The sequence below is a fragment of the Pseudoduganella sp. RAF19 genome (assembly GCF_052114165.1).
GTDB lineage: Bacteria > Pseudomonadota > Gammaproteobacteria > Burkholderiales > Burkholderiaceae_D > Rugamonas.
The window spans coordinates 1-55572 of sequence record NZ_JBFREF010000005.1 but is presented as its reverse complement, the minus strand read 5'-3'; the positions used below and the strand labels follow the sequence as shown (position 1 = coordinate 55572).

The 55572-nt window shown below is 61.8% G+C and carries 60 protein-coding genes, 1 pseudogene and 1 riboswitch (1 of these 62 only partly in view); of the genes and pseudogenes, 18 read left to right on the top strand and 43 right to left on the bottom strand.

Features of this window, described 5'->3' with window-relative positions; translation table 11 throughout:
* Both AB4Z19_RS13485 and AB4Z19_RS13480 read left to right on the top strand, forming a co-directional pair.
* Window positions 1–662 carry the 3' portion of a BPSS1780 family membrane protein gene (locus AB4Z19_RS13485; RefSeq protein WP_442027517.1) on the top strand. Its footprint begins 100 nt before the window's first position, so only the last 662 of its 762 coding nucleotides appear in the window; the start codon falls outside the window, past its left edge; its stop codon occupies window positions 660–662.
* Between the two features lie 7 nt (window positions 663–669).
* Window positions 670–2970 (top strand): UvrD-helicase domain-containing protein, encoded by a 2301-nt coding sequence (locus AB4Z19_RS13480; protein ID WP_442035422.1) that lies wholly within the window; start codon window positions 670–672, stop codon window positions 2968–2970.
* Here the strand turns inward: AB4Z19_RS13480 and AB4Z19_RS13475 are convergent.
* From AB4Z19_RS13475 to thiC, 10 genes are all read right to left on the bottom strand, one after another.
* Complete coding sequence (locus AB4Z19_RS13475) at window positions 2967–3416, bottom strand: hypothetical protein (RefSeq protein WP_442035421.1); 450 nt, start codon at window positions 3414–3416, stop codon at window positions 2967–2969. The two genes, AB4Z19_RS13480 and AB4Z19_RS13475, sit on opposite strands and share 4 nt — an antisense overlap.
* Window positions 3417–3582: 166 nt before the next feature.
* Window positions 3583–6273: a M56 family metallopeptidase gene (locus tag AB4Z19_RS13470; protein ID WP_442035420.1), complete on the bottom strand. Its 2691-nt coding sequence runs from the start codon at window positions 6271–6273 to the stop codon at window positions 3583–3585.
* Window positions 6274–6482: 209 nt separating this feature from the next.
* On the bottom strand, window positions 6483–7589 hold the full coding sequence (locus AB4Z19_RS13465) for an S-(hydroxymethyl)glutathione dehydrogenase/class III alcohol dehydrogenase (protein WP_442035419.1): 1107 nt from the start codon (window positions 7587–7589) through the stop codon (window positions 6483–6485).
* 68 nt (window positions 7590–7657) lie between these two features.
* Window positions 7658–8089, bottom strand: a complete 432-nt coding sequence (locus AB4Z19_RS13460; RefSeq protein WP_442027716.1) for a response regulator — start codon at window positions 8087–8089, stop codon at window positions 7658–7660.
* 153 nt (window positions 8090–8242) lie between these two features.
* Entirely contained in the window at window positions 8243–8869 is a 627-nt protein-coding gene (locus tag AB4Z19_RS13455; RefSeq protein WP_442027717.1) for an ANTAR domain-containing response regulator, read from the bottom strand.
* A 34-nt stretch (window positions 8870–8903) separates the two neighbouring features.
* Window positions 8904–9524, bottom strand: a complete 621-nt coding sequence (thiE, locus tag AB4Z19_RS13450) for a thiamine phosphate synthase (protein WP_442027719.1) — start codon at window positions 9522–9524, stop codon at window positions 8904–8906.
* 12 nt (window positions 9525–9536) lie between these two features.
* Window positions 9537–10574, bottom strand: a complete 1038-nt coding sequence (gene thiD, locus AB4Z19_RS13445) for a bifunctional hydroxymethylpyrimidine kinase/phosphomethylpyrimidine kinase (RefSeq protein ID WP_442035418.1) — start codon at window positions 10572–10574, stop codon at window positions 9537–9539.
* Window positions 10571–11350, bottom strand: coding sequence for a thiazole synthase (locus AB4Z19_RS13440; protein WP_442035417.1), 780 nt, complete (start codon window positions 11348–11350; stop codon window positions 10571–10573). Before AB4Z19_RS13440 ends, thiD begins: the two co-directional genes overlap by 4 nt.
* Before the next feature lie 94 nt (window positions 11351–11444).
* Window positions 11445–11648, bottom strand: a complete 204-nt coding sequence (gene thiS / locus AB4Z19_RS13435; protein WP_442027676.1) for a sulfur carrier protein ThiS — start codon at window positions 11646–11648, stop codon at window positions 11445–11447.
* The gene (gene thiC / locus AB4Z19_RS13430) at window positions 11645–13507 is read right to left on the bottom strand and encodes a phosphomethylpyrimidine synthase ThiC (protein WP_442027677.1); all 1863 of its coding nucleotides are present in this window, start codon (window positions 13505–13507) and stop codon (window positions 11645–11647) included. The genes thiS and thiC overlap by 4 nt, the downstream gene beginning before the upstream one ends.
* A gap of 74 nt (window positions 13508–13581) precedes the next feature.
* Window positions 13582–13684: riboswitch (TPP riboswitch) on the bottom strand.
* Between the two features lie 82 nt (window positions 13685–13766).
* Here thiC and AB4Z19_RS13425 point away from each other — a divergent pair.
* The 6 genes from AB4Z19_RS13425 to AB4Z19_RS13400 all read left to right on the top strand — a co-directional run bounded on the left by AB4Z19_RS13425 (window position 13767) and on the right by AB4Z19_RS13400 (window position 21866).
* Entirely contained in the window at window positions 13767–14390 is a 624-nt protein-coding gene (locus AB4Z19_RS13425) for a hypothetical protein (RefSeq protein ID WP_442027679.1), read from the top strand.
* Between the two features lie 104 nt (window positions 14391–14494).
* Window positions 14495–16036 (top strand): S8 family serine peptidase, encoded by a 1542-nt coding sequence (locus tag AB4Z19_RS13420; RefSeq protein WP_442027680.1) that lies wholly within the window; start codon window positions 14495–14497, stop codon window positions 16034–16036.
* A gap of 154 nt (window positions 16037–16190) precedes the next feature.
* Window positions 16191–17390, top strand: a complete 1200-nt coding sequence (locus AB4Z19_RS13415; RefSeq protein ID WP_442035416.1) for a DUF4382 domain-containing protein — start codon at window positions 16191–16193, stop codon at window positions 17388–17390.
* 122 nt (window positions 17391–17512) lie between these two features.
* Window positions 17513–20317, top strand: coding sequence for a valine--tRNA ligase (locus tag AB4Z19_RS13410; protein WP_442035415.1), 2805 nt, complete (start codon window positions 17513–17515; stop codon window positions 20315–20317).
* A gap of 82 nt (window positions 20318–20399) precedes the next feature.
* Window positions 20400–21326 carry a cation diffusion facilitator family transporter gene (locus AB4Z19_RS13405; RefSeq protein WP_442035414.1) on the top strand — a complete coding sequence of 309 codons (927 nt, stop codon included), beginning with the start codon at window positions 20400–20402 and terminating at the stop codon, window positions 21324–21326.
* Between the two features lie 96 nt (window positions 21327–21422).
* A complete protein-coding gene (locus AB4Z19_RS13400; protein ID WP_442022779.1) occupies window positions 21423–21866 on the top strand; it encodes a DUF2147 domain-containing protein in 444 nt (147 codons plus the stop codon).
* Window positions 21867–21929: 63 nt separating this feature from the next.
* Here the strand turns inward: AB4Z19_RS13400 and AB4Z19_RS13395 are convergent, their stop codons facing one another.
* From AB4Z19_RS13395 to tyrS, 25 genes are all read right to left on the bottom strand, one after another.
* Entirely contained in the window at window positions 21930–22706 is a 777-nt protein-coding gene (locus AB4Z19_RS13395) for a glutaminyl-peptide cyclotransferase (RefSeq protein ID WP_442022778.1), read from the bottom strand.
* Window positions 22707–22808: 102 nt separating this feature from the next.
* The gene (locus AB4Z19_RS13390) at window positions 22809–23567 is read right to left on the bottom strand and encodes an SDR family oxidoreductase (RefSeq protein WP_442035413.1); all 759 of its coding nucleotides are present in this window, start codon (window positions 23565–23567) and stop codon (window positions 22809–22811) included.
* A 97-nt stretch (window positions 23568–23664) separates the two neighbouring features.
* Window positions 23665–24624: a LysR family transcriptional regulator gene (locus AB4Z19_RS13385; RefSeq protein ID WP_442022776.1), complete on the bottom strand. Its 960-nt coding sequence runs from the start codon at window positions 24622–24624 to the stop codon at window positions 23665–23667.
* 7 nt (window positions 24625–24631) lie between these two features.
* The gene (ruvB, locus tag AB4Z19_RS13380; RefSeq protein ID WP_442022775.1) at window positions 24632–25687 is read right to left on the bottom strand and encodes a Holliday junction branch migration DNA helicase RuvB; all 1056 of its coding nucleotides are present in this window, start codon (window positions 25685–25687) and stop codon (window positions 24632–24634) included.
* Between the two features lie 107 nt (window positions 25688–25794).
* A complete protein-coding gene (locus AB4Z19_RS13375; RefSeq protein WP_442022774.1) occupies window positions 25795–26322 on the bottom strand; it encodes a DUF4256 domain-containing protein in 528 nt (175 codons plus the stop codon).
* Window positions 26313–26549 carry a methyltransferase family protein gene (locus tag AB4Z19_RS13370; protein WP_442035412.1) on the bottom strand — a complete coding sequence of 79 codons (237 nt, stop codon included), beginning with the start codon at window positions 26547–26549 and terminating at the stop codon, window positions 26313–26315. The genes AB4Z19_RS13375 and AB4Z19_RS13370 overlap by 10 nt, the downstream gene beginning before the upstream one ends.
* A gap of 249 nt (window positions 26550–26798) precedes the next feature.
* Window positions 26799–27158, bottom strand: a complete 360-nt coding sequence (locus AB4Z19_RS13365) for a GFA family protein (protein ID WP_442022781.1) — start codon at window positions 27156–27158, stop codon at window positions 26799–26801.
* 5 nt (window positions 27159–27163) lie between these two features.
* Window positions 27164–27589, bottom strand: coding sequence for an MAPEG family protein (locus AB4Z19_RS13360; RefSeq protein WP_442022772.1), 426 nt, complete (start codon window positions 27587–27589; stop codon window positions 27164–27166).
* Complete coding sequence (locus AB4Z19_RS13355) at window positions 27586–27966, bottom strand: hypothetical protein (protein WP_442022771.1); 381 nt, start codon at window positions 27964–27966, stop codon at window positions 27586–27588. The genes AB4Z19_RS13360 and AB4Z19_RS13355 overlap by 4 nt, the downstream gene beginning before the upstream one ends.
* A gap of 41 nt (window positions 27967–28007) precedes the next feature.
* Window positions 28008–28346 carry a hypothetical protein gene (locus AB4Z19_RS13350; RefSeq protein ID WP_442022770.1) on the bottom strand — a complete coding sequence of 113 codons (339 nt, stop codon included), beginning with the start codon at window positions 28344–28346 and terminating at the stop codon, window positions 28008–28010.
* An 11-nt stretch (window positions 28347–28357) separates the two neighbouring features.
* The gene (locus tag AB4Z19_RS13345; RefSeq protein WP_442022769.1) at window positions 28358–28690 is read right to left on the bottom strand and encodes a low molecular weight protein tyrosine phosphatase family protein; all 333 of its coding nucleotides are present in this window, start codon (window positions 28688–28690) and stop codon (window positions 28358–28360) included.
* Window positions 28687–29241 carry a DUF7010 family protein gene (locus AB4Z19_RS13340; RefSeq protein ID WP_442022768.1) on the bottom strand — a complete coding sequence of 185 codons (555 nt, stop codon included), beginning with the start codon at window positions 29239–29241 and terminating at the stop codon, window positions 28687–28689. Before AB4Z19_RS13340 ends, AB4Z19_RS13345 begins: the two co-directional genes overlap by 4 nt.
* A 57-nt stretch (window positions 29242–29298) precedes the next feature.
* Window positions 29299–29754 carry a hypothetical protein gene (locus AB4Z19_RS13335; RefSeq protein WP_442022767.1) on the bottom strand — a complete coding sequence of 152 codons (456 nt, stop codon included), beginning with the start codon at window positions 29752–29754 and terminating at the stop codon, window positions 29299–29301.
* 41 nt (window positions 29755–29795) lie between these two features.
* Window positions 29796–30176 (bottom strand): VOC family protein, encoded by a 381-nt coding sequence (locus AB4Z19_RS13330; protein ID WP_442022766.1) that lies wholly within the window; start codon window positions 30174–30176, stop codon window positions 29796–29798.
* 18 nt (window positions 30177–30194) lie between these two features.
* Window positions 30195–30584, bottom strand: coding sequence for a VOC family protein (locus AB4Z19_RS13325; RefSeq protein WP_442022765.1), 390 nt, complete (start codon window positions 30582–30584; stop codon window positions 30195–30197).
* Window positions 30585–30629: 45 nt separating this feature from the next.
* Window positions 30630–31031: a DUF1801 domain-containing protein gene (locus tag AB4Z19_RS13320; protein WP_442035411.1), complete on the bottom strand. Its 402-nt coding sequence runs from the start codon at window positions 31029–31031 to the stop codon at window positions 30630–30632.
* 15 nt (window positions 31032–31046) lie between these two features.
* On the bottom strand, window positions 31047–31625 hold the full coding sequence (gene ruvA, locus AB4Z19_RS13315; protein WP_442022763.1) for a Holliday junction branch migration protein RuvA: 579 nt from the start codon (window positions 31623–31625) through the stop codon (window positions 31047–31049).
* Window positions 31626–31640: 15 nt separating this feature from the next.
* Window positions 31641–32177, bottom strand: a complete 537-nt coding sequence (gene ruvC / locus AB4Z19_RS13310) for a crossover junction endodeoxyribonuclease RuvC (protein ID WP_442022762.1) — start codon at window positions 32175–32177, stop codon at window positions 31641–31643.
* Window positions 32178–32262: 85 nt separating this feature from the next.
* Entirely contained in the window at window positions 32263–33837 is a 1575-nt protein-coding gene (gene purH, locus AB4Z19_RS13305) for a bifunctional phosphoribosylaminoimidazolecarboxamide formyltransferase/IMP cyclohydrolase (RefSeq protein WP_442022761.1), read from the bottom strand.
* Between the two features lie 98 nt (window positions 33838–33935).
* Window positions 33936–34169, bottom strand: a complete 234-nt coding sequence (locus AB4Z19_RS13300) for a helix-turn-helix domain-containing protein (protein ID WP_395405666.1) — start codon at window positions 34167–34169, stop codon at window positions 33936–33938.
* 43 nt (window positions 34170–34212) lie between these two features.
* Window positions 34213–35229 (bottom strand): tRNA dihydrouridine synthase DusB, encoded by a 1017-nt coding sequence (gene dusB, locus AB4Z19_RS13295; protein ID WP_442022760.1) that lies wholly within the window; start codon window positions 35227–35229, stop codon window positions 34213–34215.
* Between the two features lie 151 nt (window positions 35230–35380).
* Window positions 35381–36022, bottom strand: a complete 642-nt coding sequence (locus AB4Z19_RS13290; RefSeq protein ID WP_442022759.1) for a histidine phosphatase family protein — start codon at window positions 36020–36022, stop codon at window positions 35381–35383.
* Entirely contained in the window at window positions 36023–36634 is a 612-nt protein-coding gene (locus AB4Z19_RS13285) for a YbhB/YbcL family Raf kinase inhibitor-like protein (RefSeq protein WP_442035410.1), read from the bottom strand.
* Window positions 36635–36668: 34 nt separating this feature from the next.
* Entirely contained in the window at window positions 36669–37136 is a 468-nt protein-coding gene (dtd, locus tag AB4Z19_RS13280) for a D-aminoacyl-tRNA deacylase (RefSeq protein WP_442022757.1), read from the bottom strand.
* On the bottom strand, window positions 37133–38389 hold the full coding sequence (gene tyrS / locus AB4Z19_RS13275; protein ID WP_442022756.1) for a tyrosine--tRNA ligase: 1257 nt from the start codon (window positions 38387–38389) through the stop codon (window positions 37133–37135). Before tyrS ends, dtd begins: the two co-directional genes overlap by 4 nt.
* A gap of 156 nt (window positions 38390–38545) precedes the next feature.
* Between tyrS and AB4Z19_RS13270 the strand changes: the two genes are divergently transcribed.
* Both AB4Z19_RS13270 and AB4Z19_RS13265 read left to right on the top strand, forming a co-directional pair.
* Window positions 38546–39925, top strand: coding sequence for a peptidoglycan DD-metalloendopeptidase family protein (locus AB4Z19_RS13270; RefSeq protein WP_442035409.1), 1380 nt, complete (start codon window positions 38546–38548; stop codon window positions 39923–39925).
* A gap of 135 nt (window positions 39926–40060) precedes the next feature.
* Window positions 40061–41152 (top strand): anhydro-N-acetylmuramic acid kinase, encoded by a 1092-nt coding sequence (locus tag AB4Z19_RS13265; protein WP_442035408.1) that lies wholly within the window; start codon window positions 40061–40063, stop codon window positions 41150–41152.
* Between the two features lie 86 nt (window positions 41153–41238).
* On the opposite strand, the gene erpA is transcribed toward AB4Z19_RS13265, so the two are convergent.
* From erpA to rplM, 5 genes are all read right to left on the bottom strand, one after another.
* Entirely contained in the window at window positions 41239–41601 is a 363-nt protein-coding gene (erpA, locus tag AB4Z19_RS13260; RefSeq protein ID WP_442028368.1) for an iron-sulfur cluster insertion protein ErpA, read from the bottom strand.
* A 31-nt stretch (window positions 41602–41632) separates the two neighbouring features.
* Window positions 41633–42364: a DUF6776 family protein gene (locus tag AB4Z19_RS13255; protein ID WP_442028370.1), complete on the bottom strand. Its 732-nt coding sequence runs from the start codon at window positions 42362–42364 to the stop codon at window positions 41633–41635.
* Window positions 42365–43396 (bottom strand): N-acetyl-gamma-glutamyl-phosphate reductase, encoded by a 1032-nt coding sequence (gene argC, locus AB4Z19_RS13250; RefSeq protein WP_442028371.1) that lies wholly within the window; start codon window positions 43394–43396, stop codon window positions 42365–42367.
* A 138-nt stretch (window positions 43397–43534) separates the two neighbouring features.
* Entirely contained in the window at window positions 43535–43927 is a 393-nt protein-coding gene (gene rpsI / locus AB4Z19_RS13245) for a 30S ribosomal protein S9 (protein WP_107140763.1), read from the bottom strand.
* A 9-nt stretch (window positions 43928–43936) separates the two neighbouring features.
* Window positions 43937–44365, bottom strand: coding sequence for a 50S ribosomal protein L13 (gene rplM / locus AB4Z19_RS13240; RefSeq protein ID WP_028102306.1), 429 nt, complete (start codon window positions 44363–44365; stop codon window positions 43937–43939).
* Window positions 44366–44609: 244 nt separating this feature from the next.
* On the opposite strand from rplM, the gene AB4Z19_RS13235 reads away from it, so the two are divergent.
* The 5 genes and pseudogenes from AB4Z19_RS13235 to AB4Z19_RS13215 all read left to right on the top strand — a co-directional run.
* Entirely contained in the window at window positions 44610–46022 is a 1413-nt protein-coding gene (locus tag AB4Z19_RS13235) for an alpha/beta fold hydrolase (RefSeq protein WP_442035407.1), read from the top strand.
* On the top strand, window positions 46019–46753 hold the full coding sequence (locus AB4Z19_RS13230) for an ABC transporter ATP-binding protein (protein WP_442026539.1): 735 nt from the start codon (window positions 46019–46021) through the stop codon (window positions 46751–46753). Before AB4Z19_RS13235 ends, AB4Z19_RS13230 begins: the two co-directional genes overlap by 4 nt.
* Window positions 46750–47934: an ABC transporter permease gene (locus tag AB4Z19_RS13225; protein ID WP_442026540.1), complete on the top strand. Its 1185-nt coding sequence runs from the start codon at window positions 46750–46752 to the stop codon at window positions 47932–47934. The genes AB4Z19_RS13230 and AB4Z19_RS13225 overlap by 4 nt, the downstream gene beginning before the upstream one ends.
* A 29-nt stretch (window positions 47935–47963) precedes the next feature.
* Window positions 47964–48386 (top strand): OsmC family protein, encoded by a 423-nt coding sequence (locus tag AB4Z19_RS13220; RefSeq protein ID WP_442026541.1) that lies wholly within the window; start codon window positions 47964–47966, stop codon window positions 48384–48386.
* Window positions 48387–48502: 116 nt separating this feature from the next.
* Window positions 48503–48946 (top strand): annotated as a pseudogene (locus tag AB4Z19_RS13215) (helix-turn-helix domain-containing protein); the annotation flags it as partial.
* Here AB4Z19_RS13215 and coq7 read toward each other — a convergent pair.
* Both coq7 and AB4Z19_RS13205 read right to left on the bottom strand, forming a co-directional pair.
* Window positions 48918–49556 carry a 2-polyprenyl-3-methyl-6-methoxy-1,4-benzoquinone monooxygenase gene (coq7, locus tag AB4Z19_RS13210; RefSeq protein ID WP_442026543.1) on the bottom strand — a complete coding sequence of 213 codons (639 nt, stop codon included), beginning with the start codon at window positions 49554–49556 and terminating at the stop codon, window positions 48918–48920. The pseudogene AB4Z19_RS13215 and the gene coq7 sit on opposite strands and share 29 nt — an antisense overlap.
* Before the next feature lie 32 nt (window positions 49557–49588).
* On the bottom strand, window positions 49589–50041 hold the full coding sequence (locus AB4Z19_RS13205; RefSeq protein WP_442026544.1) for a hypothetical protein: 453 nt from the start codon (window positions 50039–50041) through the stop codon (window positions 49589–49591).
* Window positions 50042–50313: 272 nt separating this feature from the next.
* Here AB4Z19_RS13205 and AB4Z19_RS13200 point away from each other — a divergent pair, with 272 nt between their 5' ends.
* The 3 genes from AB4Z19_RS13200 (at window position 50314) to AB4Z19_RS13190 (ending at window position 55198) form a co-directional block, all read left to right on the top strand.
* On the top strand, window positions 50314–51207 hold the full coding sequence (locus AB4Z19_RS13200) for an ABC transporter ATP-binding protein (protein ID WP_442026545.1): 894 nt from the start codon (window positions 50314–50316) through the stop codon (window positions 51205–51207).
* A gap of 10 nt (window positions 51208–51217) precedes the next feature.
* Window positions 51218–54790 (top strand): M1 family aminopeptidase, encoded by a 3573-nt coding sequence (locus tag AB4Z19_RS13195; RefSeq protein ID WP_442035406.1) that lies wholly within the window; start codon window positions 51218–51220, stop codon window positions 54788–54790.
* 69 nt (window positions 54791–54859) lie between these two features.
* Entirely contained in the window at window positions 54860–55198 is a 339-nt protein-coding gene (locus AB4Z19_RS13190; RefSeq protein WP_442026547.1) for a DUF3597 domain-containing protein, read from the top strand.
* On the opposite strand, the gene AB4Z19_RS13185 is transcribed toward AB4Z19_RS13190, so the two are convergent.
* The coding region (locus AB4Z19_RS13185) for a methyl-accepting chemotaxis protein (protein WP_442035405.1) at window positions 55195–55572 on the bottom strand (378 nt) is incomplete at its 5' end. The genes AB4Z19_RS13190 and AB4Z19_RS13185 overlap by 4 nt on opposite strands.

Below are 55572 nucleotides of genomic sequence, written 5' to 3'. Positions count from 1 at the left end.
ATATGCTGATGTTTGTCGTGCTCGGTCTGATCCCGATTCTGGGCCAGATCGTGCCGGTTGCGCTGGCGCCCGTGTTCAGCGCCATCTTCCTGCAGGCCTGCCTGAACATCGACCGCGGCGCGCGCATCGAACCGCGCCTGCTGCCGCAAGGCTTCCGTGCGCCGGGCGTGCCGACGCTCGTGCTGCTGGGCCTGCTCTACATTATGATCGCGGCCATCGCGCTGGGCATTTCCATGCTGGCCGACGGCGGCGCCCTGCTCAAGATGGTGACCGAAGGCGGCCAGCCGGACCCGAAAGAACTGGCCGAGTCCGGCATCGGCGGCGCGCTCTTGCTGGCCATGCTGATCTATCTGCCCGCCATGATGGCTTTCTGGTTCACGGTGCCGCTGGTGAGCTGGCAGCACATGGGCCTGTTCAAAGCCCTGTTCTACAGCTTTTTCTCGGTGTGGCATGCGCTGAAAGCCTTCCTGGTTTTCCTGCTCAGCCTGTTCGGCATCCTGCTGCTGTCGGTGCAGCTGATCCTGCTGCTGTTCGGTGCGGGCGGTGTGGGCACCATCCTCATGCTGATGCTGTGGATGATGCTGATCATCCTGATCCACTGCGCCTTGTACGCCAGCTATCGCCAGGTGTTCGGCGCGCCGGAGGAGCTGCCGCCGGTATAATGGCGGGATGCAAAATCTTCTCCACAACCTCAATCCCGAACAGCTCCAAGCCGTTACCCTGCCGTCCCAAAATGCCCTGATCCTGGCTGGCGCCGGATCGGGCAAGACGCGCGTGCTGACTACCCGCATCGCCTGGCTGATCCAGACCGGACAGGTTTCGCCGGCCGGGATACTGGCGGTTACCTTTACCAACAAGGCGGCGAAAGAAATGCTGACCCGCCTGTCGGGCATGTTGCCAATCAATACACGCGGCATGTGGATCGGCACCTTCCACGGCCTGTGCAACCGCCTGCTGCGCACCCACTACCGCGACGCCGCCCTGCCCCAGACGTTCCAGATTCTCGACACGCAAGACCAGCTGTCGATGATCAAGCGCCTGCTGAAGGCGAACAATATCGATGATGAGAAGTTTCCGCCGAAAACGGTGATGTACTTCATCAACAACAACAAGGACCAGGGCCTGCGCGCCTCGGCGGTGGAAGCCTACGACGCCATGGAACGCAAGCTGGTCGAGCTCTACCAGCTGTACGACGATCAGTGCCAGCGCGAAGGCGTGGTCGATTTCGCCGAGCTGCTGCTGCGTACCTACGAGCTGCTGTCGCGCAATCAGCCGCTGCGCGAGCACTACCAGCAGCGCTTCCGCCATATCCTGGTGGACGAATTCCAGGATACCAACAACTTGCAGTACGCCTGGCTGAAGCTGATGGCGGGCCACCAGTCGCAGTTCGGTGGCGCCCTGTTTGCCGTGGGCGACGACGACCAGAGCATCTACGCCTTCCGCGGCGCCAACGTCGGCAATATGCAGGCGTTTGAAAGCGAGTTCCAGGTCGGGAACCTGATCAAGCTGGAACAGAACTATCGCTCGCACGGTCACATCCTGGATGCGGCCAATCTGCTGATCGCGAATAACAGCCGCCGCCTCGGCAAGAATCTGCGCACCGACGCCGGCCACGGCGAACAGGTACGTGTGTACGAGGCTTCCTCCGATTTGCAGGAAGCGCAGTGGATCATCGAGGAAGCCAAGAGTCTGGTGGCGGAAGGCGCCTTGCGTTCCGAGATCGCCATCCTGTACCGCTCCAATGCACAATCGCGCGTGATCGAACACGCCCTGTTCTCGGCCGGCCTGCCCTACCACGTGTACGGCGGCCTGCGCTACTTCCAGCGCGCCGAGGTCAAGCACGCCATCGCCTATCTGCAGCTGATGGACAATCCGCACAATGATTCGGCCTTCCTGCGCGTGGTGAATTTCCCGGCGCGCGGCATCGGTGCGCGCACGATTGAGCAATTGCAGAACGCGGCCGAAACTTACGGTATTTCGCTGTATGCCGCCGTGCCTTATATGGTCGGCAAGGCGGGCAGCGCGCTCGGCTCGTTCACGAAATTAATTGAAGGCGTGCGCTTCGAAACGCAGCAAATGGCGCTGCCGGAACTGGTGCGCATCACGCTGGAATCGTCCGGCCTGCTGCAGCATTACCAGAACGAGAAGGAAGGCGCGGACCGCATCGAAAACCTGGAGCAGATGGTGTCGGCGGCCAGCCAGTTCGTGTCGGAAGAAGGCTTCGGACAAGGCGCGCCTGCGCACCTGGGCCCGGCCGCACAAGCTGCGTCCGGCGCGCAGGTAGTGGTGGCCGATGGCGTCGAAATCCTCGATGCCGATGCACCGCTGGCAACCGTGATGTCGCCATTGTCCGCCTTCCTGTCGCATGCTTCGCTGGAAGCGGGCGACAACCAGGCGCAAGCCGGCCAGGACGCGCTGCAGCTGATGACCGTGCACTCGGCCAAGGGCCTGGAATTCGACAACGTCTTCATCACCGGCCTGGAAGAAGGCCTGTTCCCGCACGAAAGTTCATCGAAGGAAGACGGCGGCGTGGAAGAGGAACGCCGCCTGATGTACGTGGCCATCACGCGCGCCCGCAAGCGGCTGTACATGTCCTTCTGCCAGACCCGCATGCTGCACGGCCAGACGCGCTACAACATGAAGTCGCGCTTCTTCGACGAACTGCCGGAGGAGTCCCTGAAGTGGCTGTCGCCGCGCGTGCAGCCAAGCTGGTTCGGCGGCTCGCGCCGTTCCGCCTGGGATGAGATGCCATCCGTGCCGTCGGCGGATAATCAGCTGGCCGCACGCATCAACCAGAAGTCGGGCGGCACCGGCTGGCGCATCGGCGAGTCGGTGGCGCACGCCAAGTTCGGCGAGGGGGTGATCATCAATATCGAAGGCAGCGGTGCGAACTGCCGCGCGCAGATCAACTTCGGCGCGGTCGGCATCAAGGTGCTCGACCTGTCCGTCGCCAAGCTGGAACGGATTTAACTGGCGGTCCTGCCCCGGCCAAGAACTTTCAACAGCTGGGGCGGCACCTTGCCGTCCACGATCTTTGTGCTCAACTTGGGCAGCGGATGCACGATGCCGTCATTGATCACGCCGACGATCAGCCATTCCTCGCCCACCTTTACCGAGAAGTCCCACACGCCCTCGCAGCTGGTGCCGGACATGGCGCCGGAACTGGTCATCATCGTAATGGTCGGCGTCGCCTCGCCGCGCCACCAGGACGAGGTTTCAATCTCGATCCGCTGCTCCACCACCCCGCCCTGCCGCAGCATCTCCGTGACCTCCGCCACCTTGCCCTTCAAGACCACCTTCGGCATATTGTTCGACCGCAGATAAGCCTGCATATCCGACGCCACCGCCGGCACTTTGCAGGCCGACGCGGCATCAGCGATCAGGCAGAGGACAAGCGCAGCAATGTAATTCTTCATGGCAGGCGATCTCTCAAGGTTGGCCACCCATTATGCCAGCACTTGCCTACCAGGGAAGCGACGGCAACGGGATGATGAGTGAAGACAGGGGCCGTAGCGTGCCACGGACCTGATCAGAACCCAAGGCGGAGAGCAGGTGGCTGCCACGATGTGGCAGCCACCAGTTTTACAGCACGGGTTTGGCGCGGCCGGAGGTGATGGCGTCGTCGATCAGGTCGCGCACGGTCTTGTCGGCCTCGCGCGAAAGGCGGCCCTGCTCGCGGCCCAGCTCGCCCATTTTGCGGCCCAGTTCCTGCATCGGCTTGCTGGCTTCGGCCATCTGGCGGTGCAGCGATGCCATCGGCTCGCGGCTGGAATCCAGTTTGGCGTGCTGGGCGGCCAACTGCTGGGCGGCCTTGCTCATTTGCTCCTGCAGGGGCTGCATCTTTTCCTGCAGCTGGCGCATTTGCTCGTTGAGCTTTGCGCGCTGCTCCTCGTTGGCATCGGCCATACGCTCGCCAACACGGCCCATGTCGCGGCCGATGCGTTCCTGCTGGCGGCCCAGCTGCTCCATCTGGCGCTCGAAGTTGCGCATGGCGGCGCGCTGCTCAGGCCCGCCCATGGCTTCCTGCACGGCCTTCTCGATCTGCTCGCCCAGCTTGTCCATTTCCTTGCCGCGCACGTCCATGGCGCGGCCCTGCTCTTCCATCTTGGCAGCGTGCGCTTCGACCGGCTTCCAGGCGTCAGCGACCTTGGCCAGCAGGGCTGGGTCCTGGATCACGTATGCCTTGCCGTCCTTGCGTACCCAGACGAAATCGCCTTTGACGTCGGACTGGACTTTGCTCAGCTGCTCCCAGTCGCTGCGACGGCCAGTGATCGAGACTTTCTTGCCGTCACGGATGATGGCGTAGGACAGGTTGCGGCCATCGTCGCTGAAGCTGTAATGCCAGCCGTCGCCTTCACCTTTGGGTGGCTTGGGTGGTTTGGGCGGTTTCGGCATTGGATGGGCTTGCAGGGCCGGGATAGCAGGGACGGCGGGCAACGCGGCGTTGGGTGCAGGCGGAGCTGGTGGTGCGGGCGGCACCGGCGGTACCGGCGGCACAGGGTCGATGTCGTTGCGGGCGAGACGGGCGGTACGCGCAGCATCGCGGGCAGCATTACGGGCGGCGCGCGCGGCGTCACGCTCGGCGCGGACGGAGGCGGCGTCGGCAGCACGCGCGGAGTCCGCGGCGGCTGCGGCGCCGTCAGCAGCCGCCGCCTGGGCGGCGCGGGCTGCTACCGCGGCCGATGCAGCGGCAGAAGCGTGGGCTGGAGCGATAGCAACGGCAGGGGCCGCAGCGGCGGCTGGGGCGGCAGAGGCGGCCGATGCGGCGGCAGCATCGTGGGCCGGAGCGACAGCAGCGGCAGGGGCCGCAGCGGCGGCTGGTGCTGCGGCAGCAGCAGGGGCAGCAGCAGGCGCGGCAGCTGCCGCCGGAGCGGCAGCTGGAGCAGCGGTCATTGCTGCAGCGGCGTCGGGAGCGTCAGCAGCATCGGGGGCTGGTGCAACGGCACGAGCCTCAGCTGCGGCTGGGGCCGCAGCGGGTGCGTCAGGCGGGACCGCGCTCCAGCCGTCGGGGCTGGGGGCGATGGCGCGGCTCGGGACGGCCGCTGGGGCGTCCGGCGCGTCGGCTGGCGCGCTGGGGGCGCTGGATACTGCGGCTGTGGGCGCGCTGTCGGCTTGGCCGGCGGGGGCGGCGTGGGCGTACAGCACCACGCAGGCCGTGCACAGGCCGAGCAAAGGGGTAGCCAGCTTCCAGCTGAGCGGCTCGGCGTCAGGGCGCAGCAGGCGTTTGATACGGGACATGAGATCTCCTCCGTGTGCCGCGGGGGCAGCAAAATGCGAGGTTGAAAACTGGAACTTGTCCAGTTCGGAAAGTGCAAGGGCCAGGCGCCGCGGTTCGCCGAGCGTGCTTGCGGCCAAATCATCTGCAATCTGTTCCCGCTCGGCGCGGATGCGCTTGGACAGCATCCATACCGTCGGGTGGTAGAACAGCACAATCTCGATCGCGCTCTGGATGAGATTGACGAGGTAGTCGTGGCGCTTCACATGCGCCAGTTCGTGCGCCAGGAGCGCCTCCAGCAAGTCGGGCGGCAGGCCGCTCAGCAGCGAAGCCGGCACCAGCACCACGGGACGCAATACGCCTGCCGTCATCGGCCCGTCCAGCTCATCATCCGAAATGCCCAGGCGCACGGCGCGGCGCAGGCCGAAGCGCTGGGCCAGCCGGTCCAGACGGCCTTGCCACTGCGGGTCAGCGTGGTAGTGGTCCGGCAGCGTGCGCGCCTGCACCCATTGCAGGCCAAGCGAGAGGCGCAGAGTCATCAGGGCGGCGCCGCCAGCCCATAGCAGCACTAGCCAGGGGATCTGGCGGCGCAGGGTGTAGTCGAGAGCGATCAGCTGGTCGTCGTCCAGCACGGTGGAAAGGGCCGCGCGCAGCGCCACCGCGCCTGGTGCCGCGCCGGCACCGGCCGCCTCGGCATGGGAGCTTTGCACAACGGAAGCGGGGTCAGACGCGGCGTGCGCATGAACGGAGAAGGCGTCGGCACTGCCGGGCAGCGCGGCGGGGATGGCCGCGGCGTCCATGGGTGGCGGCAGGAGGCTGGCCATGGTGGCCGCGCCGGGAGCCGTGGCGGCAGCAAGGCGGCTCACCGTGCCGGCCAGCGGGAGTGCCGCACACAGCAGCAGCGCCGCGCAGGCCACGGCGTAGCGCGCTTGCGGCCGCGCGTTGCGCAGCAGGACTAGGGCCACCGTGGCGGCCCAGCCGATGAGCAAGCCCTGCCACAGGAAGTGCAGCAGCGACCAGCCCAGGGCCGGTATCAGTGCGTTCAGCAGGTTGCTCATGGGTGCTCCTCGTTATTATGTGAACCTAGAATAAATGATCTAGATCTAAGTGTCTAGAATTTTTTGTCTAGATGCGGACGCGACGTGTTGAGCTGAACTTTACGTCGGCGTCAGCGCCGCCGCCGCGCGAATGCGACGGACGGCGGAATACGAGGAATAAGATGCAAAACCGCGGCAGCGCCGCGGCGGCGGCCAGCGCGGCCGCAGGGTCAGAACATCACAACGGAGCGGATCGACTCGCCGCGCTCCATCAGCTCGAAGCCTTCGTTGATGCGTTCCAGCGGCAGGGTGTGGGTAATCAGCTCATCGATGCGCAGCTTGCCGTCCATATACCAGTCGACAATCTTCGGCACATCGGTGCGCCCGCGCGCGCCGCCGAAGGCCGAGCCCTTCCACTCGCGGCCGGTGACCAGCTGAAACGGGCGGGTGGAAATCTCCTGCCCCGCCGCCGCCACGCCGATGATAATGGACTTGCCCCAGCCCTTGTGGCAGCACTCCAGCGCCTGGCGCATCAGAGTGGTATTGCCGACGCACTCAAACGAATAATCCGCGCCGCCATCGGTCAGCTGGATGATGGCGTCCACCACATTCTCCACATCCTTCGGATTGATGAAGTCCGTCATGCCGAAATCGCGCGCCATTTTCTCGCGCGCCGGATTGATGTCGACGCCGATGATCTTGTTGGCGCCCACCATCTTGGCGCCCTGGATCACGTTCAGGCCGATGCCGCCCAGGCCGAACACCACCACATTGGCGCCCGCTTCCACCTTCGCGGTGAACAGCACGGCGCCCACGCCGGTGGTCACGCCGCAGCCGATGTAGCACACCTTGTCGAACGGCGCGTCGCTGCGGATCTTGGCCAGCGCGATTTCCGGCACCACGATGTAATTGGAGAAGGTCGACGTGCCCATGTAGTGGAAGATGGGCTTGCCATCCAGCGAGAAGCGGCTCGTCCCGTCCGGCATCAGGCCCTTGCCCTGGGTGGAGCGGATGGCCTGGCACAGATTGGTCTTGCGCGACAGGCAGAATTTGCACTGGCGGCATTCCGGCGTGTAGAGCGGGATCACGTGGTCGCCCGCGCGCAGCGAGTTCACGCCCGGTCCGCACTCGACCACCACACCCGCGCCTTCATGGCCCAGGATGGCGGGGAAGATGCCTTCCGGATCGGCGCCGGACAGGGTGTACTGGTCCGTGTGGCAAATGCCGGTGGCCTTGATTTCCACCAGCACCTCGCCGGCGCGCGGACCCTGCAAGTCCACTTCCTCGATGGTCAGCGGCTTGCCCGCCTGCCATGCTACGGCTGCCCTGGTTTTCATTGTGTACTCTCCCCTGCTATGAATAAAACGACATCATAGCAAGGAGAGCAGCCATCCGCCCGTGGCGCTCAGGGTTCCAGCGGTTGCAGCGGCGGCGCCATGGCCTGTAGCGCGGGCGGCACCAGCGGGTCAATGCCCAGCAGCAGGGCCACGGTGCGCCACAGCTGGCTGGGTGAGGTCCAGGGTTTGGGCAGGAAGGCGTGCGCCTGATGGTGCGGCACCGGCTGGCTGGCCGAATACAGCAGCACCGGCGTGTGCTGGCTGCGGGCGCGCAAATGCTGCACCAGATGATGGCCGTCGCCGTCCGGCAGCCTGGGGTCCAGCACCACCAGGGCAAATTCGTGGGCGGCCAGGTGGGCCTGGGCCGCCGCCAGAGTCGCTACGTGCACCACTTCGGTATCCGGCACCAGCAAGGTGGCCAGCACCACGGCAGCATCGTGATCAGGGTCCACGTGCAGCACGCGCGGCAGCACATAGGTCTCGTCTGAAGACATAATCATGGAAATCTCCGCTACTGGGATGGTCGGCGGAGCTGGGCCGAAGAAATCGGGGACGGCGGCGGGGGAATGGCGGCCGGGCAGCGGCGCGGGCGGATGAACGGCTCGCGCTGCCGTAAGCGACAGTGTAGCGCAGCGTGCGCTGCGCAGAAAGATTTATTTCTTCAGGCGTGCATTAAATGCAGCATGCAAACCGTTCAACATTTCCTCCGCCTGCAGCAGCTGCTCGGCCACTTCATTGATCTTGCGGCGGCTGGAGCGGGCATGGTCGCGCAGCACTTCGAACGCCGTGTTGCGGTCGGTCTGGTACTTGCACATCAGGAGGCCCACGGCCAGGCTGGTTTCGCGCCCGGCCGCCAGCGCCGCGTTCAGGTTCATTTCGGTGCGGCGCAGCTGGCGGATTTCGTCGGCCCGCGCCAGGCCGGCCTGGAAGGCGGGCATCAAGTGGTGCTCGTCGACCGGCTTCACCACGAAGCCCACGGCGCCGTAGGCCGCCGCCTGCTTGGCCGCATCGGCATCGCCGCGGCCGGACAGGAACATGAAAGGCACCGAAGTATTGCGGTTGAGCTGCTTGGCCAGTTCCAGCCCGCTCATGCCGGGCATGTGGATGTCGAGCAGGGCCAGGTCGGGCTCGCGCTCGCCGATCGCTTGCAGGGCTTCATCCGAGGAATGGGCGGCCACCGTGTCATAGCCTGCATGGCGCAGCAGCTCGCCCAGGTATTCGGTGAGCAACTTGTCGTCGTCGACGATGAGGATCAGGCGCTTCGGTGCGGGAGCATTCATGTTCGGCAACCTTGGGCTTATGGCAATGCGGAAATTATAAGCCCGTTTCTCCGAACAGGGCGCGGAAGGCTTGCACCGCGCCCCCCACGTCGCTTGCCTGGTACACGCTGCTGATCGCGGCCACCATGTGCGCGCCTTGCGCCACCAGCGGCGCCGCGTTCTCTGGCGTCATGCCGCCGATGACCACCACCGGCGCGGCCAGCGCCGCGCGCGACTGGGCCACGATCTGCGGCGCCGTGGTCACCGCGTACTTCTTGACCCGCGAGGGATAGAAGCCGCCAAAGGCCACGTAGCTGGCGCCTTGTGCCGCCGCCTCATGCGCGCGCTGCAGTTCGCCGTAGCAGGTGGCGCCCACCAGCTTGCCGGCGCCCAGCGCAGCGCACGCGGCGGCCACGCTCATGTCGGTGCCGCCGACGTGGATACCGTCCGCGTCCAGTTCCTGCGCCAGCGCCAGGTGGTCGTTGATGATGAAGGGTGTGCCGTGGCGGCGGCACAGGGCCTGCAGCTTGCCGGCCTGCTCGTAGCGTAGGGCCTCGCTGGCTGTCTTGTGGCGGTACTGCAGCAGCGCCACGCCGGCAGCCAGCGCCTGTTCGGTGGCGTCCAGCAGGCGGGCGGTGTCGTCCCAGTCGGGGGTGACGAGGTAGAGTCCTTGCATTTGTTGTCTCCTTCAGATGGTCCAGCGCTGCGGGATGCGCTGGCCGGGGGCGATGGCATAAGCGGACGACAGCGCACGCTGGGTATAGCCCTGCCCTTTCGCCAGCGCCTGCGCCATGCTGCAGCCTTGCGCCAGCAGGGCCGCAATCGCCGACGCCAGCGTGCAGCCGCTGCCATGAAAACTGCCTTGCAGGCGCGGCCAGCTCCAGTTCTGCTGCTGGGTCGGCCCCAGCCAGCGGTTTACCACTTGTTCACCGTCGTCATGGCCGCCCGTCACCAGCACATGCTGGCAGCCCAGCGCACGCAAGCTGTGCGCATGCGCCAGCGCGGCGTGATGCGCACCGATCGCCGCCGCCGCACTCACCATCGCGCGCTCCCGCGCCGCGCCGCGGCTGGGCAGATCACCGGCGGAAGCTGCGCCGGCCGACCGCGCGTCGCCGGGGAAGGCGACGCCGGGCGACGCCGGGCTGCTGGCGGCGGCGTCGGCGACGGCGCGGGGGCGGCTGGTTGGCGCGGGGAGCGGACGCAGGTCGGCGCGGGCGCGCTGGGCCAGCGCGGCGGCTTCGGGGCCGTTGGGAGTGATGAGAGTGGCGAATGGCAGCAGCGGGGCCAGCGCAGCGGTGGCGTCGCCGGCACCGAGCGCGTCGCCCAGGCCGCTGCGCAGCACGGGATCGAGCACCACGGGCGGGTCGCTGTACAGCTTCGACGCCCAGCCAGGCGCCGCACCAGCTGCCGCGCGGTGCGTGGCGCGCATCTCGGCGATCAATGCCACAATGGCCGCCGCATTTTCCGCGCTGCCGGGAATGCCGATCTTCACCGCGCTGACCGGCACTGCGGCCAGCAGCGCGCGGGCCTGCTGCAGTACCACTTCCGCCGCCACCGGCACCACACTGTGCACGCGGTTATTGTCCTGCACCGTGAGCGCCGTCAGCACCGGCAAAGGATGGGCGCCCAGGGCCGTGATGGCCTGGATGTCCGCCGCAATGCCGGCGCCGCCGGACGGATCGGCGCCGGCAAACACCAGCACGCAAGGCCGCTCGCCAACGCTCACGCGATCCTCCCGGCCATCGGCGAAGACGGCGAAGCGGCAAAGCGGCGCGGCATACGGCCCGCCAGATAAGCCTCCCTGCCCGCCTGCACGCCCAGCTTCATGGCACGCGCCATGCGCACCGGGTCCTGCGCGGCCGCGATGGCGGTGTTCATCAGCACTCCGTCGCAGCCCAGCTCCATGGCAATCGCCGCGTCGGACGCCGTGCCCACGCCCGCATCCACCAGCACCGGCACCTTCGCCTGTTCGATGATCAGCGACAGATTCCACGGATTGAGAATGCCCATGCCGCTGCCGATCAGCGAAGCCAGCGGCATCACGGCCACGCAGCCAATGTCCTCCAGCATGCGCGCCTGGATCGGATCATCGCTGCAATAGACCATGACGTCGAAGCCATCGCGCACCAGTTCCTTCGTCGCGGCCAGGGTTTCCGGCATATTCGGGAACAGGGTCTTTTCGTCGCCCAGCACTTCCAGCTTGACCAGCTTGTGGCCATTCAGCAGTTCGCGCGCCATTTGCAGCGTGTAGATGGCGTCCTTCGCGTTGTAGCAGCCGGCCGTGTTGGGCAGGATGGTGTAGTCGGAAGGCGGCAGCACATCGAGCAGGCTGGGCGCCTTCGGGTCCTGGCCGATGTTCACGCGGCGGATCGCCACTGTGATGATTTCCGCTTCCGCCGCATCGGTCGCTTCGCGCGTCTGCTGCAGATCCTTGTATTTGCCGCTGCCGACCAGCAGGCGGCTCTTGTACTGCTTTCCTGCGATTGTGAGGTAATCGTTCATGATCTTCCTTTCGTGGCCGGACGCCGCGCAGAACCCGCGGCGCCAGGCTGGTGCCTGCCACGGCGTGGCAGGCACCTGTTTTACGCTTCCGGTTCTAACCGCCGCCAATGGCGCGGACGATGTCTACTTTGTCGTGTGCCGCCAGCGTGTGCTCGTGCCAGCGCTGGCGCGGCACCACGCTGCGATTGACGGCCAGCGCCAGCGCCTGGCCCTCCAGCTGCAGCGCTGCCACCAGCGCGTGCAGCGTCTGCTGCGGCGGCACCTGGTGCGGCGCCCCGTTCAGTTCAATCTGGATCATGGCTGCTGCTCGCGATAAATCTGCGCGCCGTTCTTCACGAACTCAATCGACTTTTCGACCATGCCTTTTTCCGCAAACTCGCGCACTTCCTGCGTGATCTTCATCGAGCAGAAATGCGGACCGCACATGGAACAGAAGTGCGCCACCTTGGCCGAGTCTTTCGGCAAGGTCTCGTCGTGGAAAGCGCGCGCCTTGTCCGGATCGAGGCCGAGATTGAACTGGTCTTCCCAGCGGAATTCAAAGCGCGCCTTGGACAGCGCGTTGTCGCGGATCTGTGCTCCCGGATGGCCTTTCGCCAGGTCCGCAGCGTGGGCCGCGATCTTGTAGGTGATGATGCCTTCCTTGACATCATCCTTGTCCGGCAGGCCGAGATGCTCCTTCGGCGTGACGTAGCACAGCATGGCCGTACCGTACCAGCCGATCTGCGCCGCGCCAATGCCGGAAGTGATATGGTCGTAGCCCGGCGCGATGTCGGTCGTCAAAGGACCCAGCGTGTAGAACGGCGCTTCGTCGCACTGCTCCAGCTGGATGTCCATGTTCTCCTTGATCAGCTGCATCGGCACGTGGCCCGGACCTTCGATCATCACCTGCACATCGTGCTTCCATGCGATCTGGGTCAGTTCACCCAGGGTGCGCAGCTCGCCCAGCTGGGCATCGTCGTTGGCGTCATACACCGAGCCGGGACGCAGACCGTCGCCCAGGCTGAAGGTCACGTCGTAGGCCTTCATGATTTCGCAGATCTCTTCGAAGTGCGTGTACAGGAAGTTTTCCTTGTGGTGGGCCAGACACCATTTCGCCATGATCGAACCGCCGCGCGAGACGATGCCCGTCATGCGCTCAGCCGTCAGCGGCACATAGCGCAACAGCACGCCGGCGTGGATCGTGAAATAGTCGACGCCCTGCTCCGCCTGTTCGATCAAGGTATCGCGGAAGATTTCCCAGGTGAGGTCTTCGGCCTTGCCATTGACTTTTTCCAGCGCCTGGTAGATCGGCACGGTGCCAATCGGCACGGGGCTGTTACGGATGATCCATTCACGCGTTTCGTGAATATGCTTGCCGGTGGAGAGGTCCATCACCGTGTCGGCGCCCCAGCGGATGGCCCAGGTCATCTTCTCGACTTCCTCGCCGATCGACGAGGTCACTGCGGAGTTGCCGATATTGGCGTTCACCTTCACCAGGAAGTTACGGCCAATGATCATCGGCTCCGCTTCCGGGTGGTTGATATTGGCCGGGATCACGGCACGGCCACGCGCCACTTCTTCGCGCACGAATTCCGGCGTGATCTCGTCCGGGATGCTGGCGCCAAATGACTGGCCGCGATGCTGGCGTCCCAGCAGGCGCGCCATCTTTTCGCCGTCCGGTCCCGATGCGCGCAGACCTTCGAGGTATTCCTTGCGGCGCAGGTTTTCGCGGATCGCGATGAATTCCATCTCGGGCGTGATGATGCCCTGGCGCGCGTAGTGCATCTGGCTTACGTTGCGGCCAAGGGCCGCGCGGCGCGGCGTGCGTTGCAGCTCGAAGCGCAGGGCGTCCAGCGCTTGATCGGCCAGGCGCTGCTTGCCGTAGCCGGAAGTTGGTCCATCCAGCTGCAGGGTGTCGCCGCGCTGCGAGATCCACGGCGCACGCGGTGTGGCCAGGCCTTTGCGGATATCGATTTGCACATCCGGGTCCGTGTAAGGTCCGGAGGTGTCGTACACCGTGACCGGTGCGTTATTGCCGGACAGGCTGATCTCGCGCATGGGCACGCGGATATCGGCACGGCTGCCGGTGACATACAGTTTGCGGGAATTGGGCAGCGGTGCGATCGCTGCGCTGTCTACCTCGGCCTCGGCGGCGAGGAATTGCGGATTGGCGTTCAAGTTTTGGCTCCTTTGCGGCAGGAGCCAGCAAAGGAGGTTAGGCTGCACACGCAAACACCGGCAGAGCGGCGCATGCGGACATCCTGAAGCTTCCCTTCGCTGGCATTATCCAGATCAGGTTCGGAGGGTATTTCTCACCCGCGCACCTCTCAGCGCGCAGGACCCCTAGCGTGTGCCGCCTTGCGGCAGCGATGCGATCATAACCCAGTCAGTGCGTTGCCGCCAAGCCCCCCGTTATAATCGCCGCGGGAGGAAATCAATGCGAACAGCAATCTGGGCGGCGCTACTGCTGCCTGTCGTGGCGATGGCGCAGGACACGCGGGCGCCGACGAGCGCCGAACAAAAGAGCTTCGAAACTTTTTACCATGCCCGCTATCCGGAAGCGGCGCAAGTGCCGCCCGTGCTGGTGACGCGCGCGCCGCAGCGCAAGGAGTGGCGGTTCAGCGCGTACGCCGACAGCGCGCCGCAGCGCATCGTGCTGCCGCTGTGCCGCATGCAGCGTACGGAGTTTGTGCGCGAGGACGGCGCGTGGCATGAGCGCGATCGGCAGACCACACTCACCTGGATCAATCACACGCCCCAATGCAGCGCGCCCCCCGGCACGCCGGTCGCCCTGCGCGCCGACATGCCGGATATCGACCAGTTGCGCCTGATCCAGTCGCAAAACGAACTGCTGCAAAGCGCTCGCTTGCTGATGGCGGGCAACACCAACTGCGCGCCAATCCGCTCGCGCAACTTCCACCTCATCGCGCTCGATAAAGCCAAAGACGGCTTGCCGATGATGGTGTTCGAAAGCGATATCGGCAAAACGGCGGGCGTGTCCGTACGCAAATCGCGCGCCGATCTTACTGCCTGGAATGTTTCCTGCGCGGGGACGCGTTAAAAACGCAACAACTGACAATTTGCTAGCGAATCCGTTTGCCCGGCAGCTCAGCCGGGCCTACGCTTGAGTGTGTTTCAACGCGACTATCTTGGGAGAGATAAATCATGACGCACAGCAAGCTTCTACCGCTAGCCATTGCCGCCTCAACCTTCGCCGCCGCCCTGCCCGCCTACGCCGCAGCACCGGATAAAGTCCGCGTCGTGGTGGCCTTCCAGCCCGGCGCCGCGGCCGCCGTCCGCTCCGCTGCCGCTGCCGCACACGGCGCCGTCGCGCATGAGATTTACGGCATGGACGCGATGGCGATTGAAGTGCCGCCGCAAGCGCTGCAAGGTCTGCAGCACAACCCCAACGTGCTGTATATCGAGCAGGATGAGAAGCGCTATCCGATGGCCTTGCGCAAGGCCGGCGGCACGCCCGGCAACAGCGCGCAAACCATCCCATACGGTATCAGCATGGTGCAGGCCGACCAGCTGTCCGATGCGTCGGCTGGCAACCGCAAGCTGTGCATCGTTGATTCCGGCATCGACGCCAATCACGAAGACATCATCGGCAACAACCTCACCGGCGAGTGGGACAAAGGCACCGGCTGGTGGTACACCGATGAAGACCAGCACGGGACGCACGTTGCGGGCACCATTGCCGCCGTCAACAATGCCATCGGTGTGGTGGGCGTCAATCCGAACAAGCAGCTCAAGCTGCACATCGTCAAAGTGTTCGGCGCCGATGGCTGGGCGTATTCGTCCACCTTGGCCACGGCCGTCAACAAGTGCGGCGCAGCGGGTGCGAACATCATCAGCATGTCGCTGGGCGGCGGTAAGCCGACCAAGACGGAAGAAAAGGCCTTCAACGCGCTGGCCGCGAAGAATGTGCTGTCCATTGCGGCGGCAGGCAACGACGGCAACACGGCCATCTCCTACCCGGCCGGCTACGCTTCCGTCGTGTCGGTCGGCGCGCTGGATGCGAACATGAACTGGGCCGACTTCTCGCAGTACAACAGCAAGGTGGAACTGTCGGCGCCCGGTGTGGCCGTGACGTCCACCGTGCCGATGGGGACCGGCGCCGACTCCGCGCTCACGGTCGGCAACAAGAGCTATGCCGCAGGCGATATGGAGGGCTCGCCCAAGTCCACGGCCAGCGCGCCGCTGGCCGACTTCGGCCTCGGCGACAAAGTCGACGCCAGCGTAAGCGGCAAGATCTGCCTGATCCAGCGCGGCAGCATCGACTTCGCCACCAAGGTATCCAACTGCCAGACCAGCGGCGGCAAGGGCGCCATCGTCTACAACAATGTGGCTGGCGGCTTTGGCGGCACGCTGGGCACGACCGTCACGAATATTCCATCAGTCTCCGCAAGCCAGGCTGACGGACAGGCGATGCTGGGCCAGTCGGGCCAAGTGGCTACGATCACGATCACGCCATCCAACTATGCGGTATGGGACGGCACTTCGATGGCCACGCCGCACGTATCGGCTGTCGCCGCGCTGGTCTGGAGCCTGCACATCAATTGCACCGCGGCTCAGTTGCGCACCTCGCTCGACCTGAGCGCACGCGACCTCGGCACGCCTGGCCGCGACGACAAGTTCGGCTATGGCCTGGTGCAAGCGAAGGCGGCACATGACCGTATCACCGCGAAAGGCTGCGGCAAATAGGGCGCGTTTGGGATGGGCCGCGGCGCAGCGTTGCGCGGAAGCCGCGGCTAGCTCAGCATTGTGTAACAGTCCGTTACTATGTGCCCTAACTCACTTTTAATTTTCCGCCTGGAACGGATAATGACCTTAGAACATAACCATAAAGAGGCCCATTATGAAATCCTCCCTTCCTGCTCTCTCCCTTGTCGCCGCTGCTAGTTTGCTGACCGCTTGCGGCGGCGGAGGTGGAGGTGGCAGCTCGACGCAGCCACCAATGCAGTTAGGCTCCGTCTCCGTCTCCCTGACCGACGCTCCGGCCTGTGGCTTCGATGCGGTGAACGTCACCGTTTCCAAAGTCCGGATCAATCAAAGTTCGAGCGCCAGCGATACCGACAGCGGCTGGACCGACATCACCTTGTCGCCAGCGAAGAAAATCAATCTGCTCAACCTGAACAACGGCGCGCTGGAAGCCCTGGGCACTGCGTCGCTGGGCGCGGGCCACTACAGCCAGCTGCGCCTGGTGCTGGACGGCGGCGCCAACAGCAATACCGTCATCAAAACCGGCAGCGCCAATGAGATCGCGCTCGATACACCAAGCGCCCTTCAAAGCGGCATCAAGCTGGTCAACGAATTCGACGTGGCTGCGGGCCAGCGCGTTGACCTGGTGCTGGACTTCGACGCCTGCAAATCCATCGTCAGCAAAGGCAATAGCGGCAACTACAGCCTGAAGCCGGTGGTGAAAGTCGTGCCCACCGCTTTGAACGGCATCAGCGGCTTCGTCGCCACGGCGGCGCTGGCAAGCCATGTGGCCGTCTCCGCGCAACAGAATGGCGCGATAGTGGCATCCACCACGCCAAACCCCACCACCGGCGAATTCGACCTGACGCGCCTGCCAGCCGGTAATTACGACGTCGTCATCATAGCTGACGGATATGCCGCCAACGTGGTGGGCGCCGTGCCCGTCACCGCCAGCGCCATGACGCAGATCAGCACCACAGCAGCGCCCATCGCGCCCGTTGTCTCGCTGGACCACAACATCAGCGGCAGCGTGACCCAGAACCCGGTCAGCAGCACGGAGCCGGCGCAGGTCGCAGCCCTGCAGGCGATTACCGGCGGCCCCACCGTCACCCTGAAGTACACGCTCACCCCAATCGGTGGTGGCGCCTACACCCTGACAGGCCTGCCGGTCGCTGCGCCGCGCTACGTGACGTATAGCGCCACCCTGCCACTGGTATTCGCCACCGCGGCCATCGTCCCACCAGCAGGCCAGTACCGTGTTGACGCATCGGCAACTGGCTACACCACCAAATCGGTGGCCGCAGTGAACGTCAGCACCACCGACCAGGCCAACGTCAACTTCGCCCTCACACCGTGACCATTTGGGGTCAGGCGCTTTTTGAGACACGGGCTCATGTATCAATTCGTGCCTGACCCCAAAGCGGAAGGCGGGGCTTCTTCCCGTATAATGGCTGTTTTGCCCATTTTTTCAGCCACATCATGGAATTAGCCAAGTCTTTCGAGCCTGTCGACATTGAACAGTTCTGGCGCAGCGAGTGGGAGAAGCGCGGTTACTACGCAGCTTCCCTCGACCTGTCCAAGCCGTCCTTCAGCATTCAGCTGCCGCCGCCGAACGTGACCGGCACGCTGCACATGGGCCACGCGTTCAACCAGACCATCATGGACGGTCTGACCCGCTACCACCGCATGCTGGGTCACAACACCGCCTGGATTCCGGGCACCGACCACGCCGGTATCGCCACCCAGATCGTGGTGGAGCGCCAGCTGGACGCGCAAAAGGTATCGCGCCATGACCTTGGCCGCGAGAAGTTCATCGAGAAGGTGTGGGAGTGGAAGGAAAAGTCCGGCTCGACCATCACCGGCCAGATGCGCCGCATGGGCACCTCTCCTGACTGGGCTCGCGAGTATTTCACGATGGACGAAGAGCGTTCCAAAGTCGTGACCGAAGTCTTCGTGCGCCTGCACGAGCAGGGCCTGATCTACCGCGGCAAGCGCCTGGTGAACTGGGACCCGGTGCTGGGCACCGCCGTCTCCGACCTGGAAGTGGTGTCGGAAGAAGAAGATGGCTCGATGTGGCACATCAAGTATCCGCTGGCCGATGGCAGCGGTTCGATCACCGTGGCGACTACCCGTCCGGAAACCATGCTGGGCGACGTCGCCGTGGCCGTGGACCCGACCGACGAGCGCTACACCGCGCTGGTGGGCAAGATGCTGAAACTGCCGCTGGTCGGCCGCGAAATCCCGATCATCGCCGACTCCTACGTCGACAAAGCCTTCGGCACCGGCTGCGTGAAGATTACGCCGGCGCACGACTTCAACGACTACGCCGTGGGCCAGCGCCACAAGCTGGACATGCCTTCCATCCTGACCCTGGATGCGAAGATCAACGAGAACGCGCCGGAAGCCTACCGCGGCATGGACCGCTTCGCTGCGCGTAAGCAGATCGTGGCCGACCTGGAAGCGCAAGGCCTGATGGAATCGATCAAGCCGCACAAGCTGATGGTGCCGCGCGGCGACCGTACCGGCGTCGTGATCGAGCCGATGCTGACCGACCAGTGGTTCGTCGCCATGAGCAAGCCGGCGCCGGAAGGCACCTTCAATCCGGGCAAATCGATCGCTGAAGTAGCGCTGGAAAAAGTGTCCTCGGGCGAGATCAAGTTCGTGCCTGAGAACTGGACCACCACCTACAACCAGTGGCTGAACAACATCCAGGACTGGTGCATCTCGCGCCAGCTGTGGTGGGGCCATCAGATCCCTGCCTGGTATGACGAGCAGGGCAACATCTACGTCGCGCGCAACGAAGAAGAAGCGCTGGCACAGCAGAAGGCCAAGGGCGGCAGCGGCGCACTGGCCCGCGACCACGACGTGCTGGATACCTGGTTCTCGTCCGCGCTGGTGCCCTTCTCCACCCTCGGCTGGCCGCAAGAAACGCCTGAGCTGAAGGCCTTCCTGCCATCGTCCGTGCTGGTGACCGGCTTCGACATCATCTTCTTCTGGGTGGCGCGTATGGTCATGATGACCGCACACTTCACCGGCAAGGTGCCGTTCGAGACCGTGTACGTGCACGGCCTGGTGCGCGATTCGCAGGGCCAGAAGATGTCCAAGTCCAAAGGCAATACCCTGGACCCGATCGACCTGATCGACGGCATCGGCGTGGACGCACTGGTTGCAAAGCGCACCACGGGCCTGATGAATCCAAAGGATGCGGCGAAGATCGAGAAAGCCACCCGCAAGGAGTTCCCGGAAGGTATTCCAGCCTACGGCACCGATGCCGTGCGCTTCACCATGGCTTCCTACGCATCCCTGGGCCGCAACATCAACTTCGACCTGGGCCGCGCTGAAGGCTACCGCAACTTCTGCAACAAGCTGTGGAATGCGACCCGCTTCGTGATGATGAACACCGAAGGCAAGGACTGCACCGCGAACGACGCAGACCTGTCGATGGCCGACAAGTGGATTATCTCCCTGCTGCAAAAAGCCGAACTGGAAGTGGCAAAAGGTTTCGCGGACTACCGCTTCGACAATATCGCCTCCACCATCTACAAGTTCGTGTGGGACGAATACTGCGACTGGTATCTGGAAGTGGCGAAAGTCCAGGTACAGCAAGGCACCGAGGGCCAGCAACGCGCCACCCGCCACACCCTGCTGCGCGTGCTGGAAGTGGTGCTGCGCATGGCGCACCCGGTCATCCCGTTCGTTACCGAAGAACTGTGGCAAGCCGTGGCGCCGCTGGCCGGCAAAGGCGCGGGCGACCGCAGCCAGTCCATCATGGTGCAGGGCTACCCGATCGCCAACGAGGCGCTGATCGATGCCGGCGCCGAAGCGTGGATGGACGAGCTGAAGGCGCTGACCGATACCACGCGTAACCTGCGCGGTGAAATGAAGCTGGCGCCATCCGTGCGCGTGCCGCTGATCGTTGAAGCGACCGGCGCGGACAAAGACCGTATGGCCGCTTTCGCACCGTACATCCAGCTACTGGGCAAGTTGTCCGAAGTGCAGATCGTGGACGTGCTGCCGGAATCGCCGGCTGCGGTGTCCGTGGTCGGCACCACGAAACTGATGCTGAAAGTGGAAATCGACGTCAAGGCTGAACGCGAGCGCCTGTCCAAGGAAATCGCGCGCCTGCAAGGCGAGATTGCCAAGGCTTCCGGCAAGCTGTCGTCGGAATCGTTCGTGGCACGCGCACCTGCCGCCGTCGTGGCGCAGGAAAAGGAACGCGTCGCCAATTTCGGCGCCACCCTGGCCAAGATGGAAGAACAGCTGGCCAAGCTGCCTGCTGCGTAAGCAAAAACCCGAGGCGTGAACCAGGTGGCAGCCACGATGTGGCTGCCACCTGCTTTTGCGCCGTTGGTTTTACAATCTCAGCATGCCCACCGAACAAAGCGTCCTCCGCCTCTCCATTATCGCCGCAGTCTTCCAGGCTGCACTAGGCATTGCCTTCGGCCTGCTGGCCGGTTCCCAGTCCATCATCTTTGACGGCTTCTACGGCCTGGTCGACGCCACGATGACCGTGCTGGCCCTGTTGATCGCCAAACTGATCGCCGCTTCCGCCGAACGCGGAGAACACAACCGCAAGCTGGTCGAACGCTTCACCATGGGCTTCTGGCATCTGGAACCAATGGTGCTTGGCCTGAACAGCATGCTCCTGGTCGGCGCCGCGATCTATGCGCTGCTGAATTCCGCAAGAAGCCTGATGGCAGGCGGCAATGTGATCGCGCTGGACTACGCCATCGTCTACGCCCTGATATCGCTGGCCGCCGCCGCATCCATGGGCACTTACGCGACCTTCGCCAACCGCAAGATTGGTTCAGCCCTGATCGCGCTGGACGCCAAAGCCTGGTGGATCACGGTCGCCATGACCTGCGCCCTGCTCATGGCCTTTGTGTTCGGCTACGCGGTGAGCGGCACCCGGCTGGACTGGGTCGCGCCCTACATCGATCCGCTGGTGCTGATCGTGGTTTGCATCGGCGTCATTCCCGTGCCGCTAAAAGTCATTCGCCATGCGCTACAGGACATCCTGCTGGTCACGCCAGCCGATCTCAAGCAGCATGTCGACCAGGTTGCGCAGGACACCGTGCAGCGCCACGGCTTCGACTCCTTCCGCGCCTACGTGGCGCGCGTGGGACGCGGACGCCAGATCGAACTGTTCTTCATCGTCCCTACGCAATGGCCGGCCAAACGGCTGGAAGAATGGGACGCGATCCGCAACGAAGTCGGTGAGGCGCTGGGCGAGGAAAGCACGGACCGCTGGCTGACTATCGTCTTCACTACCGACCCGGAGTGGGCTGAATAATTAGAGTTGGCGCTCCAAAGTCACCAGAATGGCCTTGGCGGTCAGCGTCAGTTTGCTACACTGGTCTGCACCCAAAAATACAAGGAGACCTGACCCATGCGCCCACTGCTGTACACCCTGATGGCCACCGCCGTGCTGGCCGCCGCCCCTGCCTTCGCACAGGACACGCCAGTCGGCCTGTGGAAGAACATCGATGACGTCAGCGGCAAACCGAAAGCACTGATCCGCATTACCGAGGACAATGGCGTCCTGCAAGGCAAGATCGAAAAACTGTTCCGCACGCCGGAAGAAGATCAGAATCCCGTTTGCGACAAGTGCTCCGACGCCCGCAAGAACCAGCCTATCCTCGGCATGACCATGTTGACCGGTCTGAAAAAAGACGGTGACGAATATAACGGCGGCGAAATCCTGGACCCGAACAACGGCAAGGTTTACCGCAGCAAGCTGAAAGTTGCTGATGGCGGCAAGAAGCTGGAAGTACGCGGCTACATTGGCGTGCCGCTGCTGGGCCGCTCGCAGACCTGGGTCCGCGAGCAGTAAACCCAGGACAGAAACAGGTGTCAGCCACGATGTGGCTGACACCAGCTTTTAAGCTCCTGGTTTTTATTTCTTTGCTGGCTTAAGCTCAATCTCGAACAGCTTGGGCCAGCGCTTCCCCGTCACGAAGAGACGCTTGGTCTTGGCATCGTAGGCGATGCCGTTCAGGACATTGTCGGCATCGTCGCCGGCGCCTGCCGTGTTGGACAGGCCGCTCAGATCAATCCAGCCAATTACCCTGCCGGAGAACGGATCGATACGCGCAATGCGGTCGGTCTGCCATACGTTCGCGTAGATCAGGCCATCCACCCATTCCAGCTCGTTCAGGCGTGGCAGCGGCAGGCCGTCCGCAGTGACGTGGATGCGGCGCACTTCCTGCAACGTGTCAGGATTGAGCACGCGGATGTAAGGCGTGCCATCGCTCATGTAGACATGCTGGCCGTCGCTGGTGAGGCCCCAGCCTTCCCCCTTGTATTCCCAGGTCGCCTTCGGCTGGAAGGTAGCGCCATCGAGAATGAAGCCGCCCTGGTTCATCCAGGTCAGCGTCACGATATTGCCGCCTACCGGGGCAATGCCCTCGCCGAATATCTTTTCAGGCAGATCGCGTTTCTGCAGCACCTTGCCGGTCTTGAGTTCCACCTTGCGCACCGAGGACTGTCCGTACTGGCCAGTGCTCTCGTACAGGAAGCCATCCATGAAAAACAGGCCCTGGGTGAACGCTTGCGCGTCATGCGGGTAAGTCTGTTTGACGACATAGCCCTGCACCGGTACGGCCGCATGCGCCGCCGCGGCTGCGCCCAGCGCCAGACCTGCAACGGCCCGGCGCAACAAGGTTTTCTGCATGGTTAATCCCGAAGTATTCATGAGCCATGCAGTATAAACCCAAGGCCGAAAACAGGTGGCCGCCACGATGTGGCGGCCACCAGCTTCATGCCTCCGGTTTTATCAGGCTTGGCCGGTCGGCATCACGGTAACCTGCATCAGGTTGACGTGCGCCGGCAGCGCGGCCAGGAAGCTGACCACTTCGGCCACATCCTGCGGTTGCAGGAACTCATACTGCTGCGCCGCGCCGGCCAGCCAATCCTTCACGCCCTGATTGGTCACATGGCTTTGCAGTTCGGTGGATACGATGCCAGGCTCGATCATCGACACGCGCACCTTCTTCGCACCAAGTTCTGCACGCAGATGGCGGCTCAGATGGCTGACGAAAGCCTTGGTCGCGCTGTACACCGAGAAGTAAGGGAAGACGTACTGGCCGGCGATGGACGAGGTGTTGATCAGGTCCGCCGTCACGCCCTGCTCGGCCGCCTTGACCAGCTGGGGCACGAAGGCATGGATCACGTGCATCAGGCCATGCACGTTCAGGTCGATCTGCTGCGTCGTGTCGCTGCGCAGGTTGGCCTCGATGGCATTCGGCAGCATCACGCCGGCATTGTTAAAGACCAGGCTCGCCGGACCCCAGGTTTGTTCGACTTTGGCCGCCGCGGCGTCAACCGAAGCCTGATCGGTCACGTCCAGCGCCAGCGCCATCGCAACGCCGCCAGCTTGCTCGATTTCCGCTACCAGACGGTCCAGCGATTCCTTGCGGCGCGCCACGACAGCGACCTTGGCGCCCTGCGCAGCCAGCAGCCTGGCGGTATGCAGGCCGATGCCGCTCGAAGCACCGGTGATGACGGCCACACGGCCATTGAGTTGCTTGTTCATTCAGTTCTCCTTGAGATGTGCCGCAAGTAGTGCAGCGTTGGGAGAACTATAGGAATTTAAGGCCAACTGAAGTAGTCCTGAAAACCCCGTTTCAGTATCAACCTTTAGTTGTCAATCCCCGGCGGGCCAGCAGCGCCAGCTCCTTGCGCGGCAAAGAGAACTCCTGGCTTCCTTGCAGACGCTCCGAGGCGAAGTCGATGAAACGCCTGATCCGGCTGGGCATATTGCGGCGCTGCGCGTAGTACAGATAAAGGCCTATGCGCTCGCTCACCTTGTCCACCAACAGCGGAACAAGCTGCCCGCTACGCAGGAGCGGCGCCGAGTTGATGCTGTCGATCTGCCCGATACCGATGCCCGCCAGCGTGGACAGCGTTTCCGACTCGGTGTCGCTGCAGCACAGCACCGCATTCATATGCTGGTTGACGATGTCGCCGTCAACATCGAACTCCCACGGCACGGTGCGCCCCGTTCCCGGCCTGCGATAGCCGATGCAGCGGTGCTGCAGCAGATCATCGAGCTTGCGTGGCTTGCCATGCTGCGCCAGATATTCGGGCGTAGCGCAAACCACGAGTTGAATGGGAAAGAGTCTGCGCCCCACGACTTGCAGGTCGGGCGCACCACCGGCACGAAAACCGACGTCGATCCGCTCGGCCACGATATCGCTGAAACCATCGGAGGCAATCAGTTCAACCTGGATCAGCGGGAAGCGCTGCTGGAATTCCGCCAGCAATGGAATCAGGATCTTGCGCACGACCGCGCCGGCACCGGCGATGCGGATCACGCCTTCGTCCTCGTTCGCCGCCTTGCGCGCCTTGCCCAGCGCGCAAACCAGTCCGTCGAGGCTGGGCTTCACGGATTCCAGCAGACGCTCGCCCTCTTCGGTGAGCGTGCTGCTGCGTGTGGTGCGGTGGAATAACCGGACGCCGAGATGCTGCTCCAGCTGGCGTATGGTCTTGCTGACAGCCTGCGGTGTGGTGTTCTGCGCTTCAGCAGCCTTGTTGAAACTGCCCATCTCGGCAGCCAGGACAAAGGTCGATATGGCGCGCAGTTCGTCCATCAGGTGCTTATTGGTCCCACAGATCGCCGGTCAGGCTGGAGCGCGGCGGCGTGGCGCCAAAGTGCTGGTAAGCGGCCGCGGTAGCCACGCGTCCGCGCGGCGTGCGTTGCAGGAAGCCTTGCTGGATCAGGTAAGGTTCCAGCACATCTTCGATCGTATCGGCCGCTTCTCCAATGGCGGCGGCCAGATTGCCAATGCCGACGGGGCCTCCGCCGAATTTGTACAGCACCGCTTCCAGCAGTTTGCGGTCCATGACATCGAAGCCGACGTGGTCGACATCCAGCATGCGCAAGGCAGCATCGGCCAGCTCGCGCGTGATGTCGCCGTTGGACTTTACCTCGGCGTAGTCGCGCACGCGGCGCAGCAGGCGGTTGGCGATACGCGGCGTGCCGCGTGCACGGCGCGCGATTTCCACCGCGCCGCCATCGTCGATGTGCGCCTTCAGCAGCGCGGCGCTGCGGGTGACGATCTTCGCCAGTTCGTCGGTCGTGTAGAACTCCAGGCGCGCGACGATACCGAAGCGGTCGCGCAGCGGATTGGTCAGCATGCCCGCGCGCGTGGTGGCGCCAATCAGCGTGAACGGCTGCAGATCCAGCTTCACGCTGCGCGCGGCCGGGCCTTCGCCAATCATGATGTCGATCTGATAGTCTTCCAGCGCCGGGTACAGGATTTCCTCGACCACGGGGGACAGGCGGTGGATCTCGTCGATGAACAGCACATCGTTCGCTTCCAGATTGGTCAGGATCGCTGCCAGATCGCCTGGACGCTCCAGCACAGGGCCGGAAGTCTGGCGCAGGTTCACGCCCATTTCGCGCGCGATGATGTTCGCCAGCGTGGTCTTACCCAGGCCGGGAGGTCCGAACAACAGCGTATGGTCCAGCGCCTCGCTGCGCTTGCGCGCCGCCGAAATGAAGATTTCCAGCTGATCGCGGATCTTGGACTGGCCGACATACTCATCCAGCAGCTTCGGCCGCAACGCGCGCTCGATCGCCTCCTCATTCGGGGAGGACGGGGCAGCATCAATAATCCGCTGCTCGGTGAAGTTGTCGGTTTGAATACTCATGCCCGGTACTGTATAAATGTTCAGGGCATGATTCTATCAAGGTTACGCTTCATGCACGCCAATTCCGGCATTTGCGGAAGTCATCAATCCCACCGCATGCCCAGTCACTACACCAGCAGTGATCCGCGGAAGCCTCTCGCCGCGTAGTACGACTCGGCGCCGTTGTGATATAGGAACACCTTGTTGTAGCGCCGGTCGCAGAACAGTGCCCCGCCCAACTCGCGAACCTCGGCTGGCGTTGCGATCCAGCTGGAAGTCTTCTTGTCGAACTCACCCAGCTTTTGCAGCTCGCGATACTGCTCCTCGGTCAGCAGCGCGATCCCCATTTCAGCGGCCATTGCAACAGCGCTCGCGCGAGGCTTGTTCTCTTTGCGGGACGCCAGCGCTTCGCCGTCATAGCACAGGCTTCGGCGGCCGCTCGGGCTCTCAGCGGAACAGTCGCAAAATACGCAGCTTCCTGAAGCTTCGTCGCGCGCTATGACATCCGGCTCGCCGCCTGTCGCTTCCATTTTCTGCACAATCGCCAGCGCCGCCGGATTGGCCTCAAGCCGGTCCTGCACGTCGGACCATGCAATGCCTTGGTGGCGCCGCACGTTCTTTTCAAAGCGTGCCTTAAGCACCTGCATCAAATCCATCGCCTCACCTCCTTCTTGTAGGCCTCATAAGCATCGCCAAAGAGCGACGACAGCACACGCTCTTCCGGCGCGATCTGGAAACGGCCGATATACACGACAAATGCGGGCGGCTTAACCGTCGTCTTCGCCCGCCGAAACGCCGCTACGCCGGCGATGGTAATGCTCAGGTACCCGAYAACCGGAGGCTGAATTTTCAACTCAAGGACATGCATATCAAAGCCCGCCATCAAGCCAGAGCCACCAGGCACCCTACCGCAAGAAAGCCCAACCAGCCGGGATGCCTGCCTTTCGTCCCCCTGTCGCAACATGCCATGTCGCCCACAGGATGCGAACCTGGAACTCGCGCAAATGCGAACCACCGCGAGTCGGTACCAGTCCCGACACACTCAGGTGTCTGAACATAAGCCGCTCGCCGAGCAGCGAAAGCAGTAGCCCAATCAGGAAAATGAGAATCGCCGCAGCGAGCAGAAAGGGATTCATTCGATGTAGGCCCAGCTATCAGCGCCGTCGAACTTTCGTACTCCGACGTCCGCAATCGCCTGCGGCTCGAAATTTCGCATATTCACCCCGACGCGCGTGCCAGCTTCCGGTGTTATTGGTTCCCAATGCGTAACGCAACCGCATGCAGTGCAGCGCATGGTGCGGATCGAGCGCTGGCCCCAGACATAGGCCGTGAGGCCATCGCGCGGCGCAGAGACTTCGACCATTCCGGCCTCGTACAGCGCCCACAACGCGCCATAACGCCTGCAGATCGAGCAATTGCAATCGATCAGATGCTCCGGTTTCTCTTGCACGGACAGGCGAATTGCGCCGCAATGGCAGCTCGCATGCAGCATGATGTTCAAACGTCTCCGTTGGACAGCAGGCCTGCGAGGGCCATAAACCACAGCGTCACCAGCACTACATTGCTGATCGCGAAAGCGGTAAGACGATGCATCACCTTGTTATAGGTGAGATGAATCACGCTGTGCAGGATACGAAGCGCCACATAGGACCAGGCCAACATCAGCATCGACGACGTGCCGATCTGGGTCACATAAATCAGCAAACAGACCACATAAAACAGCATCGGCATTTCGAGCAGATTCATATAAGCCCGGTTCGGTATGCAGACCTTATCGGGCACGGATGCCGACTCGCCGTACTTGAAATCGTCCACCGCGATCTCGTGGCGCTTGACTGCGCGGGCGCGGTAGAAAGGGATCAGCAGCAGAACGAGACTGGTCCAGAAGGCCAGCCCAAATACCGGGTAGAGAATATCTTTCATCCGTGCGCCTCAAGCATTTTTGAAATGGCAGCAATCACCTGCGGCGAAAGCTCGGACATCGACACAGGCCGCGCATTCAGGAGCGGCAAGGAATCCTTCAGCAAATCAAAGTCTGACGCCAGCGCATCAGGCGCGCCATGCAGCCACTTGATAACCGTGGCGTGTTTGCCGGTCCCGTTCGTGACACAGAATGCAGCACCGTTGTGCGACACGCCGATTACCGCAGGAATGTTGGAACCCACATCCACAATCGCAATATGATCGGCCCCACCAAACTCGCGCTTCACGAGCCGCTGCACGCGCCTGCCACGGATACTCGTCATATCCTTCGCGTAGTCCTTTACGAGCGAGTTCAAAGTCTCTGAGTCGATAGCCATTACGTAAGTTCTCAATCAACGACAAAGGCGTTCAGCTTTCTTCATACACCGGCAACAGCTTTCTTAGCCTTTTCAACCACATATTCGCGCGCATCATGCCGGTGGTCCGCTTGCTTTCTTGTGGAACTCCAAAGGCCGTACAACTCATACACCACGAAAATACTAGCTACGACCAGGCGGCCGCCCCAAGTCAGATGCCACCATTTGACCAACGCATGTCTTTTTTCATAGCTTGCGTTGGTCTCAGCCCTGAACTTGGGGAACAGTAGATAGCGCCATGGCCGTACACTCGCGACAAGGATCATCAACCCCACCTCAACTGCAAAAAGCATCACGGGCAAAAGAACTTCGACGCTCAACGAAGCGATACCTTCTACCAAAGCTCGTCCTCCTACGCCCCTGCCGGCAGAAATTGCGACACTTTCGCCTGCAACAGCCTGACCAAATGAGGGTCCATGTATTCATAATCGTCAGGAATTCCGAGACAAATGACGCGCTTGCCGTTTAACGAAGCGCGGTACTTCTTTTGAAGCTTATTGCGGTGCTCACGCTCCATAACGAAGATAAGGTCCGCCCATTCCACCAATTCCGCCGTCAGCGGGTTTTCGGCATCATTGTTTGTGCCCGCAGAGCTGACTTCCAATCCGCGCCAGGATGAGAATACTTGTTCCGCCGTCGGGCTTCTCAGCCTGTTCTGGCTGCATATGAACAGGACCTTCTTCATGTGCGCGCCTCGCGATAATGAAACGCGAAGAGTACCGCTGCGAACAGCACTTCGATGAGGAATCCAGCCAGCGCACTGTTTGCGGGATATGCCGCGGAGCGTCCGAGAAGATAACCTGCGCCGGCAAGTACAAGGCCGCAGGCCCAGTAAGTGCGCATGCCAAACAGCGAACTGAAAACCAGATACCGCCCGCCAATCACAAACAGCATGGCCGGGAAAAACCATTCGATGCGCAGCAAGGAAACGCCATAGGCAAGCGGCAGGCTGAAAATCAGCCACAGCGTACTGGCCCACGCCAGCGGTCCAAGCGGATTCCCTTTCGAGTGATTTCCAGGCCTGCCGAGAATCTTCGCGATGACCACGCCGACCGGGTGAATCAGCATGCCGCCAACAAAGAGCGTCCACACAGCCCGCTCAGGTGTGCCTTTAAATGCCACCACGGCAGCACAGGCCCAGGCGAGCGACGACGCAAGCATTCCAACGGCGCCGTTACAGTAGGCGAAACGCATATCCGCTTGCGCGCGAGCGAGATCATTAGTGATGACTTCCACGGCGTCCCCAAGTTAGTTTTTTGATAAATACTAACATGCGCTGGGCAAGCGCCAGGATCAGACGAGGAGAGATGCCAGCAACGCACAAAGTGCGCTGAACTGAAGCGCAAAGCGGGCCGCGTGCGAATACTCCCATTTCCGGCGCCAACGCATCCAGTCATGAGGGAGCGACTGTTCCGTCCATTTGGCCGTTTGCCTGTTCACGGCATTGGTAATTGGCAGCCATATGCCAAAGAACGCCATCGCCTGGCTTACCGCTGCGATCAGCGTCAGCCAGAACGTTGCTCCAGCATCGCGCATAAAGAACGCGAGAACTCCGGATGTAATGATCGCGACAATTTCAATGAAACCGCCAACTGTTGCGAATGATGCGTATAGGGTGTGCTGGAATGTCATCCAGCGAAGTCCCTCAACTTTCATCTTTGCAGGCATTTCCAGCACGTGACAGAAGCTCGTGCCCATCAAGAGTGCGGCCATCAGCACCGCGATGAATTGCAAGATCGTGAGGTACATGGGGGACGAGCATGGCACACGTCCCGATTTCCTGTCGCCGTCTACGTCCTGTAGGCTCTGAATTCGAGCAGGTGCTTGTTTGGATCGTTGAAATAGAGCGTCGGCGCCAGCCCGCGCGCGCCAGACTCTTCGCCCGCACCGGCATTGCTGCCTACTGAATCGAAGGTCGGGCCATATTCGATGCCGGCTGCTTTGATGCGCGCGGTGATGGCATCAAACTCTTCTTGCGAAACCGCGAAGGCATAGTGTTCGAAGCCAGGGGTTCCCCAAGGGGCGAGTTGCAGTTGGCACTCAGGGCCAACGCGGATGATGGTGAATGGACCATCCGTGCCTTCTGCGGCAAAGCCCAGAATCCCGGTATAGAACCTGACGCTGGCTGAAAGATCGTTGACCTTCACGATTAGGTGATCGAGTATTGCCATCAGACCGGCTCCTCTTCATCAAGCAGCGCTTAACGCACTGACCATCACATAATAGCCATCCGGATCGCGCAGCGCGAATTCCATAGTGCCCGTCGCGGGATTCAAATGAGGCTTCTCCTCCAGCTTAAAGGCCAGCTGCCGTGCACAGCGCAGGATTTCATCGAAATTATCGACGCGGAAGAACAGCAGCAGGCCATTTCCCGGCGTGCCCTGATCGGGACTCGTCAAGGTGGGGTGATCGTGGGCGCCCCATTGGTGCAGGCAAAGCAGCACAGTGCCATCGTCATCCAGGATCTGCCCGAAATAGTCATGCGCGGGCGCTGACTTCCGCTGCGCGAACAGCGATTGATACCAGTTGAAGCTGCGAGCCACATCAGTGACTCCGATGATGGTCCAGGTACGCTTCATTCGGGTTCTCCTGTGAACAGTCCAAATCCGGAAATGAGACTTTAACTACGAATGGACGCGGCGTTCTGCTTCCACGCGTGTCCTCATGTCTTCATATGCGACTTTGATGAGCTGCTCCAGCGCGATGGCGTCCAGCTCGCGGGCCGGCCGCAGCTTCACATGGCGCATGAATTTTCCCGTGCCTTCCAGAAGCCCGGCAGGATCGGCAATCTGCGCGCCGCGGAAGAAGCCGACGTTCACGTGCGCAGTAAAGACGTTGACGTAGCCGAACGCCGCGTCGCCAATACAGGCTGTCGGATGGCCATCATGCAGCACCTCTCGAACGTCGTCGCCGCAATTGCGCATGAAGGCAAACCAGCGCTGCGCGATGGCGCCAAGTTCGCCCGGGTGTTCAACCATCCACTGCTCGATGCGTGAGTCCCGAGCGGTTGCGGTGGGAAATCGCATGAGCTGTGTCATTTGTCAGCCTTTCGACAACGCCTTCAAGGCCTGCTTGATGCCGTCGGAGACTGACGACCCGGCGGGGACGGTCTTCAGCGCTTGCAGGGCTTCCTTGTCGGAGTAGCCCAGTGCCAGCAAGGCATTGAGGATGTCGGCTTGGGAGTCGTGGACGGGATGCGCGCCGGCTGCGCCGATGTCGGCGCCGAGTTTGCCCTTCAGTTCGAGCAGCAGGCGCTCGGCAGTTTTCTTGCCGATGCCAGGAATCTTCACCAGGCGCCCGGCTTCCTGCAGCGTCACGGCTTGCGCGAGGTCGGCAATCGACAAACCGGACAGGATCGAAAGTGCAGTGCGCGCGCCGATGCCGGTGATCTTGATCAGCTGGCGGAACACGGCGCGCTCTTCGGCGTTACCGAAGCCGAACAGCAGGTGTGCATCTTCACGGATGGTGAGGTGAGTGAACAGGGTCACGCGCTCGCCGGTGTGCGGCAGGTTGTAAAAGGTGCTCATGGGGACGTCGACTTCGTAGCCGACGCCTTGTACATCTACCAGCAGTTGCGGTGGATTTTTTTCGAGCAGGATGCCGGAGAGACGTCCGATCATGGGATTCCTTTAAAGTTAGCCGACCAGGCGGCCGCGTTTCATGCGCAAGCCGGACAAGGCGGGATGGCCGGTCTGCACCACGGACAGCGTGGCCTGCGAGTGCGCATGGCAGATGGCGACGCCCAGCGCGTCGGCGGCATCGGTGCCGGGCAGGCCGGGTAGCGCGAGCAGGCGCGAGACCATGTCCTGTACCTGGGCCTTGGTAGCGCGGCCGGTGCCGACGACGGCTTGTTTCAGTTGGGTCGGGGAGTATTCGGCGACGCTCAAGGCATTGCTGACCAGCGCGCAGATCGCGGCGCCGCGGGCCTGGCCCAGCAGCAGGGTCGATTGCGGGTTGACGTTGACGAAGACTTTTTCGATTGCGGCGCAATCGGGTTTGTAGGTGGCGGCGATTTCAGACACGCCGTCGAGGATGACTTTGAGACGCTCAGGCAGTTCGCCCTCGCCGCTCTTGATGGTGCCGGAGGCGATGTAACGCAGCTTGGTGCCCTGCTTTTGAATGACGCCAAAGCCAGTGGTACGCAAGCCGGGGTCGATGCCTAAGATAATCATGGATAGATTGTATGTAGGCAAAGACGGCGGGTCAATGACCCGCCCTACGCGGCGAGTAGGGCGGATCATTGATCCGCCATTGATTTTAGTGGCGGAAGTGGCGCACGCCGGTGTACAGCATGACCACGCCGCGCTCATTGGCAGCGTCGATCACTTCCTGGTCGCGCATGGAGCCGCCCGGCTGGATCACGCAGGTGGCGCCTGCATCAACCACCACATCCAGGCCGTCGCGGAACGGGAAGAAGGCGTCGGATGCCACCACGGAACCCGCCAGCGACAGGCCGGCGTTCTGCGCCTTGATCGAAGCGATACGCGCGGAGTCGATACGCGACATCTGGCCAGCGCCCACGCCCAGGGTCATATTGTTACCGCAGAAGACGATCGCGTTCGACTTCACATACTTGGCCACGCGCCAGGCGAACATCAGGTCCTGCAGCTGCTGCTGGGTAGGCTGCAGTTTGGTGACCACTTTCAGTTCGTTCAGATGCACGTTACGGGAGTCGGCCGACTGCACCAGCAGGCCACCGCCCACGCGCTTGAAGTCCATCGGGTTCACGCCCTCGCCCAGCGGGATTTCCAGCAGACGCACGTTCTGCTTGGCGGACATGATCTGCAGCGCTTCAGCGGTGAAGGACGGCGCGATCAGCACTTCAACGAACAGCTTGGCCAGTTCAGTCGCCGCTGCGCCATCGACCGGCACGTTGAAGGCGATGATGCCGCCGAAAGCGGAAGTCGGGTCGGTCTGCAGCGCGCGCTGGTAGGCTTCCACCGCAGTCGCGCCCAGGGCCACGCCACAAGGATTGGCGTGCTTGATGATGACGCAGGCGGTGCTGCCCATCGACTTCACGCATTCCCATGCCGCATCAGCGTCCGCAATGTTATTGAAGGACAGTTCCTTGCCCTGGATCTGGCGGTAGTTGGCCAGTGCGCCAGCCACCGGGTTCAGGTCGCGGTAGAAGGCTGCGGACTGGTGCGGGTTCTCGCCGTAGCGCATATCCTGCACTTTTTCGAAGTGCACGTTCAGGGTCTTCGGATAGGCGTTGCGGTTGGCGTGCGAACGGTCCGGGCCCAGGCTGCTCAGGTAGTTGGTGATGGCGCCGTCGTACTGGGCGGTGTGCGCGAACACCTTCTTGGCCAGCATGAAGCGGGTTTCATACGACACATAACCCGGCGCATTGTCCGTGGTCTTCATCTCAGCCAGCACCACGCCGTAGTCGGCCGGGTCGCAGATCACCACCACGTCCTTGTGGTTCTTGGCCGCGGAGCGCAGCATGGTCGGGCCGCCGATGTCGATGTTCTCGATGGCGTCGTCCAGGGTGCAGCTGTCCTTGGCTACGGTGGCCTGGAAGGGATACAGATTGACCACCACCATGTCGATGGTCGGCATATTGTGCTCAACCAGCTTGCTCATGTGCTCCGGCAGGTCGCGACGGGCCAGGATGCCGCCGTGGACCTTCGGGTGCAGGGTCTTCACGCGGCCGTCCAGCATTTCCGGGAAGCCGGTGTAGTCGGCAACTTCCGTGACCGGAACGCCGTTATCGGCCAGCAGCTTGGCCGTGCCGCCGGTGGACAGGATGTTGACGCCCATGGCCGACAGCGACTTGGCGAATTCCAGAACGCCGGTCTTGTCGGAAACGGAGATGAGAGCTTGTTTGATCATGGCTGTGGAGGGAGGTTGTTGAATATTCTGGTTGAACAAACCCACCGGCCCCACAGGCCGGTCACAGCCACATTGGGAGCCGGACGGTAGTAAGGGCCTTACAGCAGGCCGTGTTCCTGTAACTTCTTGCGCAAAGTATTGCGGTTAATGCCGAGCATCTGGGCGGCATGCGACTGGTTGCCATCGGCGCGCGTCATCACCACTTCGAGGATGGGGCGCTCAACGGTCATGACGACCATGTCGTAGATATTCGAAGCCTGCTGCTCACCCAGGTCATTGAAGTAGTCTTCTAGGCTTTTCTGGACGACTTCCTGGATACTTTCTTTGCTCATTTTATTGTCATTCTACTAAATTTTTTGCCATTGCCAGCGCCGGTCAGGCGGCTAGCTGTTCTTCGGCGAGGCGGTATTGTAACCGCTCACCATACTTCCATTGGGATTCAAAGAAGCTGTCGACCGCGCGCAATTGCTCTTCGGTCGATTCGAGACGGTTCATTTCCTGACGGAAGGCCTCCCCGCCTGGGAGGTCGCGCACATACCAGCCGATATGCTTGCGCGCGGTTCGCACGCCCAGGTATTCGCCGTAGAAGGCGTAATGGGCGCACAGGTGTTCGTGCATGAGCTTGCGGACTTCGGCCACCAGCGGCGCCGGCAGGTATTCGCCGGTGCGCAGGAAATGGTCGATCTCGCGGAAAATCCAGGGACGGCCCTGCGCGGCGCGGCCAATCATGATGGCGTCGGCGCCGGTTTTATCCAGCACGTAGCGTGCTTTGTCCGGAGTGGTGATATCGCCGTTGGCCACCACCGGAATCTTCACGGAGGCTTTCACTGCGGCGATGGTGTCGTATTCGGCGTCGCCGGTATAGCCGTCGGCCCGGGTGCGGCCATGCAGCGTCAGCATCTGGATGCCGGCCTGCTCGGCGATGCGCGCAATGCGCAGAGCGTTCTTGTTTTCACGGTTCCAGCCGGTGCGGAATTTCAGCGTGACCGGCACGTCGACCGCCGGCACGACGGTATTCAGGATGCGCTCAACCACGTCTTCGAATTGCAACAGTGCGGAGCCGCACCAGTTGTTGCAAACTTTTTTGACCGGGCAACCCATATTGATGTCGATGATCTGGGCGCCCTTGTCCACATTGAACTTGGCGCAATCGGCCAGCTCAACCGGGTCGGCGCCGGCGATCTGCACGGCTTTCGGTTCCATTTCGCCCGCGTGATCGATGCGGCGCGAACTCTTTTCGCTGGCCCACAGACGCGGGTTGGACGCGGCCATTTCGGATACCGCATAGCCCGCGCCCAGCTCCTTGCACAGTTGACGGAAAGGACGATCCGTTACTCCCGCCATGGGGGCAACGAAAACGTTATTTCGGAGTAAATGCGGTCCGATTTGCACTGGCAGGGTCCAAAAGTGAGCGGAGAAACCGGTAATTCTAACCGAAGCTCTGCACAAATAATAAGCACTATTTTTTATTTAAACGGCAAGTGTGCAGCTTAGGCGTTATGAAACAGTGTTTTCTTGAGGAAAATTTAAGTACGAACGTGCATCACAAGTCATCTATGGATGCAGTTTGCAAGTGAGCCACATCGCCCCATTGTTCCAAACCCAGCTTTGACGCTTCAAAAATGAAGCGATTGATGCTGGCGTTCTTCACCTGGAAGTCGCGCGGGCTGTCGAGCGCCATGCTGTTGGCCGCGCGGTAAGCGCATTCCAGCACGCCACCGTGGGCCACCAGGGCAATCGTTTTCCCTTGCCATTCACCGGCCCAGCGCGCTATGGCGCCGATGCAACGGTCGTAGAACTGATGGAAGCTTTCAGCAAAGCGGTCGCCGTGCGGCATGATGGAATCCACGTCGCGCGCCTGCCACTCGGCGAACTCGACCGGATATCGCTCGGCGATCTCGGTATACAAAAGTCCTTCGAACACGCCATAGGCGCGCTCGCGCAAGGCTGGATCGATTTGCAGGGCAAGCTTGTGGTGGGCCACCACCGCTTCCGCCGTCTGGCGGGCGCGGCCGAGGTCGCTGGACACAATGACGTCGATCGATTCGGACGCCAGCGCGCGGCCCAGCGCCAGGGCCTGGCGCTCGCCGACTTCGCTCAAGGGAATATCGATGTGGCCCTGCAAGCGGCGCACAGCGTTCCACGCCGTCTCGCCGTGACGGATCAGGATGATGCGTGTATTCATTTAGCGCAGCGTGTAGGTACCGATGAATTGCGCCTCATCGAGAATATGGCCGTGGATGGCCTCGATCACATCCTGGCCGGTAAAGCGGCCTTTCAGCTCCAGGCGCGGCACATCCAGCGCATAAATGCGGAAGAAGTAGTGGTGCACCAGCTCGTCGTTCCACGGCGGGCACGGACCATCGAAGCCGTAGTAATCGCCGGACATATCCTTATCGCCCGCGAACCAGCCGGTGTAATCGTTGACGCCCTGACGCAGCGGCGCAGGCAGCTGAGCCGGCTTGCCGCGCGGCGTCACTGCGCTGGAAAATTCGCCAGCGGCAATCGAGCTGCGCGACAAAGGAATATCGATCAGCGACCAGTGGAAGAAATCCACGCGCGGCAGCGAAGCCGGCACAGTCTTGCCTTCCTGGTTCACATCAGTGCCGACGCTCGGCACATCGCCGTCGATCACCAGCAGCACCAGCGATTCGGTGCCGGGCGGCACATCGTCCCAGGCCAGATGCGGATTGCGGTTGGACGACAGGCGCACATGGGTGGCCGGGTCCTTGACCGCGAAAGCGAACTCGCCGGGAATGGCGCCGCCGTCTTTGAAAGAATCGCTCCAGAGTTTCATACTTAACCCCAAATTCCGGGTCAGACCCCAAGGGTCAGACCCTCGGGTCAGCCCCAGGTTTAGGGTTGACCTGCAACCAGAACGTGACAGGACCGTCATTAGTCAGCGAGACCTTCATGTCCGCGCCGAACTGGCCCGTCTCCACTACTGCATGTTTCGCGCGTGCCTGCTTGACGAAATAATCGAACAGACGCTGCCCGTCGGCCGGAGAAGCGGCCGGCGAGAAGGACGGACGTGTGCCGGAATTGGTATCCGCTGCCAAAGTAAACTGCGGCACCAGCAAGAGGCCGCCCGCCACATCGGTCACGGAACGGTTCATCTTACCAGCGTCATCCGAAAACACGCGATACGCCAGGAGTTTCGTGAGCAGTTGGTCCGCCTCGCGCTCGGTGTCGCCCTTTTCTGCGCACACCAGCACCATCAGGCCGCCGTCGATCGCGCCAATGGTAGCGCCATCGACGACCACCTTGGCGGACGTTACACGTTGCAGCAGGCCGATCATGCTGACAGCGTCACTTTCGCGAACTTGCGCTTGCCGACTTGCAGCACAAAGGTGCCGGCGTCCACTTTCAGTGCCTTATCGCTGACGACAGTGCCGTCGATACGCACGCCGCCCTGGTCGATCATGCGCAGCGCTTCGGAAGTCGAAGCGCACAGATTAGTCTGCTTCAGCAGCTGGCCAATGCCGATCGGCGCGCCGGACACGGCAACTTCCGGCACGTCGTCCGGAATGCCGCCCTTGGAGCGGTTCACGAAGTCGGCCAGCGCATCTTCAGCCGCCTGGCGCGAGTGGAAGCGCTCCACGATTTCCTGCGCCAGCGCCACCTTGGCATCGCGCGGATTGACGCCGCCTTCGATGGCTTTCTTCAGCGCGGCGACGTCCTCGATCGACTTCCAGGACAGCAGCTCGTAATAACGCCACATCATGACGTCGGAAATCGACATCACTTTGGCGAACATGGTATTGGCCGGTTCGGTAATGCCGATGTAGTTGTTCTTGGACTTGGACATCTTATCGACGCCATCCAGGCCTTCCAGCAGCGGCATGGTCAGCACCGACTGCTGTTCCTGGCCGTAGTCCTTCTGCAGCTCGCGGCCCACCAGCAGGTTGAACTTCTGGTCGGTGCCGCCCAGCTCCAGGTCGGCTTTCAGTGCGACCGAGTCATAGCCCTGCATCAGCGGGTAGAGGAACTCGTGGACCGAAATCGGCGTCCCATTCTTGAAGCGCTTGGCGAAGTCGTCGCGTTCCATCATGCGCGCCACGGTGTAGCGCGAAGCGAGCTGGATCATGCCGCGCGCGCCCAGCGGATCGCACCACTCGGAGTTGTAGCGGATTTCAGTCTTGGCCGCGTCCAGCACCAGCGAAGCCTGCTTGAAATAAGTCTGGGCGTTCAGCTCGATCTGCTCGCGGGTCAGCGGCGGACGGGTCACATTGCGGCCGGACGGGTCGCCGATCATCGAGGTGAAGTCACCGATCAGGAAGATCACCTGATGGCCAAGATTCTGCAGCTGGCGCATTTTATTCAGCACCACGGTGTGGCCGAGGTGCAGGTCCGGCGCGGTCGGGTCCAGGCCCAGCTTGATGCGCAGCGGCACGCCGGACTGCTCGGAGCGGGCCAGCTTTTGAGCGAACTCGCTTTCGACGATCAGTTCATCGACGCCGCGTTTGGTGATGGCGAGGGCTTCCTGCACCTTGTCAGACAAGGGGAGGTTCGGGGCGGTCGCCTTCTGTGGCGAAGCGGTGTTCGTATCCATGTTTAACGAAATTCTCTCAAATTGTTGTGGCGCCTGCGGACCCTGTTATAATGCCCGATCCCATCAATGTTGCCCGTCGAAAACGAGACAAATCAATAACTTAGAGCGAAATAACAAGAATCCTAAAAGTTCAAGCGGCAAATTTTAACTGATTGCATGAACCCTATAAACAAGTTCACAAGCTCCGGCTTGTACAATCTGCTAGGTTCGACGCGCAAGGCGCGTATCATCAGCGCCTCCGCCCTGTTCCTGGCGGTTTGCGCTTTTGGTGCGGCCGGCGTGGCGCCGCTCGCGCCTGACGCGAGCGACCTGCCCGTCAAGACCATTGCCCAAGACATCCAACTGCCCGACCTGTCGCAACAGATCGCAGCCCTCGAAAAGCAGGACAGCACCCAGACCTACATCCACGAAGAGAAGATCCGCGCCGGCGATACCCTCGCCACTCTGATGACGCGCCTCGGTGTGGAAGATGAAGCAGCCGAAACCTTTATCAAAAAGGACAAGGTTGCCAAGGCCGTGATGCAGCTGCGCACCGGCAAACGCGTACAAGCCCAGACCGACGAAGACGGCAACCTGATGTGGCTGCGCGCCACCGTTGTCGATGGCAAGGATAACCCTGTCAAGAATATCGCTGTTACCCGCAAGGGTGACAACTTCACGGCCGAAGAAGTTCCCGCACAGCTGGAACGCCGTGTCGAAATGCACGCCCGCGAAATCACCACCACCCTGTTCGCAGCAACCGACTCCAGCGCCGACGGCACCCGTCTGCCGGACTCCGTTGTGGCGCAGATCGTGGAAATGTTCTCGACCAATATCGACTTCCGCTCCGACCTGAAGCGCGGCGACCGTTTTAACGTGGTCTACGAAACCTTCTGGCAGGACGGCGAGTTCGTGCGCGCAGGCCGCATTCTGGCGGGTGAGTTCAGCAACAAGGGCACGACTTACCAGAGCGTGTGGTTTGAAGATCCGACCACCAAGTCCGGCGGCGGCTACTACAGCTTCGACGGCAAATCGCTGAAGAAAGCCTTCCTGAAATCGCCGCTGGAATTCTCGCGTATTTCGTCCGGTTTCTCGATGCGCGTGCACCCGATTTCGGGCCAGTGGAAGCAGCACAAAGGCATCGACTTCGCGGCAGCGATCGGCACCCCGATCCGCGCGGCGGGCGATGGTACGGTTGATTTCGCTGGTGTACAAGGCGGCTACGGCAATGTGGTCGTGCTGAAGCACTGGAATAACTACACCACCGCGTATGCGCACATGAGCCGCTTTGCGTCCGGCCTGAAGAAGGGTCAGAAAGTGTCGCAAGGCGATGTGATTGGTTATGTTGGCACCACCGGCTGGTCGACTGGCGCTCACTTGCACTACGAGTTCCGTGTGGCGGGTGAAGCCAAAGATCCAGGCAACCTGAACATCCAGGCCCAGGCCCCGCTGACGGCTGCTGAAATGTCCCGCTTCAAATCCGTGGCTGGCGACATGATCCATCGCTTCGCCCTGCTGCGCCCCGCCGGCTCCGTCAGCACCCTCGCCGCCAAATAACCGCCCTCCACCCTGGGGTCAGATCCGACATTCGACCCTGGGGTCAGATCCGACATTCGGACATTTTTGAGACTCTTTCTTTTGTAGCTCCCCCGACATCGTGCACAATAGGTGCACTTTGTCGCGGAGATCTGCATGAGCTTATATATCGGTCTGATGTCGGGCACCAGCCTCGACGGCGTGGATGGCGTGCTGGTGGACTTTTGGGCAGGCGCCGCGCGCACCATGTCCGCGGCCTATGTGGCCTTTCCCGCAGCACTGCGCGCTGAACTGATGGCCTTGCAGGCCGCGTCTCCCAACGAACTCGAACGCGAAGCGCTGGCAGCGAATCAGCTGGCAGCGATCTATGCCGAGTGCGTGGCCGAGTTACTGGTCAAAGGTGATATGAAAGCGGCCGACGTGCGCGCAGTGGGCGTGCATGGCCAGACCATTCGCCATCGTCCGGAGCTGGGCTTCACGCGGCAAACCAATAATCCCGCCCTGGTGGCCGAGCTGTGCGGCATTGACGTAATCGCCGATTTTCGCAGCCGGGATATCGCCGCGGGTGGACAAGGCGCCCCGCTCGTTCCCGCTTTTCACCACGCCATGTTCGGGGAAAAGGGGCAAACGCGCGTGCTGGCGAATATCGGCGGTATCGGCAATATCTCGGTGCTGCATGCGAATGGCCAGGTCACCGGTTTCGACACCGGCCCCGGCAATGTGCTGATGGATGCCTGGATCGACCGTCATCAAGGCAAGGAATATGATGCGGACGGCGCCTGGGCCGCCACTGGCAAGGAGGTACCTGGCCTGCTGTCAGTGTTGTTATCCGAGCCCTACTTCGCCCAGCCAGCGCCGAAGTCCACCGGCCGCGACCTCTTCCACGCCGACTGGCTCGACGACAAGCTGCGCCCCTTCGCCGGCGCTGCGCCCGAAGATGTCATGTTCACGCTCACCCGCCTTACCGCCGTCAGCCTGGCCAACGCCATCAAGGAATACAAGACCGACGCCGTCTACCTCTGCGGCGGGGGCGCTTACAATGCCACGCTCAAGCGCGAGCTGGAAGCCGAGCTGGGCAGCAACGTTACGGTGAATTCAACAGATGCGCTAGGCGTGCCGCCAAACCGCGTGGAAGCGCTGGCGTTCGCCTGGCTGGCATTCAGATTTGGGGAGCGTCAGCCGGGCAATCTGCCGGCTGTGACGGGAGCGCGGGGCGAGCGCGTACTGGGAGCGCTGTACCCGCGTTAAGCAGGGTCGCGAAAATGTCCGAATGTCGGATCTGACCCCAGGGTTGCCCCCAGGGTGCTGGGGCGCGCGGAGGCGCCCCGGGCGCGTTAAACGCTGAAGGAGGAGCCGCAGCCGCAGGTCGAGGTGGCTTGCGGGTTCTTGATCACGAATTGCGCGCCTTCCAGGTCGTCCTTGTAGTCGATCTCAGCGCCCACCAGGTACTGGTAGCTCATCGAGTCGATCAGCAGCTGGACGCCGTTCTTCATCATCGTGGTGTCGTCTTCGTTCACGATTTCGTCGAAGGTGAAGCCATACTGGAAGCCGGAGCAGCCGCCGCCCTGCACGAATACGCGCAGTTTCAGGTCAGGATTGCCCTCTTCTTCGATCAGTTGCGCTACTTTTTCAGCGGCCGCATCGGTGAATACGATCGGCGCTGGGATTACGTCTTGCGCTTCGGCTACTGCAGTCATGTGTTACTCCTAGCTAAATTCAGTTGAACCATTATAGACCAAGCCGTGGCTGGCCGCTTTGTACCACTGTTGTTGTTTCGGATACAACAACTTTACCTTTTTCCGACATCGTGACTTTTGCCGACAGCGCTTCCGCTCCGTCCGGCAGTTCCAGCGTTCCGTCGACCCGCTGATAACGCGCCACCTTGATGTCGTAACGTTCAGCTCCCTCTTTGGGGAACTCCAGCACGGATTTCTTGCCATCGATCTTCACCGTCACCGCCAGCTTCAGCCGGCCTTCGAACGATGGATGGGTTTTCTTCGTCCCATATGAGAGCAAAACCGTGTAATGCAACAGCTTCGGCGAGGCCATGCGCGCTTGCATGCCACGGATGATCAGGCCTTCGCCTTTCGCCACCGGCGGCAGCACCGATTCCAGCAACGCCAGGTCGGCCGTCATTTTCTCCAGCTCGCCCTCGGCCACGCCGTTGAACGCAGTGCTGGCGGACGCGGAAGCCGTTGCACCGGCAGAAGCAGAAGCAGCCTGGGCCGCCTTCAGCTTTTCTTCCAGCGCATCGCGCTCAGCCGTCATCCGCGCCAGTTCGACTTCGGTGGCCGCCAACTGCTTCGATACCGCCGGCCCGGACTCGCCCGAACTGACACCCATCAGGCGCTTGCCCAGATCGACGCCCCAGACAATCAGCACGCCACCCATCACCAGAACGGCGGAAATACCCAGCACACGCGCCAGCAACGGCGCGCGCACCTCTTCTACAGTCGTCACTTACGGCATCAGGGCGATGGTTTCCAGGCCCATGCCTTCCGACAGGCCGAACATCAGATTCATACACTGCACGGCCTGGCCGGACGCGCCTTTGACCAGATTGTCCTGCACCACCAGCACGATCACGGTGTCGCCGTGGCGATGCAGGGCCAGGCGCAGCATATTGGCGCCGCGGGTGGAGCGGGTTTCCGGATGCGAGCCGAACGGCATCACATCCACGAACGGCTGATCCTTGTAGCTGTCTTCGAACAGCTTCTGCAGCTCTTCATTCGAGATTTCCTTGGTCAGGCGGCCATACAGGGTCGAATGCATGCCACGGATCATCGGCACCAGGTGCGGCGTGAAGATCAGGTTGACTTTGTCCGAAGTGAAACGCTGCAGCTGGGCTGCGGTTTCCGGGGTGTGGCGGTGGCCGCCCACGCCGTAAGCCTTGAAGTTGTCGGACGATTCAGAGAACAGAATGCCGATCTCGGCCTTGCGGCCAGCACCGGACACGCCGGATTTACAGTCGGCGATCAGATGGCCCGCATCGATCAGGCCGGCCTTCAGCAGCGGCACAAAGCCCAGCTGCATGGTGGTCGGATAGCAGCCCGGGTTGGCGATCAGATTGGCTTGCTTGATGTCTTCGCGGTTCAGCTCCGGCAGGCCGTACACGGCTTGCTCCAGCAGCTCAGGCGCGGTGTGGTCGATCTTGTACGTCTTTTCGAAGACGGCGCGGTCCTTGATGCGGAAGTCGGCAGCCAGGTCGATCACTTTCACGCCTTTGGCCAGCAGATCAGGCGCCTGGGCCATGGCGACGCCATGCGGGGTGGCAAAGAACACCACGTCGCACTGGGTCAGGTCGACCTTGTCCGGCGCCGAGAACGCCAGGTTCACGCGACCGCGCAGGGAAGGATACATGTCAGCTACTGGCAGGCCATCTTCCTTGCGCGACGTAATTGCCGTCAGCTGCACTTGAGGGTGGACGGCCAACAATCGCAGCAGTTCCACTCCGGTGTAACCGGTGCCGCCGACGATGCCAACTTTGATCATGTTCTTTCCTTGCAAAATATGGGGTTGTTTGAGGCGCCCATTTTATCAGCGTTGAAAAATTGGTGCGCCAGATGGAAAAAAAGCCGCTGGAGTAAACCAGCGGCCTTTTGCACAGCGTCGAGCGCTGTAAGAAACGAATTAACGCTTCGAGAACTGCTTTGCGCGACGTGCTTTGCGCAGACCCACTTTTTTACGCTCAACTTCACGAGCGTCACGGGTTACGAAGCCGGCGCGGGCCAGATCGCCCTTCAGACCTGCATCGTAGTCGATCAGAGCGCGGGTGATACCGTGGCGCACTGCACCTGCCTGGCCGGACTCACCGCCGCCATGCACGTTTACCTTGATGTCGAAACGCTCGACGTTGCCGGTCAGTTCCAGCGGCTGACGGATCACCATCAGGCCGGTTTCGCGGGAGAAGTATTCCGAAGCAGGCTTGCCGTTCACGATGATCTGGCCAGTGCCGACCTTGATGAACACACGAGCAACTGCACTCTTGCGACGGCCGGTGCCGTAGTTGTAGTTACCGATCATGTCAGTTCCTTAGAATTCGAGTGCTTTTGGTTGCTGGGCAGCGTGCGGGTGGGAACCCTCAGCGTACACTTTCAGCTTCTTGATCATGGCGTAGCCCAGAGGACCCTTCGGCAGCATGCCTTTAACAGCTTTTTCCAGGGCACGGCCCGGGAAGCGCTGTTGCATCTTCAGGAAGTTGGTCTCGTAGATGCCGCCTGGGTAACCGGAGTGACGGTAGTAGGTCTTCTCGGTTGCCTTGGTGCCGGTCACGCGCAGTTTGCCTGCGTTCACGACAACGATGAAGTCGCCGGTGTCAACGTGAGGGGTGAATTCTGGCTTATGCTTGCCGCGCAGTCGGCGTGCCACTTCGCTGGCAACACGGCCGAGGACTTTGTCCGTCGCGTCAATCACGAACCAATCGCGCTGGACTTCATGGCCCTTAGCGGAAAAAGTTTTCATGTTTTGACTTTCTGTGAAAGATTTAAAAACGCTCAATGGTGGTTCCGCACAAGTGCTTCAGCGGACGCAGCCTTATTGGTGTTGATTTTCCCGAGCGAAAAGGAAAGCTGGCGATTATAGCCCGACAAACGAATTCCGGTCAAGCCACAGTGTGGCGTCCGCCTGAGCATGTTTCGTTGCCAAGAAGATATTGCAGGACTAGTATGGAATACCGTCCTGATGAGAGGCGTTTATGCTCCGTTTAATGCTTCTTGCCCTTGCCCTGCTGCCGCTGGCGGCCAGCGCCGCGGTGACGCCCGCGCCCGGCAAGGATTGCCACCTGCCCGGCACCGAGGAAGCCTTGCGCTGCCTGCGGGTCGATGTGCCGCTGAATTATAAACAAGCCGGCGCCACGCTCAGCCTGCACGTGGCCGTGGCCCCTGCCCTGCGCGAATCGGCGCGGCGCGATCCGCTATTCCTGCTGGCCGGTGGTCCCGGCGAGGCGGGCAGCGATCTGGTGCCGCTGCTGAATGCCTCCTTCCGCAAGGTGCGCGCCACGCGCGATATCGTGCTGATCGACCAGCGCGGCACGGGCCTGTCCGGCAAGCTCGATTGCCCCTCGGACGAACCGAATGAGGAAACCATCAGCGAAGAAAAGGCGCTGGCCGACGCGCGCGATTGCATCAAGTCGCTGAACAAACCTTACGCCGACTACACCACTGAAGCGGCGGCGCGCGACATCGACCTGGTCCGCAAAAAGCTCGGCTACGCACAGATCAACCTGTGGGGCGGCTCTTACGGCAGCCGTTTGGCCCAGACGTATGCGCGGCTGTTCCCGGAACACGTACGCGCCATGGTGCTGGATGGCGTGGCGGCGCCGGACCAGATCGTGCCCGCCGGCGGCCGTGATGCGCAAGCCGCGCTGGATAAGCTGTTCCAGCAATGTTCCGAGAACCAGCCTTGCGCCCGCGCCTTCCCTGCCTTGCGCTCGGAGTTCGCATCCATCGTGGCGGCACTGAACAAGGCGCCGCTGATGCTGGAGCTGCCCGATCCGCGTACCGCCGAAATGCGCCAGGTGCGCATGACCAGCAACCGCTTCCTCGGCACGGTGCACAACATTCTGTATTCGCAGGCGGACAGCCGCCGCCTGCCCTTCCTGATCCATAGCGCTTACCAGAACCGCTGGCAGCCTTTCATCGCCCGCAGCAATGTGGCGCGCGATTTCGCGGCCGACGCTGGCCCCGCCATGCCGCTGCATCTGGCCGTAGTGTGCGCTGAAGATTATCCACGCCTGACGCCTGCCCTGCTGGCTGAAGACACGCGCGATTCCTTCCTTGGCAAGCCGCAGATCGAACGCATCGGTGCACTGTGCGAGACCATGCACGTTCCCGCCGTACCCTGGACCACGCCGAGCAAGATCGAGGCGCCGGTGCTGCTGATGTCCGGCGCCCTCGATCCCGTCACGCCGCCGCGCCGCGCGGAAGCGGCAAAACAATACATGACGCACGCCCAGCACCTGATCGTGTCCAACGGCGGCCATATCGTGTCGCAGCTCGGTTGCGGCCCGCGCCTCTTGCGCGAATTCCTGGACCTGCCGGACAAGCCCGTTGCCGCCGAATGCCTGAAAGAGATTCCGGCGCCGACCTTCCAGCTCAATAGCGCGGGACCGCAACCATGATCGAAGTAAAAAACCTCTGCAAACATTTCGGCAAAGTGCAGGCGCTGGCCGGCGCCAGCTTCAAGGCCGAAGACGGCAAGATCACCGCCCTGCTTGGCCCCAATGGCGCCGGCAAGACCACATTGCTGCGCACTCTCGTCGGCCTGCTGCAACGCGATCACGGTGAAATCTCCATCGATGGCGTGGACCCGGCAGTCGATCCCATGGCGGTGCGCCGCAACGTCGGCCTGCTGACCGACCAGTTCGGCCTCTACGACCGTTTGAGCACGCGCGAATATCTGGCCTACTTTGGTGAGCTGAATGATATGAAGCCGGAAGACATCGTGCGCCGCATTGAGGAAGTGACGGAGCTGCTGTCCCTGCAGGACATCATCGACCGCCGCGCCAAGGGCTTCTCGCAAGGCCAGCGCATCAAGGTCGCGCTGGCGCGCACGCTACTGCATCGCCCGCGCCACCTGCTGCTGGATGAACCGAGCCGCGGCCTGGACGTGATGAGCACCCGCGCCCTGCGCCGCGCATTGGCCGCGCTGAAGGCCGACGGCAGCTGCGTCATCATGGCGACCCACGTGATGCAGGAGGTTATCCATTCCTGCGACGACGTGATCGTGATCGCGCGCGGCAGCACAGTCACCCAAGGCACGCCGCAGCAGCTATGCGAACTGGCAGGCCTGGAAAGCCTGGAAGACGCCTTCGTCAAACTGGTCGGCACCGAGGAAGGGATCGAACCGTGAAAGCCAAATTCCTCATCATTCTGCGCAAGGAATTCAAGGAAACCCTGCGCGACCGGCGCGCCCTCGGACTGCTGGTGATCTTCGTGCTGATGTATCCCATGCTGGTCGGCTTCGTGCTGCACAAACAGATCGACCGCGCTACCCGGCCGGAACGCGAAGGCGTGTCGATCGCCGTGATCGGCGCGGCACAGGCGCCCACCCTGATGAATCAGCTCAAACAGCGCAACGTGACGCTGACGGAGCTGGAACCGATGGACGAACAGGGCATCACCGCAGAACTGCGCAAGCAAAACATTACGGCGGTGCTGCGTCTGCCGCCCGAATTCACCGCCAACTACAAGGCCATGCGCCCGGCGCGCGTGGAGGTGTGGTTTGACTCGGCGTCCGACAGCGCACGCAAGCTGGACGAAGTGGAAATGGTGCTGCGCGAATACAGCCGCCAGATTGCAGGCGCGCGCTTGCTGGCACATGGCGTGTCGCAGGCCAATCTGAATCCCGTGATCGTGCAGAACTACGACACCGGCACCAGCGCCTCGCGCTCGGCCAATACCATCAGCACCATGCTGGGCATCTTCTTCATCCCTGCCTTCATGTTCTGCATGTCGACGGCAGTGGACAGCACGGCAGGCGAACGCGAACGCCGCTCGCTGGAAGTGCTGCTGGCGCAACCGGCGCGCCCTGCGGATCTGATTGTCGGCAAGTGGCTGGCGGCGGCCATTCTGTCCATCATCGGCATCACGCTGGAGCTGGCGATTGCCCACGGTATCCTGAAATGGCTGCCACTGGAGGAAATCGGCCTGTCGTGGCGGCTGCAATGGCGCGACCTCGCCATGGTCTGCCTGGCCTCCGCCACGCTGTCGCTGTTCGCGGCGGCGCTGGAAATCGCCCTCGCCATCAATGCGCGCTCCTTCAAGGAAGCGCAGACCCTGGTCAGCTTCACGATGATCGTGCCGATTGTGCCTGTCATCGTGGTGCCGATGATGAACCTGAACACCGCATGGTGGATGTATCTGGTGCCCGTGCTGTCCAACCAGACGCTGTTGCGCGAACTGGCCAAGGGGCAGAGCATCGGCATCCTGCCCTTCGCCCAGACCTTCTGCAGCAGCCTGCTGCTGGCCATGGTCTGCGTCTGGTACACCGAGCGGCGCATGAAGAGCGAACGTTACATGATGACCGTATAATGCTGAGACGCTATTAACGGAGAACAGTAATGGAAGTGAAAGTCAGCTGGAATGGCCCGTCGGGCATGAGTTTCCGCGCCCAGACCGGTTCCGGCCACATGGTCTCGATGGACGGCGCGCCGGAAGGCGGCGGCCACAATCTGGCGCCGCGTCCGATGGAAATGGTTTTGCTGGGCACCGGCGGCTGCACCGCCTATGACGTGGTACTGATCCTGAAACGCGGACGCGAGGATGTGCGCGGCTGCGACGTGACCTTGCAGGCCGAGCGCGCCGACGCCGATCCCAAGGTTTTCACCAAGATCAATTTCCACTTTGTCGTCACGGGCAAGAACCTCAAACAGAGCACGGTGGAACGCGCCATCGCGCTGTCGCACGACAAATACTGCTCGGCCAGCATCATGCTCGCCAAGACCGCGGAAATCACCCACAGCTTCGAAATCATCGAAGCCTGACACTTGCAAAACCCACGGCCTGAACCTGGTGGCTGCCACATCGTGGCAGCCACCTGCCGTTCACGGTTTCGGAAACGCCAGCCGCGCCAGCGTCGCGGCGGAATTCTCGCCAAACAGTCGGAAGACGTTCCGGCGTACCGGCATCGACGCTGCGCTACTACGAGCAAAAGGGATTGATTGCCTCGGCGGGACGCTCCGGCATACGGCGCACGTTTGCGCCCAAAATGCTGGATCAATTGGCGCTGATCGCGCTCGGCCAGTCGGCCGGATTGTCGCTGGACGATATCGGATCGATGTTCGATCCGGAAGGACAGCCCGCTATCGACCGCAAGCTGCTGCTGGCGAAAGCGGATGAAATCGATGCGCGCATCAAGCGCTTGAAAGCCATGAGCGACGGCTTGCGCCACGCGGCCGAGTGCAAGGCGCCCAGCCATGCCGAGTGCCCGAAATTCAAACGCCTGTTGAAAGCAGCCGCCTCCGGCGCCATCGAGCGCCGCCCTCCGCAAGCCTGGACGCCGCGTGCGCGGCGGGTCAGATGTAGTAAGCAGTGGAGGTCATGAGTTTGGACATGCCCTTCATCGCCACCTGAATCGGCAGCGGCGTGCTGGTCGCGCCCATATCCTGCGCAGCCTGTCCATGCGCGATCTCGTCAACGCGCATCTGCTCCACGATGGCGCGCGACTTCGCATCCTGTTCCGGCAAGCGATCCAGATGGCTGGCCAGATGCGCCTCCACCTGGCGCTCCGTTTCCACCACAAAGCCCAGCGACTGCTTATCGCCCACCATCGCCGCAGCGGTGCCCAGCGCATACGCGCCCGCATAAAACAGCGGATTCAATACGCTCGGCTGTGAACCCAGCTCCTTCAAGCGCTGCGCGGTCCACGCCAGATGATCTTCCTCTTCGCGGCTCGCCTTCTGGAAGGCATGACGCATCTCATCGCTTTTGGCAAAGCGCGCCTGCGAGTTGTAGAGCGCCTGCGCCATCACCTCGCCCACATGATTCACGCGCATCAAGCCTGCGCTGTGCTTATGCTCCTTCTCCGTCATCTCCGCATCCGCCGCATGCGCCGCCGGCGTCGGCCGCGAAGCCGAAGCCACGCCAGCCAGCACGCGCAATGCCTTATCCGCGCTGCTAATGAATTGATCGAGTGGAGTGTGATGACGATTCATGATGATTTATCCAGCTTGTACGGAAAACCACATTATAGGCCGCCTTCTTCCCTGAGGATGCGCTGCTTCTCGATCCAGTCGGCGACGGGGCCGCGGACGTCGATTTTGGAAAGGTCTTTCGCCACGCCCAGATTCAGGCCTAGCAAAAATGGAATCGAATCGAGCGGTACGTCGGGGCAGCATTCGGCCATCGCGCGCTGGAAGCGGGGCGACTCGACCACTTTCACGACTTTGCCGCCGCTCATGTACTGCAGGATGGACGTGATGCTGTGTCCCGGTCCGATCGAGCGGTAAATGAAACGGTTGAATTCCTTGTCCAGGGCCTGGAAATCCAGCGTTTCCTTGGTCATCAGGCTGGCCAGATAGTACAAGCCAAGCGCGGTGCGGAAGAAGCCGGTGGCTTCGGACTTGTCTAGTCCGCAGCGGGTGACTGCCAGGATTTTCTCCTGCAGCGCAACATCGAGTTTCGGGTGAGGTATCGCCATAGCGACCAAATATATATCAAGCCTGATACTTTTTGTGCCTTGCGTTAGGGTATCGGACTTGCTACTCTTGAAACTTTAGTGATAAACCATCAGCCAATGGCCCGCTCCGTTCCCCTGAAAGCGCAATCTGGTCTGCCGAAAGCACCGGCTGTCGCAATGGGGCAACCCGTATGTCGCGGATTCAATACAATGCCATCATGTGAAAAGAGCATAGATGGTTCGTCACCAGGCGCACCATGCTGCGCTGCACCAGCATCAATTCAGGAGTAAGCATGGAATTACGCATTCGTAACTTGTCGAAGACCTATGCCAATGGCGTGGTAGCGCTAGATAACATCTCGCTCACCATCCCGGCCGGCATGTTTGGTCTGCTCGGCCCGAACGGGGCCGGCAAGTCGACGCTGATGCGTACTCTGGCGACACTGCAGGAATGCGATTCCGGCTCCGTCTTCTTCGGCGAGCTGGATGTGCTGGATGAAAAAGATGAAATCCGCCGCCTGCTGGGCTATCTGCCGCAGGACTTCGGCGTCTACCCGAAAGTCACGGCCTACGAAATGCTGGACCATTTCGCGGTCCTGAAAGGCCTGTCGCACCGCTCGCGCCGCCGCGAAGTCGTGGACGGCCTGCTGCAGCAAACCAATCTGTTCGAAGTACGCAACCAGCGCCTCGGCACCTTCTCCGGCGGCATGCGCCAGCGCTTCGGCATCGCGCAGGCCCTGCTGGGTGATCCCAAACTGATCATCGTGGATGAACCAACGGCGGGCCTGGACCCGCAAGAGCGCGTGCGCTTCCACAATCTGCTGTCCGATATCGGCGAAGACCGTACCGTACTGCTGTCCACCCACATCGTGAGCGACGTGGCCGACCTGTGTTCCAACATGGCCATCATCAACAAGGGCAAACTGCTCGTTTCCGGACCTACGCAGCAACTGATCGACGATGTCAGCTGCAAGATCTGGGCGCGCTTCATCGACAAGCGCGAACTGCCTGCCTTCCAGCAGCGCCACTCCGTGATTTCGACCCGCCTGATGTCCGGCCGCACCCTGATCCACGTCTACAACGACAACGATCCGGGCGACGGTTTCGAGGAAGCGATCGGCGACCTGGAAGACCTGTACTTCGCGACCATTCTCGGCCGCCACGACGTCAGCAACAACTGCGACTGACGAGGCGCCTATGTTCCAGATCGCCTTGTTTGAAGCGAAGCAGCGCCTGAAGCTGTTCTCGACCTGGGTCTATTTCAGCATGTTCACGCTGCTGGCTGTCCTGTGGATGGCCGCTGCGGGTGGCGTGTTCAAGGAAGCCATCGTCAACTTCGGCGGCCGTGTGCTGATCGACGCACCGCGCTCAATCTTGCTCACTGCGTCTTTCCTCGGCTGCCTCGGCGTGATCGTGATCGCGGCCATGATGGGCCGCTCGGTGCAGCAGGACTTTGAATACGAAACGCACCACTTCTTCTTCAGCGCACCGATCCGCAAATACCAGTACATGTTCGGCCGCTTCATCGGCGCGCTGGCCGTGCTGTGCGTGGTCTTTGCCAGCATCCCCTTCGGCACCTGGCTCGGTACGCAAGTGCCGGGCATCGATCCGGAGCGCTTGGCGCCCTTTAATCTACAGGCTTACCTGATCCCCTACTTCGGTGCGCTGCTGCCCAACCTGTTCATCTTCGGCGCCATCTTCTTCGTGCTGGCTGCGCTAACGCGGCGCATGCTGCCGGTGTACGTGTCGAGCGTGGTCATGCTGGTCGGTTATATCGTGGCGCCGGGACTGGCGCGCGACCTTGATTACAAAACGCTGGCGGCGCTGATCGATCCTTTCGGTACCACGGCCGTGATTCGCCTTACCGAATACTGGCCGATCGCCGAACGCAATACGCGCATGGTGAATGTGGAAGGCGTGTATCTGCTGAACCGCCTGATCTGGTCCGGCGCGGCGCTGGTGGCGCTGTTGCTCGGTTACTGGCGCTTCCACTTCGTCAGTACGGTGGAAAATGGCGCTTCCGCGCGCGGCGACAGCGAAATGCCGCTGCACCTGAGCGCCGCAGCCACCGACACCAGGGAAGCGCCCGACTTCCATGCGCGCAGCCTTGGCCTGCTGCTGCTGCGCTCCTCCTGGCTGAACCTGCGCGAAACCACCAAGAACATCTACTTCTTCGTCATCGTGCTGGCCGGCGTGCTGACCATGTTCGCCAGCTCGCTGGACATGGCGCCGATGTTCGGCACCTCCACCTATCCTGTCACTTATCAAGTGCTGGAAATGGTGACGGAAACCTTCTCCCTCTTCATGCTGGTGGTGACCACTTTCTACGCCGGCGAAATGGTGTGGCGCGAGCGCGAACACCGCATGGCACAGATGATGGATGCGATGCCGACACCAAGCTGGCTGCCTTTGCTGGGCAAGCTGTTTGGCCTGTTCGGCGTGCAGGCGCTGCTGATGTTCATCGTGATGATCTGCGGGATGCTGATCCAGCTGTTCAAAGGCTACTTCAACCTGCAACCGGCCTTGTATCTCCAGTGCCTGTTCACCATCCAGCTGCCGGCCTATATGCTGGTGGCTGTGCTGGCGATTGCCACGCAGGTGCTGATCAATCACAAGTACATGGCCTACTTCGTGATGATCGTGTATTACATCGCGACGCTGACCTTCTCCACATTGGGCCTCGATCATCCGATGGTGCTATACGGCGTGACGCCGGAATTCCACTACTCGGACATGAACGGCTACGGCCACTTCCTGGTGCGCGAGCGCTGGTATGAACTGTACTGGGCGGGCGCCGCGCTGATGCTGGTGGTGTTGTCCGTGATCTTCTGGTCGCGTGGTTCCAATACCGAATGGCGCCAGCGCGTGCAGCTGGCGCGCCATGCGCTGACCATGCCGGTATTGGCAACCTTCAGCCTGGGCCTCTTCCTGTTTGCCGGTGCAGGCGGCATCATCTACTACAACCTGCACATCGCAAACGACTTCAAGACCGTCTTCTATCGCGATGTCGACCGCGCCACCTACGAGCGCAAATACAAGCAGGTGCTGGATGTTGCACAGCCACGCATTACGGATGTAAAGCTGAACGTCGATATCACGCCGGCAAAGCGCTCGCTGGCCGTGAAAGGCTTGTACACGCTGGAGAACAAGACGACCCAGTCCATCTCCACCATTTACGTGCAGCAGAACTCGGACGCCGATTTCGCCCCGCTGCGCTTCAGCCGCACCACCCACCGCGTACTGAACGACACGGAACTGGGCTTCTACAGCTACCGCCTCGACAAGCCGTTGGCGCCGGGAGAAAAACTGGCGATGGAATTCAGCGTCAGCTACGCACCGCACGGCATCCTCGGCCTCGGCAAGGACACGCCAGTGGTCTACAACGGCACCTTCTTCAACAACAGCTACCTGCCCCACATCGGCTATCAGCGCCAGGCCGAACTGAGCGATCCGCGTGACCGCAAAAAGCACGGTCTGCCGCCGCAGGAGCGCGCGCTGCCGCGTGACGATCCCAAAGGCCTGGCCGACAACTTCGCCAGCAACGACGCCGACTGGGTGAATTTCGACGCCATCGTCAGCACCGCATCCGACCAGACCGCGATCGCGCCGGGCAATCTGGTCAAGGACTGGAACGCCAATGGCCGCCACTACTTCCACTACAAGATGGATCGCGCCATCCTGAACTACTACGCTTTCCAGTCGGCGCGCTACTCGGTAAAGCGCGACTGGTGGCAGGACGTGGGTATCGAGATCTACTACCAGCCGGGCCACGAATACAATCTGGACCGCATGGTGAAAGGCGTGAAGGAATCGCTGGATTACTACACCAAGAACTTCAGCCCCTATCCGTACAAGACGTTGCGCATCGTCGAATTCCCGCGCTACGAGAAGTTCGCGCAATCCTTCCCGAACACGATTCCGTATTCGGAAGGCATGGGCTTTATCGCCAGGGTGGACGACAAGAATCCGAAGGATATCGACTACCCCTTCTACGTCACGGCACACGAAGTGGCGCACCAGTGGTGGGGCCACCAGCTGGTCGGCGGCAACACGCGCGGCTCCACGGTGCTGAGCGAAACGCTTGCCGAGTATTCCGCACTGATGGTGATGAAGAAGAATTTCGGCGCCGCCCGCATGCGCCGCTTCCTGCGCTATGACCTGAACAATTATCTGTGGGGCCGCGCGCTGGAGAACAAGAAAGAGCTGCCGCTGGCCGATAACGAAGACCAGGGCTATATCCACTACCACAAGGGCAGCCTGGCCATGTACCAGCTGCAGGACCTGGTCGGCGAAGACCGCGTCAACACCCTGCTGGCCGCTCTGTTACAACAATACGCCTTCCACAGCGCGCCGTATCCGAGCGTGTCGGTGCTGGTGGATGGCTTGCGCAAGCTGGTACCGCCGAATATGGCTTACCTGGTGGACGATCTGTTCGAATCCATCACGCTGTACGATAACCGCGCCATCAACGCCGTCGCGCACAAGCTGGTGAACGGAAAGTATCAGGTCACGGTGATCGTGCATTCTTCCAAGCTGCGGGCCGACGAACTGGGTGCGGAAAAGGAAGTCCCAATCCATGACCTGGTCGAAGTGGGTGTGGATGACAAGGATGGCAATCCGCTGATTCGCGAACGCAAGCTGGTGGAGCAGCACGAAAACATCTACAAGCTGATCGTGAACGGCCGTCCCGGCAAGGCGGGCATCGATCCGGACAACAAACTGATCGACCGCAAGCCGGACGACAATATGATTGCAGTGGAGAACCTGTAAGCGCGGCGTGTTTCCAATCCGGCTGGGCAGTGCTAAGCTTTCCTATGCATAGAGAACAGCGAGGCCGCCATGAGCATACTCAGCAATATCTACAGCAAGATCCTGCCGCAATCCGCCGCGCCCATTGCGCCGATTCTGAAAGAAGCTGAAAGTGTGGACGTCGCCGCCGTGCTGAGCGAAAAAGCCCAGCTGGCAGGCGAACAACTGCACTGGCGCACCTCGATCGTGGACTTCCTGAAGCTGCTTGATCTCGACTGCAGTGTCGAATCACGCAAGCAGCTGGCCCACGAACTGCACTACACCGGCGATACCGGCGACATCGCGAAGATGAACGCGTGGCTGTACCGGCAGGTCATGTTCAAGCTTGCTGAACATGGCGGCCGGGTCCCGAAGGAATTCATGCATTAAGCGGCAAGGCGCAGCGCGGTACGCTTGGTGCTGGTCACGGCGGGAGCGGCAAGCGCTGGACCGGCCAGCTTGAACACGCTGACGGCGGACGTCAGCGCGTCGGCTTGCTGCTGCAGCGAGACGGCGGCGGCGCTGGCTTCTTCCACCAGCGCTGCATTCTGCTGCGTCACGCCGTCCATCTCGGAGATGGCGCGGTTGACCTGCTCGATACCGTCGCTCTGCTCTGCGCTGGCGGTGCTGATCTCGCTCATGATGTCGGTCACGCGCTGGATGCTGTCCACCACTTCGCTCATGGTGAAGCCGGCCTGCTCCACCAGCTTGCTGCCCGCTTCCACCTGGGCCACGGAATCGCCGATCAGGTCCTTGATTTCTTT

Bases quoted from the DNA above. Each gene is read 5' to 3' on its own strand.
- AB4Z19_RS13300 (WP_395405666.1), bottom strand. From the start codon at position 34,169: ATGAGCAAAGAAAGTATCCAGGAAGTCGTCCAGAAAAGCCTAGAAGAC.
- AB4Z19_RS13360 (WP_442022772.1), bottom strand. From the start codon at position 27,589: ATGAAAGATATTCTCTACCCGGTATTTGGGCTGGCCTTCTGGACCAGT.
- coq7 (WP_442026543.1), bottom strand. From the start codon at position 49,556: ATGAATCGTCATCACACTCCACTCGATCAATTCATTAGCAGCGCGGAT.
- AB4Z19_RS13220 (WP_442026541.1), top strand. From the start codon at position 47,964: ATGGAAGTGAAAGTCAGCTGGAATGGCCCGTCGGGCATGAGTTTCCGC.
- AB4Z19_RS13475 (WP_442035421.1), bottom strand. From the start codon at position 3,416: ATGAAGAATTACATTGCTGCGCTTGTCCTCTGCCTGATCGCTGATGCC.
- AB4Z19_RS13200 (WP_442026545.1), top strand. From the start codon at position 50,314: ATGGAATTACGCATTCGTAACTTGTCGAAGACCTATGCCAATGGCGTG.
- AB4Z19_RS13465 (WP_442035419.1), bottom strand. From the start codon at position 7,589: ATGAAAACCAGGGCAGCCGTAGCATGGCAGGCGGGCAAGCCGCTGACC.
- AB4Z19_RS13190 (WP_442026547.1), top strand. From the start codon at position 54,860: ATGAGCATACTCAGCAATATCTACAGCAAGATCCTGCCGCAATCCGCC.
- thiS (WP_442027676.1), bottom strand. From the start codon at position 11,648: ATGATCCAGATTGAACTGAACGGGGCGCCGCACCAGGTGCCGCCGCAG.
- AB4Z19_RS13235 (WP_442035407.1), top strand. From the start codon at position 44,610: ATGCTTCTTGCCCTTGCCCTGCTGCCGCTGGCGGCCAGCGCCGCGGTG.
- AB4Z19_RS13420 (WP_442027680.1), top strand. From the start codon at position 14,495: ATGACGCACAGCAAGCTTCTACCGCTAGCCATTGCCGCCTCAACCTTC.
- AB4Z19_RS13330 (WP_442022766.1), bottom strand. From the start codon at position 30,176: ATGGCAATACTCGATCACCTAATCGTGAAGGTCAACGATCTTTCAGCC.
- AB4Z19_RS13285 (WP_442035410.1), bottom strand. From the start codon at position 36,634: ATGAAACTCTGGAGCGATTCTTTCAAAGACGGCGGCGCCATTCCCGGC.
- rplM (WP_028102306.1), bottom strand. From the start codon at position 44,365: ATGAAAACTTTTTCCGCTAAGGGCCATGAAGTCCAGCGCGATTGGTTC.
- AB4Z19_RS13390 (WP_442035413.1), bottom strand. From the start codon at position 23,567: ATGAACAAGCAACTCAATGGCCGTGTGGCCGTCATCACCGGTGCTTCG.
- thiE (WP_442027719.1), bottom strand. From the start codon at position 9,524: ATGCAAGGACTCTACCTCGTCACCCCCGACTGGGACGACACCGCCCGC.
- AB4Z19_RS13325 (WP_442022765.1), bottom strand. From the start codon at position 30,584: ATGAAGCGTACCTGGACCATCATCGGAGTCACTGATGTGGCTCGCAGC.
- AB4Z19_RS13425 (WP_442027679.1), top strand. From the start codon at position 13,767: ATGCGAACAGCAATCTGGGCGGCGCTACTGCTGCCTGTCGTGGCGATG.
- purH (WP_442022761.1), bottom strand. From the start codon at position 33,837: ATGATCAAACAAGCTCTCATCTCCGTTTCCGACAAGACCGGCGTTCTG.
- AB4Z19_RS13470 (WP_442035420.1), bottom strand. From the start codon at position 6,273: ATGAGCAACCTGCTGAACGCACTGATACCGGCCCTGGGCTGGTCGCTG.
- AB4Z19_RS13270 (WP_442035409.1), top strand. From the start codon at position 38,546: ATGAACCCTATAAACAAGTTCACAAGCTCCGGCTTGTACAATCTGCTA.
- AB4Z19_RS13480 (WP_442035422.1), top strand. From the start codon at position 670: ATGCAAAATCTTCTCCACAACCTCAATCCCGAACAGCTCCAAGCCGTT.
- AB4Z19_RS13415 (WP_442035416.1), top strand. From the start codon at position 16,191: ATGAAATCCTCCCTTCCTGCTCTCTCCCTTGTCGCCGCTGCTAGTTTG.
- ruvC (WP_442022762.1), bottom strand. From the start codon at position 32,177: ATGATTATCTTAGGCATCGACCCCGGCTTGCGTACCACTGGCTTTGGC.
- AB4Z19_RS13455 (WP_442027717.1), bottom strand. From the start codon at position 8,869: ATGAATGCTCCCGCACCGAAGCGCCTGATCCTCATCGTCGACGACGAC.
- rpsI (WP_107140763.1), bottom strand. From the start codon at position 43,927: ATGATCGGTAACTACAACTACGGCACCGGCCGTCGCAAGAGTGCAGTT.
- AB4Z19_RS13195 (WP_442035406.1), top strand. From the start codon at position 51,218: ATGTTCCAGATCGCCTTGTTTGAAGCGAAGCAGCGCCTGAAGCTGTTC.
- argC (WP_442028371.1), bottom strand. From the start codon at position 43,396: ATGATCAAAGTTGGCATCGTCGGCGGCACCGGTTACACCGGAGTGGAA.
- erpA (WP_442028368.1), bottom strand. From the start codon at position 41,601: ATGACTGCAGTAGCCGAAGCGCAAGACGTAATCCCAGCGCCGATCGTA.
- AB4Z19_RS13205 (WP_442026544.1), bottom strand. From the start codon at position 50,041: ATGGCGATACCTCACCCGAAACTCGATGTTGCGCTGCAGGAGAAAATC.
- AB4Z19_RS13405 (WP_442035414.1), top strand. From the start codon at position 20,400: ATGCCCACCGAACAAAGCGTCCTCCGCCTCTCCATTATCGCCGCAGTC.
- AB4Z19_RS13365 (WP_442022781.1), bottom strand. From the start codon at position 27,158: ATGCTGCATGCGAGCTGCCATTGCGGCGCAATTCGCCTGTCCGTGCAA.
- AB4Z19_RS13410 (WP_442035415.1), top strand. From the start codon at position 17,513: ATGGAATTAGCCAAGTCTTTCGAGCCTGTCGACATTGAACAGTTCTGG.
- AB4Z19_RS13320 (WP_442035411.1), bottom strand. From the start codon at position 31,031: ATGCGATTTCCCACCGCAACCGCTCGGGACTCACGCATCGAGCAGTGG.
- AB4Z19_RS13460 (WP_442027716.1), bottom strand. From the start codon at position 8,089: ATGATTATGTCTTCAGACGAGACCTATGTGCTGCCGCGCGTGCTGCAC.
- dtd (WP_442022757.1), bottom strand. From the start codon at position 37,136: ATGATCGGCCTGCTGCAACGTGTAACGTCCGCCAAGGTGGTCGTCGAT.
- tyrS (WP_442022756.1), bottom strand. From the start codon at position 38,389: ATGGATACGAACACCGCTTCGCCACAGAAGGCGACCGCCCCGAACCTC.
- AB4Z19_RS13440 (WP_442035417.1), bottom strand. From the start codon at position 11,350: ATGAACGATTACCTCACAATCGCAGGAAAGCAGTACAAGAGCCGCCTG.
- AB4Z19_RS13395 (WP_442022778.1), bottom strand. From the start codon at position 22,706: ATGCAGAAAACCTTGTTGCGCCGGGCCGTTGCAGGTCTGGCGCTGGGC.
- AB4Z19_RS13335 (WP_442022767.1), bottom strand. From the start codon at position 29,754: ATGTACCTCACGATCTTGCAATTCATCGCGGTGCTGATGGCCGCACTC.
- AB4Z19_RS13230 (WP_442026539.1), top strand. From the start codon at position 46,019: ATGATCGAAGTAAAAAACCTCTGCAAACATTTCGGCAAAGTGCAGGCG.
- AB4Z19_RS13385 (WP_442022776.1), bottom strand. From the start codon at position 24,624: ATGGACGAACTGCGCGCCATATCGACCTTTGTCCTGGCTGCCGAGATG.
- ruvA (WP_442022763.1), bottom strand. From the start codon at position 31,625: ATGATCGGACGTCTCTCCGGCATCCTGCTCGAAAAAAATCCACCGCAA.
- AB4Z19_RS13290 (WP_442022759.1), bottom strand. From the start codon at position 36,022: ATGAATACACGCATCATCCTGATCCGTCACGGCGAGACGGCGTGGAAC.
- AB4Z19_RS13345 (WP_442022769.1), bottom strand. From the start codon at position 28,690: ATGAAGAAGGTCCTGTTCATATGCAGCCAGAACAGGCTGAGAAGCCCG.
- AB4Z19_RS13355 (WP_442022771.1), bottom strand. From the start codon at position 27,966: ATGGCTATCGACTCAGAGACTTTGAACTCGCTCGTAAAGGACTACGCG.
- AB4Z19_RS13265 (WP_442035408.1), top strand. From the start codon at position 40,061: ATGAGCTTATATATCGGTCTGATGTCGGGCACCAGCCTCGACGGCGTG.
- AB4Z19_RS13375 (WP_442022774.1), bottom strand. From the start codon at position 26,322: ATGGATTTGATGCAGGTGCTTAAGGCACGCTTTGAAAAGAACGTGCGG.
- AB4Z19_RS13400 (WP_442022779.1), top strand. From the start codon at position 21,423: ATGCGCCCACTGCTGTACACCCTGATGGCCACCGCCGTGCTGGCCGCC.
- ruvB (WP_442022775.1), bottom strand. From the start codon at position 25,687: ATGAGTATTCAAACCGACAACTTCACCGAGCAGCGGATTATTGATGCT.